We start from the raw sequence: 41991 nt of genomic DNA on the forward strand, positions 1-41991 counted from the left end.
GACTTCGGCCACGGCGCCGCGCAGGCGGCCGATCATGTGCGAATCACCGGGGACATGTGCCCGCCAGAAGTACCGCAGCCGCGAGTCCGGGGGAACGATGGCGAACTTATGCCGCCGTCCCGTTCAGGCGTGGCCCTGGCCTTCGAGCTCGGCGAGCCAGCGGAAGATCAGCGGGGCGGCGTGGAGCATCACGTTGTCGTGGTCGTAGTCGCCCACCTTGACGGCGAACGCCTCGCCGCCACGCGCCTGCATCTCGGCGGCGGTCTGCATCGCCTCGGCGGGGACCACGTCGCGGTCGGCGGTTCCGTAGTAGAGGCGGATCGGCGCCTTCGGGGTAAAGTGGCTGGTCTCGTTGGCGGCGAGCGCGTCGAGCAGCCAGTTGGCCGTATTGTTGTCGAAGGCGGCCAGGAAGCCCGGGCTGAACATCTGGCGCGGGCGGCGCGGCAGGCCGGCCATGACCTCTTCGGGCTTGCGGGGCGTGTCGAAGAGGTCGCGCACCTGGGCGGCGGCGGTGGGCGTCAGCACGCTCTCCAGCGGCTGACCATAGCAAGCGCAGTATCCGCGCACGAGGTAGGCCAGGTAGACTGGATGGTTCGGCGAGCCGCCGGCCAGGGCCACCGGGAAGCTGACCGTCCGCAGGTTCTGCGCGCCCGAGACCGAGGCGCTGGCGCGCACGCGCTCGCCCTTCGCCTCCAGCGCGGCGTGGGCGGCGAGGCTGGCCGTGCCTCCCTGAGAGAAGCCGGCGAGGAACGGCGGCGTCTTCGGCACGCCCGCGACCTGGCGGGCGGCTGCGAGGAGGTCGTTGACCGCCCGGGCGGCGTCGTCGGCGACGAGATAGGGGTGTATGAGCGCGGAGTCGCCGAGGCCGACGTAGTCGGGCGCGACGACGGCGCGCCCGGTCCCGGCGAACACCAGGGCGGCTGAGAGGCCGTCGATGGAGAGGCGCGAGGGGACAGCGGTGCGGGTGGTCGTCGTGCCGTGCTGCCAGCTCACCAGGCCGCCTGCCGGTGCGCGCGGCAGGGCCAGCAGGCCGGAGAGCTGGGTCGGTCGGCCTGCGCTGTCGGTCGACGGGTAGAGGATGCGCCAGGCGTCGACGGTGTGGCGCGGCGCGATGCCCTCGATGCCGGCGAGGCTCAGCAGCGTGCGCGCCTCCAGCGCCGTCCAGGCCCGCAGGTGGTCGAGGCGGACGTCCGTCGGCGCGGCGGGCCGCGGCGGCGCGCAGGCGCCGAGCGGCAGCGCCGCAACGGCGGCGAGGATGGCGCGGCGGTCCATGCTCAGGCCTTCCTCAGCTTCGCCAGCAGGTCGGCCTCGCGTTCGGGCGTCAGGCCGCTGCGGAGCTTGGCCTGGCGCTCGGGCGGCTGCCGGCGGAACCAGGCGAGGGTGTCGGCGGCGGTGGTCGCCAGCGGGCGGTAGGTCAGGCCCTGGGCCTGGGCGCGGGCCATGCTGCGGCGGTGGAAGCCGGCGGAGTCGCCGCCGCGGGCCGGGATCCAGACCGGCATGTCGCTCCAGGCCGCGACCTTCTCCGCCGCCAGGAAGGCGTCGGGCGCCCAGACCAGCCTCGCCTGCGAGTTCACGGCCTTCCCCACCTCGGCCAGCATCGCCTTCATCGGCATGGGTTTGGTCGGGCCCGAGGCGTTGAAGGTCCCGGCGGCGCGCTTTTCGGCCATGCGCACGATCCATTCGGCCAGGTCGCGGCAGTCGATGAACTGGACCGGGTCGTCGCCGCTGCCCGGCGCGACGGCCTCGGGACCCCAGCGGTTCCCGTCGTTGGCGAGGCGCACGGGCCAGTAGCTGAAGCGGTCGGTCTCGTCGCCGGGGCCGACGATCAGGCCCGGGCGGATGACGGTGGTGCGGTCCTCGCCGAACGCGGCGCGCGCCGTCTGCTCGCTCGCGGCCTTCAGGGGGCCATAGAGCCGGCCCTGGCTGGCGCGGAGCGTGTCGGCCGTCTCGGCCATGGCGTCGGCGCCCGTGTAGGGCAGGGTCGCGGCGGTCTCGTCGGCGCCGATCCGGTTGCTCTCGGCGTAGACCGAGATGGTCGAGATGAAGACGTAGTGCTTCACGCGGCCCTTCAGGACCTTCGCCGCGTCACGGACCCAGAACGGCAGGGTGGTCGGGTTGTCGATGACGACGTCCCAGGTCTTGCCTTCGAGGCTCTTGAGGTCGCCGGTGTTGCGGTCGCCCAGCAGCTCCTCGACCTCGCCGGGCCACGCCTTGGGCTGGCGGCCGCGGTTGAAGATCGTGACCTTGTGGCCGCGGGCCAGCGCGTAGCGCACCTGATGCGGCCCGATGAACCCGGTGCCGCCGAGGATCAGCAGGTGGAGCGGCTGGGCGGCGCGCGCGGTGGGCGCGAGCGCGGCGGCGGTTGCGGCGGCCATGGCGGTTCTGCGGTCGAGCTGCATGGTGGCATCTTGCCCGACGCGCTTGGGGGCTCAAGGACCGTTCGCAGATGAGGGGCGGCACGCGGCAGCGGACCCGGCGGGCGTCGGGGACGGGCGGGCTACGGTCAGGCCACCCGCCGCGCGGTCCGGGCGTGGGCGTGGGCGATGGCGACGGCCAGGGCGTCGGCCGAGTCGGCCGCGGTCCTGCCGGCGCTGGGGAGAAGGCGGGCCACCATCCAGCCCACCTGGGACTTGTCGGCCCCGCCGGCGCCCACGACGGCCTTCTTGACCACGGTGGCGGCATATTCGGCGACGGGCAGGCCGGCGCGGGCGGGCACGACGAGCGCCATGGCCCGGGCGTGTCCCAGCTTCAGTGCCGACTGGGCGTTGGAGTTCATGAAGGTCTCCTCGACCGCCGCCTCGTCGGGCGCATGGGCGGCGATCACCGCCTCGATCTCGGCGAAGAGCGTGCGCAGGCGCTCGGCGAACGGCAATGCGACCGCAGGTGCGATGACGCCGTGGGCGACGTGGCTGAGCCGCGCGCCCTCGCACGAGATCACGCCCCAGCCGGTGCGGCGCAGGCCCGGGTCGAGGCCGAGGATGCGGACGGGGCGAATCGGCATGTTCATCGTCTGTTCCGAAGCTGCCTCATCCGAGCGCAGAAAGCTTGCGGAAACCTTGCCGCGACGCGTGGGGCCCATCGCCCGGCACGTCCTATGCGCGCAGGATTCTCCTGTGGGGTGTTTCAGTTCGGACAACGGGCGGCAAAGGTCAGATTCCCGACATATCGAAAATATTCGATACGATTGGTCGGAAGCGGAACGGTGTCGGCGGTCCGGATGTGGGAAGGCGCAGCATGAGGGCTGCGACCAGGGACGTGTTCGAGAACATGGCGCAGGTCGGCGGCGGCGACGCCGGGGCGCTGGCCGTGGGACTGCGCCACGGCGTGACGTCCGTGGGGCTGCGGGCGCTGGCCGCCAAGACCCTGCACGTCGCCGTCGCCGCGCCCGAGCGCATGGCCGACATCTACGACAACGCCGCCGCCGGCTGGCTCTCGGGCCCGATCTTCCCGCCGCGCCTGCGGACCGACGACGCCCTGCCGATCTCGCCGGACTTCTGGCGCGTGTTCTGGGACCTGGTGAGCCTGCCCGCATCGACGGCCGAAGGGGTGACGGCCGAGCGGATCCTGGAACTCGCCGGCCAGCTCGACCCGGGGATCAACGCCCGGATGGCGGCGACCGCGCTGGAGTATCCCGGCGTCGCAGAGGCGGCCGCGGACGGCCTTCCAGGCCCTCTCGACGTCGGCGAGCTGGCCCGTCGCCGGCCCGCCTCGCTGGCCTTCCTGCTGAACCAGGAGCTCGAGAGGACGGGCGGCGTCGCCGAGCCCTTCGGCCCGCCGCTGGTCGCGCTCCTGCGGCACATGCCGCCGCCGCTCAACTACATCAACATCCGGGTGATCCAGACGTTGCCCCTGCTCGGCCTGGTGGCCGGCTACGGTCGCGCGGGTCTCGACCGGGCGGCGCTCGGCGGCTTCCTGATGGCCCAGGTCGCCCACCACTATTCGGCGCTCTCCACCGCGGTCACGCTGGGCGCCATGAGCCTGCGCCGGCCGTCCAGCCTGGAGCTCACGCTGGACAGCATCTTCAAGGGCTGGACGCACGGCCGCGCCACGCCGCCGCTGATCGGCGCCGCCTGGGACGAGCTCTGGGACCTGCGCCTGGACGAGGTGCGCGCGACGCTGGGCGTCACGGCCTTCGATTCGCCCTATGCCGCCGCCAGGCGCCTCGCGGACGCGGGGAAGACCAGGCACTGAGCGACGAAGCGCCGCCCGCGGATGCACGCAGCGCGCGGGTCGTTCTCCTTTCAGGCGTTTCGCGGCGGGCCTGCGACGGTCCGGGCTAAGACTCGAGACTTCCAGATCAGCCGCACCTTGCGCGGGGGGCGGCCCGTCACGGGGGTGTTGATATGAAGAAGTCTGTTCTCGCCGCGAGTGCGGCGATCGCGCTGGCCCTGGGGATCTCCGCCCCGGCCTCGGCCCTGACCTGGGTCACCCAGATGAACTACACCGACGCCGGAGGGGAGACCCCCGTCACGTCGAAGGGCACGGTCACCGCCGTGGACCAGGGCGACGGCAAGACCGTGCGAATCACGGTCGCGCTCGACGCCAGCCAGGCGCTCGACCGGATCATCGACACCGGCGCGCACTGGGCGTTCACCTGGAACCTGGATGACCCCGACGCCGACGTGACGCTGATCACGACGGGCGGCACGCGACCTTTCGTCTATCAGGATCCGGACGACGGCGCGTTCACCCAGACCGGCGCCTTCGGCAACTTCACCAACGCGTTCGCCTGCTGCGGGCCGGGCGCGAACAACGGCAAGACCAGCCTGGTCTTCGACGTCTACCGCGCGGGCGGCCTGACGTTCGCGGGCGTCGGGGCCACCCAGAACGGCGACGGTTCGATCAACTACGGGACGGGCAGCCGGTTCAAGTCGAACACCAGCGGCTCGCTGCTCAACGGTGGCTGGTGGTTCGCCATGGACATCTTCGACGCCCCCGGCGGGACCGGTCCGGGCTCGACCTATGTGATCGCGGGCCGCGATGCGGTCTGCCAGGGCGATGCCTGCGCCGCGCAACCCCCGCCGCCGCCGGGTGGGATCCCCGAGCCCGGGACGTGGGCCCTGATGATCGTCGGCTTCGGCGGTGCGGGCGCGATGCTGCGCCGGCGCCGGGCCCTGCCGGCCTAGATCCCGACAGCGGGAAGGAAAAGCGAGAGCCCCGGCCGCGGCCGGGGCTCTTTCGTTTTGGGCGTCGGCCCTCGAGCAGCCGGTCTCCCGGCCGCGGACCAGCCTGAGCGCCGAAGGGCCTAGTTCAGCCGTCTGGGGACGTCGCGGACGAAGCGGCCGTCGACGAAGATCTCGACGGCTTCGCAGACCGGATAGCGTTCCAGCATGGCTTCCGCCTCGCGGACCGCGTCGTCGAACGCACCCCGCACCCCGGCGTCTAGCGGCCGGGTCAAATCCTGTCCCACCGCGCTTAGGACATAGAGCATGACTGTTCCCCCGAACCGGCCATGGATATCGCCGTTGTGCCTAGGCCTGCCAGCAACCGAAGAGCGAAGCCGTCCCCTGTGACGTGAATCTACGGTCAAGCTTGGGGACAAGCCAGCCCGCCCTGCAACGCCGGCCTCCGGTCCGCCCAGCGAAGGCGCGACGCTATCGGGCCGCGGCGCGGCCCTCAAGTCAGATCGCCGGACAGGCGAAGCCAAGGCGCCCGCGCACCTCAGCGGCGATCACCGCCAGAAGTGGAAGGCGTCCCAGCCCTGGGCGATGGCGGCGCCGGGCACGCCGAGGCCCGTAGCGATGGCGGCCGCCGCGCCGAACAGCAGCGCACTGGCGCCCGGGACGAAGAAGAGCACGGCCAGCAGGCCCAGCATGGCGAGGCCCTCGTACTTCGCCAGGCTGCGGACGAGGCCGGCCGGCAGGTAGTGGCGCAGCGCGTTGAAGCCGTCCAGGCCGGGGACGGGCAGCAGGTTCAGCACCAGCGCCATGGCCTGCAGGAAGGCCAGCATGGCCAGCGCCATGAACAGCGCATCGGGCAGGGCCACCCGGCTCCAGAGGTTCATCGCCAGGGCCAGGGCGAGCAGGACCGCGAGGGTGGCCGCGGGGCCGGCCAGCGAGGCCGCGGCGCGCCAGCCCGGGCTCTTCATCAGGTCGTTGCGCAGGTAGACCGCGCCGCCGGGGAAGCCGATACCGCCCAGTGCGAGCGCGATCAGGGGGATCACCAGGCTGGTCCCGAGGTCGCCGTAGCGCCGCGGGTCGAACGACAGGTAACCCTTGGCCTTCACCGACCTGTCGCCCGCCTGGTAGGCCACGAAGGCATGGGCGAACTCGTGCGCCATCACCGCCAGGATCCAGCCGGTCAGGACGAAGGCGAAGGTCGCGGGCGTCCGGCCGGGCAGGTCCAGCGTCAGGATCGCGCCGAACGCCACGAAGGCGGCGAGCAGGCCGGCGCCCACGAGGTTGTTGGGCTTCTTCGGAGGGACGGCCTCGGCGGGCTGCACGGCGTCGGTCATGGTCCCGAGGATCTGGGTGTTCGGAGCCACCGCGCAAGCGCCGGCCCCATCGCCGCGGCGCCGGCCACGGCCGGGGCGATGGGGCCGGGCGTCAGGACGCCGCAGCCTTGGCGGGCGCCGCCGGCTGCGGCGCGCGCAGGCCCCAGCCGTCGAACACGGTGTCGATGTAGGGCCCGAACGCCCGAGCGGCGGCGAAGTCGGCCTCGGCCTCGGCGGCCTGTCCCATGCGCAGCCGCACCAGGCCCCGGCCGTAGAGGGTCTCCGGGTTGTTGGGCAGCAGCTTCGCCGCCGCGTCGTAGGTCGCCAGGGCGTCGGCGAGGCGGTTGAGGCGCAGCAGCACCAGGCCGCGGCTGTCGGTGGCCGCACCGCTGTCGGGATCGAGCTTGAGCGCTGCGTCGCAGTCGGCGAGGGCCGCTTCCAGCCCGTGGTTCCGCGTACCGCCCAGCCAGCAGAGGCTGTTCAGGCGGCCGGCGTCGCCCGCCGCCTCGGCGCGCAGGCGCTGGATCGCCTTCGCGGCCTCGGCCGTGCGGCCGGCGCGCAGCAGGATCTCGGCGCGCTGCCGGCCGAGCTCGCGGTCGTCGACCTTGGCCTTCAGGGCGCGGTCGATGACGGCCAGCGCCTCGTCATAGCGGGCGGCGTCGCCCAGGACCTCGGCGCGCGCGGCGGCGTAGGGCCGCTCGCCGGCCTTCCCGGCCAGCTCCAGGTCCGAAAGGCGCCCGTCGATGTCCTTCGGGTTGCGATAGCCGTAGCGGGTCAGGTAGGCCTCCGGCGTCGGCCGCAGCGCGATGGCGCGGGCGAAGGCGGCGTCGGCCTCGGCCCGGCGGTTCATCCGCGAAAGCACTGCGCCGCGGTAGAGGTGAAGCTGGCTGTCGTCGGGGCTGTCCTTGATCGCGGCGTCGACGTCGGACAGCGCCCTGTCGCGCTGGTTGCGCGCCTCGAGGATGCTGTAGCGCAGGAGGCGCACGCGCGTGTCGCCCGGCTCGCCCTTCAGCGCCTGGTCCAGCACCGCCAGCGCCTTGTCGCCCTCGCCGAGCTGCCACAGCGCCTGCGCCTGGGCCGCGAGCGCGAAGGTGTTGCCGGGCAGCAGGTCGGCCGCGCGGCCGTAGGCGGCGGCCGCGTCGCCGTAGCGGCGCTCCTTCATGGCGAGCAGCCCGTCGCCCTGGACGGCGACGAAGTTGCGGGGCTCGATCTCGAGCGCCTTGGCGAAATCGGCCCGGGCGAGGTCGTACTTGCCCAGCCAGAAGTAGGCGTTGCCCCGGTTGGCCCACGCGAACGAGGCCTTGGGGTCGAGGGCGACGGCCTTGTCGAAGTCGGCGATGGCCTTGTCGCGCAGGTTGGCGCCGGCGTAGCGCACGCCGCGCTGGATGTAGTCCTCCACCGCCTTCGGCGTCTCGGCGCCCCAGGCGGCGATGTCGGCCAGCGTCGGTTGATAGTAGGGTGGCGCGCGCACGCCGACGCGGACCTTGGCCATCTCCTTCAGCGCCTCGGCGGCGGCCTCGGCCTCGCTGTTGGGGAACTCGTCGGCGACGGTTCGGATCTGCGTCTCGATCGTCGCGACGCCCTTCTCGATCTTCGTCCTTCGCAGGTAGGCGCGGCCGGCGACCGTCCTGTCGACATTCCCGCCCTCGATGCGAAAGCCCTCGCCGGCCTCGGGCAGCACCACCTCGAACGTCGAGGAGATCCAGCTCGGATGGCCGTTGACCGCCCAGGGGGCGTCGGCGCCGGGCCCGGGCTCGCGCTTGAAGGCGGCGGCGGAGCCCAGGCCGCCGGTCGCGACGGCGAGCCACCGGGGTCCGGTCGACTTCGGCAGCCACTCCATCTTGCCGATCCCGTCCATCACGAGCTTGGACTGCCCGGTCGCGGGGTCGCTGACGATGGTGACCGACTTCGGCTCCAGCCCGGGATAGCCGCTGAACGCCTTCATGAGCTGCTTGTCCCGGTCGGCCGCCGGAAGCGTCGACGAGTAGAGCTTCATGTACTGGCCCATGTCGCCGCCCATGATCAGCTCGGCGTGGACGGGCGCGGGCGCGTCGAGGCCCTTCGACGCGTCGATCCGCAGGAAGATGCCGCTGTCGGGCCGCGCCAGCGGCGCCTGGACCAGGGCGATCAGCGTCGAGCCGGCGGGCCGCAGCGGCAGCGCCTGGCCGAAGCGCGGCACGCGCAGGAGGTCGATGTCGCTGTCGCCGCTGCGGGTGCCGTCGAGCCAGTAGACCTTGCCGCCGATGACCGCGCGAACGATCACATGGTCGAAGGCGGTAGCGCCCGGCGGGCGCTCGGCGATGCGTTCGCCGCCGTCGGCGTCGACCAGCGCCGCCTCGGATTCGATGCCGAGTTCGCGCAGCAGCGCCAGCAGCATCACGGTCTTGGCCTTGCAGTCGCCGAACCGCCGCCGCCAGGTGTCGTCGGCCTTCGCGGGCACATAGCCCCCGTTGTCGAGGGTGACGGCGAGGTAGCGGATCTGGTCTTCGACCAGTTGCAGCGCCCGGCTCGCGCGCACTTTCGGATCGGCGGACGCGGCCCTGATCTTCTCGGCCTCGGCGCGGAGCGGCGAGTTCGGCTCGAGCTCGGAGCCCTTGGTGAAGTGGGGCTCCAGCAAGGCCGCGACCTCGGCCCATGACCCGAACTCCGAAAAGGCCAGGTCGCGCGTCGGGTAGAGCCGCCGGGGCGCGCCCACGACGAACTTCGCCGGCTCGACGTCCTTCATGTCGACCGTGACCTCGGTGCGGCCGCCGGAGCGGGTCACCTTCGGCTTGTCGAGCCCGCGGCCGGCCGTCCAGGCGATCTCGCGCTTCGAATCCCAGACCGCGCGCAGGCGCATGCGATCGACCTTGCCCCCGGCGCGACCGAAGAGGGTGTCCTCGGCGCGGCCTTGCATCACCGGATCCGACCGCCGCCGCGTGTAGGCCAGGTCGATCACGTCGCCGGCCTGCACGCCCTCGGGCTGCACGGTCGCCGAGAGCACGCCGTCCAGCATGGCGCGCTCCAGGTTCGTCTCGCGGCGGATGACCGCGAAGTCCTGCTTCGCCAGCACGTCGATGACCTGGCCGCCGCGCAGGATACGCAGGTGGTGGACCGTGAGCGTGTCGGTGTCCGGGCTCCAGGCGAGCGACATGGCGCCGGCGGCCGACAGGCCGAGCGGGCTGCGGATCTGCATCACCGTCTCGACGAATTCCGACTCGCCGTCCGGGCCCAGGTAGAGCTGCCGGTCGTCCAGCAGGACTCGGACCGGCGGGCCGTCATCCGACGCGGGCGGCGGCGGCCTGACCTCGGCGACCTTCACCCAGTCCGGGACAGGCCCGCGCAGCAGCTTGTCGCCGGCCGACGCCGGGGCCGCGACCAGGGTCAGGACGAACGCGAGCGACGCAACCTTACGCATGTTCCCCCCAGGCGCTCGCGCGACGATAGCCCGCGCGGAGAGCGGCCGGAAGGCTCAGCCCTTGTGGATGGGGTCGATCCAGGCGACGCCTTCGGGCTTCTCGACCGGGTCGATGTCGAGGTTGACGACGACGGCGTCGGAGTCGGATCGGACGAGGACGCACGACAGCGGCTCGTCGGTCGAGGCGTTGATCTCCTGGTGCGGCACGTAGGGCGGCACGTAGATGAAGTCGCCCGGCCCGGCCTCGGCGGTGAACTCCAGGCGCTCGCCCCAGCGCATCCGGGCCTGGCCCGAGACCACGTAGATCACGCTTTCCAGCGGGCCGTGATGGTGGGCGCCCGTCTTGGCGTTGGCATGGATGTGGACGGCGCCGGCCCAAAGCTTCTGGGCCCCCATGCGCGCGCGGTCGATGGCCACGGTGCGGTCCATGCCGGGCGTGGTGGCGGTGACGGGGCCGAGCTGGTCGCCCGGCACGACGCGGACGCCGCTGTGCTTCCAGCCGTCTTCGGGGATGGTCGGGCCGCTCGGGGGCGGGACGTCGTCGTGGACCATGCCGGCACGCTAGAGCATTCGGCGGTTCGCCTGAACCGTCGAATGCTCGAGACCCTTGCTCCTCCGCAACGTCGGCGTCGGACACAACTTTGCCGTTATTCGCCGCGCCGGTGAGTTGTGATGACGATCCTCGCGGCGTCGTGCTGTCGTTCAGGGACAAGTCAGATGGGGGGCCCTACCAAGCATGGATGGAGGGGCCCGATGAGGTCCGTGACATTGGCGGCGCTCGCTGCCGGGATATCGTTTGCAGGCGCCGCCGACGCGGCGGTGAACCTGATCACCAATGGCAGCTTCGAGACCGGTGACTTCACCGGCTGGACCTACGCAGGCGTCACGCCCTCCGGGTTCCCGGCCGTGATCATCTCCTACGACACGCCGGCGGCCTATCCGATCGGCGCGTTCGGCGAGGCGGTGCCGCCGGACGACTCGGCCTCGGCCAGCCCCGACGCCGTGGGCGACCGCGCGGCGTACTTCGTGGCGGACGGAGCCACCGAGAGCCTGTCGCAGACCGTCCACCTCACGGCCGGCCTCTATACGATCGGCTTCTCGGTCTACGTGCCGCAGAACGGGTTCAACAACGCCGGGAACGCCACGTTCACGGGCACGATCGCCGGGGTGAACCTGGCGAACTTCACCGTGGACGGCTCGACGCCCGGCGTGTGGGTCCACTTCGCCGGGGTGGCCAATATCGCGAGCGAAGGCGACTACCTCAGCACCTTCACCTTCGCTTCGGCGCAGGGCGCGGCGGGCGATTTCGTGGTGGACCGGGCCTACATCGTGGCCGGCAACGCGGTTCCCGAGCCCTCGGCCTGGGCGTTGATGATCCTGGGCTTCGGCGGCGTCGGCGGGGCGCTCCGGGCGCGCCGCAACCTGCTCGCTGCAGCCTAGGGCCTTGGGCGGGACCCCGGTGCGGGGCTGGCCGGGGCTTCGTCCTACCTGGGCGGCGGCGCGGGCGTCGTCGCCGTCGTCGCGGGCGCCGGCGGCGGGACCGCAGGCGACGGCGGGGCGGTGTAGCGGCTGACGCGGGTGATCCGGACCGGCCTGATCAGCATCTCGCCCTTCATGGCGCCTTCGCCGCGGTTCGGATCGGTGGGCAGGACGATGATCTTGCGGATCACCTCCAGGCCCTCGGTCACCTGGCCGAAGGCGGCGAAGCCGGGGTTGGCCGCCGGGTTCTTCCGGTCGGCGTCGAGATAGCTCATGTCGCCCAGCATGATCGACCAGTCGGCCTGGGCGGTGCCCGGCGCATGGCGCCCCATGGAGATGACGCCGTCCTTGCCGTGGGTCAGGCCGGTCTTGATCGTCGACTCGTGGGCGATCGGCGGCAGCACCTTCTTCGGATCGTTCTGCAGGCCGCACTGCACGAGGCCGTAGTCGTCCCCGGCGTAGCCCTTGGGCTTGCTCGCCCGATAGCATGCCGCGCCGTTGAAGAGGCCGCGGTCGACGTACTTCAGATAGTTGGCCACCGAGATCGGGGCCTTGTCGGCGGCGAGTTCGACGATGAACGCGCCCTCGGTGGTCTCGACCTTCACCTTCGGGTTCGGCTTGGCGGGCGGCGCGGCGGCGGTCGCGGCGGGCGCGTCGGGGGGCGCCGGCGCAGCCGCCGGGGTCTGGGCCTGGGCCTGGGCGGTGGCGAGGAGGGCGGCGGCCGGGAAGAGCGTGCGGAACATGGCCAGGAAGCTAGCGCACGCTCAGCGGCCGCGACAGCGGATGTAGGTGTCGGTCTGGCCCTTCGACTTCAGCGCGCCGCCGGCCGAGACCAGCGTCTGGACGCGGCTGGCGCAGAGGCGGCGTTCGCCGCTCCGGATGCCGACGCTGGTCGTGACCTGCGCCGAACGGCCGTCGGGCGCGACGGCGACGCGGAAGACGCGGCTCGTCTCGTGCGACGGCGGCGCCTTGCGGATCTGCGTCCGCGCCGCCCTCAGCGTCGAGGTTCCGTAGGGCACGGGCGGCTTCAGGCCATTGTAGGCCTGGTCGGTGAAGGTGGCGTCCGGGGCGAAGGCCGCGAACCAGGCCTCGAGCCGGCGCGCGTTCCAGGCCTGCTCCTGTCTGGCGACGAACGCGCGGGCGTCGGTCTCGGTGATCCGGGGCTGGGCGCCGGCCGGCGTCGCGATCAGCAGGAGAAGAAGCGCGACGTAGCGCCTCCCTCTCCGGGGGCGCTGCCGGCCGCTGCCGACCGAGGGGGTCATCCGCGTCTGGAGCGGACTCCCCCCGGGGCTCTGCGCCACTTCCCCCGACGGGGGAGGAACTAGAATGTGCGACCGCGCCATGGCCTACGAACGCGCCAGCCAGCGCATGCGGTAGCCGTTCATGGCGGTTTCGCCGAGCCGCTCCAGCAGCCGCCAGTTGACGATGGCCCCGATCGGCGCGCCGACCACCGGAATCATCTGGGCCATCTTCGCCAGGTCGATGTAGTCGCGATACTCCTGCTGGAACCGGCGCCAGTCGAAGTGCTCGTAGTCCTGCGGGTGCTCGCGGGCGTCCCAGTCCTCCAGGGCGTGGAAGACCTCGGCGCGGTGTCCGGCTCCGGAAAAGGCGAGCCGGAAGAGCGCCAGGATGAAGAGCCGCTCCTCGAAGGCGTCGGCCTCGCAGCCATAGACGGCCGACAGGTCGAACAGGAGCTTGATCTTGATGACCAGCAACGCGGGGAAGTCGGCCAGCGCCAGCCAGAACCCGCCCGCGCCGGCGACCCCGCCCTCCACCGCGGCGGTCTTGCGGTAGCCGTCGATGACCTCCAGCGCGCGGCGGTCGCGCTGGGCCAGCGAGGCGCCGATCAGCGGCGGGGCGGTGGTGAGGTCGGCGCCCGTCAGGATGGTGCGGGTCATGCCCTCGATGACGGTCGTCAGCGTGGCGTGGACCTGCTCGGGGATGATGCGGTTGATGCGGCCCTGCAGGCCGCGGGCGGCAAGGTCGAGCGGCCCGGCCGGCTTCAGGACCGCGGCGGTCCAGCGCGCGACCTCGGCGCGGGCCCAGGCCTCGTAGGCGGCGTCGCCGGCGCCGAAGGGCGGCTGGGGCCGGGCTATCTCAGGACCACCGCTTCGAGCACCCAGGCGGCGATCGCCGTGAGGAAGCTGCCGGCGAAGGCGCCGCGCACGAACGCGCCGTTGCGCTCCCACCAGATGCGCCGCGCGCGCATGCGTTGGGCTCGGTCGACCTTCCGTCTCTGCATCGTCGTGCTGTTCCCCGCGGCTCGGCCGCACGTTCTAGCGTGGGAATCCGGCGGGCGGAACTCCGTGCTGTCCCCAGGGTCGGGCGGGCGTCGAAGGCCGGCGCGGACAGGTCCGGAGCCGCGCGCGCGCCCGGGATCGGCGGTCTCATCTGAGGCCTGCGTCGGCCTGTGCGATGGCGGCGCGGAGCCAGCCGCTTTCGTTGGAGTTGCGCGACTGGGCGAGCAGGGCCTGCAGCGCGGCCTTGCGCACCATCAAGCTGTCGCGGTGGCCGGGCTCGGCGGCGAGCGCGGCGCTGGTGAGGCGCAGCGCCAGCGCCGGCTTGCCGCCGGCGAGGATGGCCCTGGCGCGCAGCGCGATCGGGGCCGCGCCGCCGCCCAGCGCGACGAGTTCGGCCTCGGCCTCGGCGGGCGAGACCGCGTACATGGTCGCCGCATCGCCGTCGAACCATCCGGCGTAGCCCTCGTAGATGCCGCGCACCGACCAGGCGATCTGGCCGTAGCCTTCGCCGACGTCGAGCGCCGGCGGCAGCTTGACGGTGCGCATCAGCTCGAAGACGCCCTTGCCCTCGTTCATGCCCCGCACGGTGGCGTCATGCACGTAGAGGATGGCGTCGCGGTACTGGGTGAGCTGACGGCGGACTTCGGCCGCCCCGACGACCGGCCGGCCGTGGCTGGGCAGCATGATCTCGGGATTCAGCGCCAGCACCTTGTCGATGGACTCCACGTAGTCGAGCGCCTTGCGCGTCGGCGTGCCCCTGAGCGTGTAGAGGTTGGGGAACGAGTCGTAGAAGTTGTCGCCGACGAAGGCGGCCTTCAGCTCCGGGATCCAGACCGTGGCGTGGTCGGGCGTCTCGCCGGGCGTGGCGAGCACGCGGAAGGTGAGGTCGCCGACCTTGAACGTGGTCTCGTGCTCGAAGAGCACGTCGGCCAGTCGGGGCGCGGCGTGGTTGCCGGGGTTCGGGTTCTCGCCGCCGCGGGCCTCGGGGCTCAGGCCGAACTGGGCGGCGTTGCGGCGGGTGTAGAAGCCCGAGAGCCGGGTCATGTAGTTGCGGAACTCGACACTGTTCGCCTGCTCCACGACCTTCGTGCCGGCCTCGCGCCAGAGCGGCACGCCGCCCGTGTGGTCGCCATGGGCGTGGGTCAGCACGATGTAGCGGACGGGCGCCTTCGAGACTGTGCGCAGCAGCTCGCGGTGGCGCCTGGCCGGCTGGGCGCTGGACGTGTCGATGACCACGTCGCCGGCCCGCGTGGTGACCAGGTAGGTGTTGCCGAAGCCGATGGCCTGATGGATGCGCCCGCCCGCGAAATGCAGCGCCTCCTTCTGGTTGGCGCCGGACGTGGTGGGCTGGGCCGCGCCGGGGGCGCCGTCGGGCGCGGGGGCGCCCAGGGCGCCGTCCTGTGCATGCGCCAGGGCGGGCGCGGCGACGAGCAGCGCGGCGGCGATAGCGGCGAGACGCATGACCTGATCCTTCCAAAGGCGGCCGGAGGATCGAGAGGGGCCCCGGCGGGGTCAAGCCGGCGCCAGGAGTTGATCCGATGGCTGGGGGCTATAGGGTCGGCTCCGATAGCCGGGGGCTGTTGGGGAGCGTTGCGTCTTGTCCGGCGACCCTGCCTCCGGCGATGGAGGCGTGGCTGAGTTCGTCCGCGACCACATGCGCTCGGTCTGGGCGGTGCAACTGCTGCTGCGCCTGAGGCGGGACTCCGCGCACTGCTGGTCGCCCGAGGCGCTGGTCGCCGAACTGCGCGCCTCGAAGAACCTGCGGCGCGGATGGCCCTCCTGACGTGGCGGAGCGGCGCCTTCCGGTTCCGGGCGATCAGCCTCCGCTCGCGCGGAGGCTCGCCGGTCACTTCGCTTCGGCCTGGGTCTTCATGGCCTTCATCACGCCTGCGAACATCGTCCCGCGGCGGGTCTTGTTGGCCTCGCGCTGGTCGGCCGCGACCGAGGTCTGGTCGAAGAACAGGGTGTAGACGAGCTTTGAGCTCTTCTTGTCCACCGGCCGGATCTCGACGGTGCCGTGGTAGAGGATCGCCGGGTTCACGTCGGCGTAGGTGTAGGAGAGCGGCGTCGTCGCGACGACCACCTCCTCGATGCGCCCGGCGATCTTGCGCACGGCGCCCAGTTCGCTGTCCTTGCCCTGGGTGACCTCGCAGGGCACCGCGCCGGCCGGGTTCAGCCACTTGCCGATGTCGCAGTAGCCCTTGACCTTGGCCCAGGCCGTCTCGGCCGGGACGCTCAGCGGCAATTCCTGGACGATCGTCACGTAGTCGCCGGCGGCGTTCGCGCCGCCCGCCAGGCCGAGGGCCGCGACGGCCGCGGCGATCCCGAGCTTCAGTTTCATTCACCTGCTCCCCATGGGTCTTGCCGGAGCATACCCATGCTTCCGAGGTCAGAGGAAGCGTGGCCCTAGGGAAAGCAGGGCGACGATGACGATCGCCACGACCAGGATCAGCGCCGCGCGCGGGTTCGAACCCAGGACCGACTCCGACGGGCGGGCCGGCTTCGGCGGCGGCTTCCTGGCCGCCTTCTCCTTTTCCTTCCGGTACGCCTTCAGGTCGGTGACCCGGGGATCGTGACCGTTCGGCCTGGAGGGCTCCTTCGCCATCAGCCGGCCAGCTTCTCCAGGTCCTCGGCCGAGATGTCGGCGTTGGAGTAGACGTTCTGGACGTCATCGTCGTCCTCGAGCGTCTCGATCAGCTTCATGAGGGTCGCCAGCGCGTCGCCGTCGATCGGCGTCAGCGCCTTGGGTCGCCAGGCGAGCTTCGTCGACGTCGCCGCGCCGAGGGCCGCTTCCAGCGCCGCCGAGACGTCGTTCAGCGCGTCGAACGCCGTCCAGATGGTGTGGCCGTCCTCGTCGGACTCGACGTCGTCGGCGCCGGCCTCGATGGCGGCCTCCATCACCTTGTCCTCGGAGCCGGCCGAGGCGGCGTAGGTGATCTGGCCCACGCGGTCCCACATGAACGAGACCGAGCCGGTTTCGCCGAGGTTGCCGCCGCATTTGGTGAAGGTGGAGCGCACGGTCGAGGCCGAGCGGTTGCGGTTGTCGGTCAGCACCTCGACGATCACGCCGACGCCGCCGGGGCCGAAGCCTTCGTAGCGGATCTCGTCGTAGGACTCGGCCTCGCCGCCCGCGGCCTTCTTGATGGCGCGCTCGATCACGTCCTTGGGCAGGGACTCGGCCTTGGCGTTGTTCACCGCCAGGCGCAGGCGGGCGTTCATCGCCGGATCGGGCAGGCCCATCTTCGCCGCCACGGTGATCTCGCGGGAGAGCTTGGAGAACAGCTTGGAGCGCGCGGAGTCCGCGCGGCCCTTGCGGTGCATGATGTTCTTGAACTTTGAGTGGCCGGCCATGGTCCGTCGGTGGTCGTGACTTGAGAGGTCGGAGCTTCTACCCCACCCGGCCGGGCTCGCGGAACCCCCCGCCGACGGCGATCAGGCGAGGGCGGTCGCCGCGCGACGGCGGCGGACCATCGCGCCGACCGCGCCGAAGCCCAGGATCATCATCGCCCAGGTCGCGGGCTCGGGGATGCCGGCGCGCAGGTCGTGGACCGGCTGGGCGATCGAAAGGCCGCCGGAGAAACCTCCGAGGCGGATCTCGCCGTTCTGGATCAGGCTCCTGGCCACGACCGAGCCCTCGATCGAATTGCCGAACTTCAGCTCGGCGTTGGGGGCCAGGATCGACCCGAACCAGCTCTTCGAGTTCAGGTTGATGCTGGTGGCTTCGTAGAAGTTCCAGATCACCGAGGCGCCGAGGCCCTGGCCGTTGTTGAAGTTGATGCTGCCGGGCAGGCTGATGTTCGTGCCGGCGACGTTCACGATCACGGCGTCGTAGCCGCTCGGCGTGTTGAACTTCAGGTTGCTGCGGCCCTGCAGCAGGGCCGGCAGGTCGGCGATCGTGTAGACGGCGACGCCCGTGCCCGCGCCGGGGTTGAACACCGCGTTCCACTTGTCGGGCGTCTCGACCAGGTTCGTGGCCTGGAGGCCCGACAGGTATTCCGAGGTCGCTTCCAGCTCGGCGGCGTAGTCCAGCGCCTGCTGTTCCAACTGGGCCGAGAGCCCGCCCACCTGGGACGGGTAGCCCGTATGCCTCACGCCGTTCGAGTTCTTGCTGATCGCGCCGCCCGCGTAGAGGTCGGTGGCGTTCGTGCCGTCGATCTTGCCGCCGGCATAGACGGTCCTGGCGTTGGTCTGGGCGACGTCGCCGCCGGCCGTGACCGTGGCGCCGTTGGCGTTGACCTTCTTGACGTTGCCGCCGGCGGTGACCGAACCGCCGCCGTTCATGTTGGCGCCGGAGTCGAGGTTTCCGCCCACGACGACCGCGCCGCCGTTGCTGACGTTCTTGGCGCCGCCCGTGACGCTGCCGGCCACGGTCAGCGCGACGCCACCCGACTGGCCCGACCTGGTCATGTAGTTCGACGAGCCGCCGGTGAGGTTGCCGCCGACGAAGGTGCGGCCCTGAACGCCCTGGCTCGACTGCAGGTCCTTCAGCGCGATGAGGTTGTAGTCGCGCATGGCCTGGAGGCCCGCGTTGATCTGCGCGGCGTTGTCCGCGGCCGGCGCGGGGGCCGCGGCGGCCATGCCGGCGCCGGCCAGCACGAGGCCGGCGGCGAACAGGGCGGAGAGGGATCGGGCGAGACGCATCTGACAGAACCTACGCACGGCAGCGGCTAAAGACGCGCTGAGACCCCCCGATCCGTTCAGCGGCGCGGCGTATGCCCGAGCTTTAGTGTGCAGTGCAACATACAGAATGTCGCAGCCCCAGGTGGGGTGGAGCGTCGCGGAGGTTGCAGGCGACGGCGGATGAAGGGGCGAGGCGGCGCGTGACCTGCTGGCGTCGCCGCCGCGACATGGAGCATAAGATACCGAATATATTGAAAAATATTCTCCTACAGCCCGGCGATCCTGCGCGCGCACTCGGAGACCTGTTCTCGGGTCAGATCAGGTAGAAACTGAATCTTGCGTACAGACGTGTCGTTGTCGCCGTAAGGCCAGTAGGCGATGCGACGCGGCCTGGCCTTGCTGCTCATCTTGGGGAGCCGGACCAGGAGCTCGATCTGCCGGCTGCGGTCGCCGGCGCTGAAGGTCCAGGACTCCAGCCGCATCCCGTCGCGCACGCCGGAGTTCCAGGCAGGGCCGCGGCGCCGCACGCCGGCGACGGTCCTGCTGGCGAACGAGCGGGTCGTGTCGAAGCCGGCGTCGAAGCCCGGCGAGACGGTGACACGGGCCAGGATGCAGCCGCCGAAGAGCTCGTCCGGCAGCGGGATCGGCGGATTCCCCTCGGCGTAGCGGGCGATGTCGGGGCGGATGTCGAGGCCGGCGGTGACCCACACGGCGGAGATCAGGCCGGTGACCGTGTCGGGCCCCTGGCCGGGCGCGAACCGGCGGTAGTGGTCGCGCATGCGCTGGACCACGTCGTCGAGGTCGGCCTTGCCGCCGGTCTTGCGACGCACGTCGTCGTCCCACTTGAGCGCCAGGATCGCGCCGCGTGCAGCGGCGTCGGTCGATGCATCGGTGTCGACCCAGCGGCCGACCCAGTCGTCGGCGCTCATGGCGCCCGCGCGGACCAGCGCCCGGTCGGTGACGAAGCGGCCAAGCCCGCCGGTGAGCCAGGGCGCCGGCTTGGCGGGCGCCCGCCCGGCCTGCCGCTCGAGCACGCCGTCCACGTGCGCCTCGACGAGGGCGCGGCGGAGTTCGGCGTCGGAGAGGCCGGAGGGCGGCGCGACAAAGCCGTCGTCACGGTCCAGGCCGCGTTCCGGCGCCGCGGCGCGGGTGACGAAGAAGGGGCCGGCGGGCTCGCCGAGATAGGACCGGACGGCGGCGACGGCGGGCGCGACGGCGGCGGCGAGCTTCTCGGGGCCGTCGCGGTCGTCCGCGAGCGTGGCCGCGCGGATGACGCCCCCGGGCGTGGTCTGCTCGGCGGTGCGGATGGCCGGGCCGGCGACGAGGACCGAGCGGCGGACGTCACCGACCGTCAGCGGCCGGCCCAGACCCGCGTGGTCGAGGTCGGAGGCGACGCGCCACCCCTTGGGCAGCTTGGACCAGCGGACGCCGGCCGACAGCGCATCCCACCCCACCGGCTCGGCGAACACGGCCTCGCCCAGCGCCGCGACCTCCGGCCCGCCGCCGACGGTGTAGCGGATACGCAGGCCCGCGCCGGGCTTGTGGCGCAGCGTGCGGACGTCGCCGACGGTATCGACGCCCGCCCCGCTCACCTTCAGCGTCGCCGCGGCGCCGGGCGGCAGCCGCAACTGGGTCTCGCCGTCGGGCTCGCCGGCGAGGCGCATGTCGACGGCGAGCGCGCCGGTCGGCGCCAGGGTCACGCGATAGTCCACGAAGGACGCCGGGGCGGCGCCCAGCAGCGGCAGGGCCGCGGCGGCGATGGCGAAGGCTCGGATCATCCGTCCCGGAGGGCTATTCGACAGGCTCGCAGTCGAACCGGTCGATCTGGCCGTTTTGAAGGCGATAGAGCGCGTCCTGCGGCACGTCCTGGTTCAGGGTCGCGCGCCGGTCGAGCCCCGCATAGGCGCCGCGGGCCAGGCGGCCCCAGACGCCATGGCTCACCGCGATGACGCGGCGGCCGGGCTCCGGCGGCAGGGAGGCCAGCCAGCTCGCGGCGCGGCCCATCACGTCCTCGAAGGTCTCGCCGCCGCCCGGCGCGCCGAAGAAGCGTTCGCCGTCATAGCCGCGGTGCGGGTCGTCGCGACGCACGTCGTCCCAGAGCCGGCCCTCCCACTCGCCGCAGCAGATCTCCATCAGCCGGTCGTCGGTCTGGACGCCGAGGCCGGTGGCGGCGGCGACGGCCTCGGCGGTGCGCCGGGCGCGGCCGGTCGGGCTGGAGATCAGTCGCCAGTCGCCCTCCTCGCGCCGGACCAGGTCGGCGGCGAGGCCCGCCATGGCCACGGCCTGACGCTCGCCCAGCGGCGTCAGGTCGCTTTCGAGGCGGCCCTGGACGCGGCGTTCGCGGTTCCAGAAGGTCTGGCCGTGCCGCAGCAGCAGGATCATCGCTTGCGGCGCACGACCGGGTGCGAGGTGGAGAGGCCGCCGTCGACGGCCAGCGTCTGGCCGTTCACGTAGGACGCGTCGTCCGAGGCGAGGAAGAGGCCGGCGCGGGCGATCTCCTCGGGCACGCCATAGCGCGTCGTCGGGTTGAGCTGGCCGATCTTGTCCTCGTTGCCGCGCGCGCGGGCGCCGTCGAAGATCGGCTTGGTCATGCCGGTCTCGATCAGGCCGGGGGCGATGGCGTTGACGCGGATGCCGGTGCCGTAGAGCTCGTTGCAGGCGGTCTGCGCCAGGCTGATGACGCCGGCCTTGGAGGCCGAGTAGGCCGGGCCGCCCGCGCCCGAGCGGATGCCGGCCACCGAGGCGGTGCAGATGATCGAGCCCTTGCCGGCCGGGATCATCGCCTTGCTCGCATACTTCACCGCCAGGAACGGGCCGATCAGGTTCACGCGCAGGATCTCGGCCCAGTAGTCGGCCGTCTGCTCGTGCAGCGGCGAGAAGCCCCCCGAGATGCCGGCGTTGGCCCAGAAGACGTCGAGCCGGCCCGAATCGGCGATGGCGCGGTCGACGAGACTCTTGACGAAGCCGTCCTCGCCGGCGTCGCCGGTGATCGCGACGGCCCGGCCGCCGGCCTTGACGACCTCTTCGGCGGTCTCGGCGACCGCCTCGGCCCTGTCGGCGACGATCAGGCTCGCGCCCTCGGCGGCGAACAGGATCGAGGCGGCGCGGCCGATGCCGCTGGCCGCGCCGGTGATGACGGCCGTGCGGCCGGAAAGGCGTCCCATGGTGTGTCCTTCAGATGTGTCTGGCGCCGCACTAGGCGTTCGTCTTGGCGCGCGCGGCGGCGGTCGTGATGGCGTCGAGGAAAATGTCGTAGAGCGCGGGGGGCATGTCATGGCCCATGCCGGGGATGATCCGCAACTCGGCGCCGGGGATGGCCGCTGCCGTCTGCTCGCCGCCGATGGGCTGGACCAGCGGATCGTCGGCGCCGTGCAGCACGACGACGGGGATCTTCAGGCCCTTCAGCGCCTCGGCGCGGTCGCCGTCGGCGCCGATCGCCTGGCGCTGGCGCGCCACGCCGGCCGGGTTGAAGCCGCGCGCGTGCTCGGCGATGGCGCGTTCGCGCAGCGCGCCGTCGGGCCAGGGATAGCCGGGGCTGCCGATGGTGACGGCGTTCTTCACCGCGTTGGCGATGAAGGCCTCGAAGTCGGCCCGGGGGTCCGGCGGGGCGACGGTGATGACCGCCATGGCCTCGGGGGTGGCCTGCACGTCGCCGCTCGTGGCCGACATGATCGAGGTCATCGAGAGCACGCGGTCCGGGTAGTCGATGGCGATGCGCTGGACGATCATCCCGCCCATCGACACCCCCGCGATGTGGGCCTGCCGGACGCCCGCCGCGTCGAGGACGGCCATGGCGTCGGCGGCCATGTCCTTCAGGACGTAGCGCTGGCCGTCCAGCCAACTGGAGAGGCCGGTGTCGCGGTTGTCCATGCGGATCACGCGGAAACCCCTGGCGGCCAGCCTGTCGCAGAAATCCGCCGGCCAGCGGGTCATCTGCGACCCCAGGCCGTTGATCAGCAGGACGGTCTCCGGCGTCCCGCGGGGCGCGCCGTCGCCGAAGGTTTCGTATTCGAGCGAAATGGCGCCGTTCGTCGCTTTAGGCATCGTTCCCTCCGTGAGCACCGTATCCTGTGGGTTGCAGTCCGGAACTTCGAACCATCCCCGAGCGTGAAACGTCTGGTCTTCCGAATGCTACTGCGACAATCATGGCGGCAAGAGTCGCCTTGGGGGAGGGGTCTGACCGAAGCATGCGCGTGATCGTTCCCCTTCTGCTGTCGTTGGCGATGTGGGTGTTCATCCTGCTCGGGCTGGCCGGACTCTGGCTGAAGGTCTTCGGGAAGGCCTGAGCCGGCGCCGCCGGATCACGGGATCAGCAACACCCGTCCCACCGCCTTGCGGCTCTCGATGTAGGCGTGCGCCGCGGCGGCCTCGGACAGCGGGAACTCCCGGTCGATCACCACCTTCAGGTCGCCCTTGGCCACGCGCTCGATCAGGCTGGCGATGTTCTTCTGCACGCGGTCGGTGTTGATCTCCGCGCCCAGGAAGACCCCCGAGATCGTGCGGTTGCCGCCCATCAGGGTGGAGAGGTCCATCTTCTGACGGTCGCGCCCGGCCTGGCCGACGGTGGAGACGCGGCCGCGGTAGGCCAGCGCCAGGATCGAGCCCTGCAGCACCGCGCCGCCGACCGAATCGACCACGACGTCCGCACCCTTCTTGCCGGTGAGGCGCATGACCTCATCGACCACGTCGTGGGTGGCGTAGTTGATGCCGTGGGTCATCCCGAGGCTCTTGAGCCGCTCGAGGCGCTCGTCCGACGAGGCCGTGGCGATCACCATCGAGGCGCCGGCCTTCGCGGCGAGCTGGATCGCGGCCACGCCCACGCCGGACGCCCCGGCCTGGATCAGCGCGACCTCGCCGGCCTTCAGGCGTCCGAACTCGAACAGGCAGTCGTCGGCGGTGCCGAAGGTGACCGGGATCGCCGAGGCTTCCCTGGTCGACAGGCCGTCCGGGATCTTCCAGGCGGTCTTGGCGGAGACGGCGCGCAGCTCGGCGTGGCTGCCCCAGCCGCCGGTCGTGCAGACGCGGTCGCCGACCTTGAAGTTCGAGACCTCGGAGCCGACCTCGATCACCTCGCCGGCGGCCTGGTAGCCGACCACGTGCGGGTTGGTCATGAGCGGGCCGCCGAAGCGGTTGAGGGTGTCGCCGCCTTCGATGGCGACGGCCTCGACGCGGATCAGGATGCCCTTCGGATGGCACTGCGGATCGGGGACGTCCTCGTACTTCAGGACCTCGGGCGGACCGTTCTCGTAGTAGACCGCGGCCTTCATCGGACGTTCCTTCCCTCAAACGCTTGTTTGACGAAACCCATTCCACGGCCATGCTGGCGGCGCAAGGGAGGACACATGCAGCTCGCCAAGCCCCGCCTCGACATCGGCCTCTCGACCAACGACATCGGCCCCATGCTGGCCTTCTGGCAGGGCGAGGCGGGCATCCCGTTCGACCACCTGCTGCCGATCCGCAGGGGCCAGGACCAGCATCGGCACGACGTCCTGGGCAGCGTCCTGAAGATCAACCACCACGCCGCCCCGCTGCCGGCGGCCGCGCCCAGCGGCTATCTGGAACTGATGATCGCGCGCGAGGGCCTGAGCGAGGTCCGGGCGCTGGCCGATCCCGAGGGGAACCGCGTGAGCCTCGTCCCGCCCGGGCATGAGGGCGTCACGCAGATCGGCGTGCGGCTCGGCGTGCGCGACCTCGACGCGCACCGGCGCTTCTACGGCGAGGCGCTGGGGCTGCCGGAGGAGCGCCCCGGCGCGTTCCGCGCAGGCGAGAGCCTGATCCTGCTGGAGGCGGACCCCGAGGCGCCCGCCGACGCCGGCATGCAGGGGACCGGTTGGCGCTACATCACCTTCCAGGTCTTCAAGGTCGACGACGAGCACGCCGCGGTGCTGGCGAAGGGCGGGCGCGAGGCGCTGGCGCCGGTGACGCTCGGGACCACGGCGCGGATCTCGATGGTGCGCGACCCGGACGGCAACTGGATCGAGCTCTCGCAGCGGGCCTCGATCGTGGGTAGCCTCGCCTGAAAACGGGAGGGAGTCGCGCCATGGGGTCACGCGCGCTGGTGCTGGGTGGCGGCGGTCCCGTGGGGATCGCCTGGGAAAGCGGCCTGCTCGCGGGCCTCGCCCGGGCCGGCGTCGATCTCGGCCGGGCGGAGTTCACGGTCGGCACCTCGGCGGGCTCGTTCGTGGGCGCGCGGCTGGCGATGGGGGCCGACACGGCGACCCTGGCCGATCCGATCCTGGGCGACGCGGCCTCGCCGGTGCAGTCGACCGACCGGGGCGGGCGCGCGCCGCCCGACATGTCGAAGATGATGCGCCTGATGGCGGCGGCGCAGCAGGGCGCGACGGACGCCGAGGCGGCGCGGGTCGAACTGGGGGCCTTCGCACTGGAGGCGCAGACCATCGACGAGGACGCGTTCATCAGGAGCTTCGGCAGGAGCTTCGCCAGCCTTCCCGACGACGCGTGGCCCACGCGCGGCTTCGCCTGCACCGCGGTCGATACCCGCACGGGCGCGTTCCAGCTCTGGACGAAGGACTCCGGCGTGGGCGTGGTCCGCGCGGTGGCGTCGAGCTGCAGTGTCCCGGGCGTCTATCCGCCGGTCGCCATCCTGGGCCGCCGCTGGATGGACGGCGGCGTGCGCTCGCCGACCAACGCCGACCTGGCCGCGGGCCACGGGCGCGTGGTGGTGATCTCGGTGATGCCGCGCGAGTTCACGCCCGGGGCGTCGCTGGTGCGGATGTTCGAGAGCCTCGACGCCGAGGTCGAGACGCTGAAGGCCGGCGGCGCCGAAGTGGTGGTCGTCAGTCCCACGGCCGAGAGCCAGGCGGCCATGGGCGGCAACCTCATGGACTTCCGCAAGCGCGCCGACGCCGCCCGGGCGGGCCTGGCGCAGGGCGCGGCGATGGCGGAGGACCTGCGGGGGTTCTGGAACTGACCCTGCCGCCCCGGTTTCACGAGGGCGGTCGGTTCCGCTTCACGTAGTTGCGGATGGCGGCGACGATGCGGTCCTGGGTCTCGGGCTCGAGGTAGGCGTGCATGGGCAGCGCCAGCACCTTTCCGGCCGCGGCCTCGGTGACCGGCAGGCCGCCGGGCTGCGGATAGCGCCTGTAGGGCGCCTGCTGGTGTAGCGGGACCGGATAATAGACGGCGGTCGGGACCCCCTCGCCGCGCAGGTGGGCGGCCAGGCCGTCGCGGTCGTGCGTCTCGATGACGTACTGGGCCCAGACCGAGACGCCGCCGTCGATGACGGACGGGACGCGGACGACGTCGCCGAGGTGTTCGGCGTAGCGGGCGGCGACCCTGTTCCGCGCCGCGATCTCGTCGGCGAAGATGGTCAGCTTCTGCAGCAGGACGGCGGCCTGGATGGTGTCCATGCGGCTGTTCATGCCGACGCGCATGTTCAGGTACTTCGGGTCGTGGTCGAAGGTGCGCCCTTCGAGGTCCGACGCCACCGCCTGGCCATGGACGCGCAGGCTCACGAGGAGGTCGTGGACCCGCGCGTCCTTCGAGAGCACCGCGCCGCCGTCGCCGTAGCAGCCGAGCGGCTTGGCCGGGAAGAACGAGGTGGTGGTGACGTCGGCCCAGTGCAGGGGGTGATCGCCTCGCAGCGTGCAGCCGAAGCCCTGCGCGGAGTCCGAGATCAGTTTCAGGCCGTACCGGTCCGTAACAGCCTTGAGCGCCGCATAGTCGGCAGGCTGTCCGAAGAGGTCGACGGCGATGACCGCGCGGGGCGTGAGCTTGCCTTCGGCGATGACGGCGGCGATGGCCGCGTCCAGCCTGGCGGGGTCGATGTTGTAGGTGTCGGGCAGCACGTCGACGAACACCGGCGAAGCGCCGACCAGCGGCATCGCCTCAGCGGTCGCGGCAAAGGTGAAGCTGGGGCAGAAGACGGCGTCGCCGGGGCCGATCTCCCAGGCCATCAGCGGCAGCACCAGCGCCTCGGTGCCCGAGCCGCAGGACAGCGCGTGCGGCGCCTGGCCGAACGCGGCGAGTTCGGCTTCGAACCGGGCGATCTCGGGGCCCATGATGTAGGCGCCGGAACGCACCACCTTGAGGATCGCGTCCTCCAGCGGCTGGCCGAGGCGCGCGCGCTGGGCGGCGAGGTCGATGAACGGAATCATGGGCGCAGGCTTATGCCCGCCGGTTGCGGCGGGACCAAGACACGGATGGTTTCGCTTGGTTTCCTCCCCCATCAAGGGAGGGAAGGCCCCTTGTGCGCGACGCCGGCCCTCATCACGAAGCCGACCTTCGTCAGGAGAGTGACGTCCTTCAGCGGGTCGCCCTGCACCGCGATGAGGTCGGCGCTGTGGCCGGGCGTCAGCGAGCCGGCGTCGGCGGAGATCTGCAGGTGGTCGGCGGCGTTGACCGTCGCGGCCTGGATCGCCTCCAGGGGCGTCAGGCCGGCCTTCACCAGGAGGGCGAATTCGCCGGCGTTGTCGCCGTGCGCCGAGACGCCGGTGTCGGTGCCGAAGGCGATCTTCACGCCGCCCTCATGGGCGCGGCGCGCCATGTCCAGCATCTTCGGGCCCGCCTCCAGCGCCTTGGCCGACTGGGCCGGCGTCAGGAAGTTGTTCGGCCCCGAGGCCACCCGGTAGACGAAGTCGCCGGCCATCAGCGTCGGGACCAGGTAGGCGCCGTTCTTCCTGAAGAGGGCGATGGAGTCCTTGTCGAGGTAGGTGCCGTGCTCGATCGAGTCGCCGCCGGCCTTCAGGAAGGCGTTGATGCCGTCGAGGCCGTGGGCGTGGGCGGTGACGCGGCGGCCCATGCGGTGGGCGGTGTCGACGATGGCGGCCAGTTCCTCGTCGCTGAACTGCTGCGCCAGGCCCGCGGCGGTGTTGGAGAGCACGCCGCCGGTGGCGGTGATCTTGATGACGTCGGCGCCCTTCTGCACCTGCTGGCGCACGGCGCGACGGCAGTCGTCGGCGCCGGAGCAGACCGCGTTCGGCCGCAGCAGTTCCAGGATGTCCCATCGGAAGCCGTTCGCGTCGCCGTGGCCGCCATGCACCGAGATGGCCGCGCCGGACGCGACGATCCGCGGCCCCGGCACGTCGCCGAGCGCGATGGCCTTCCTGAGCGCGAAGATGGCGTCGTCGTCGGCGCCCAGGTCGGCCACGGTGGTGAAGCCGGCCATCAGGGTGCGCTTCGCGTAGCGGGCGCCCACCAGGGCCTGCTCGGCCGAGGACTGGGTCACTTCCTCCAGCCGCGAATTGGGATTCTGCTGGCCGGTGATATGGACGTGGCTGTCGATCAGGCCCGGAAGGACGAAGGCGGTCCTGAGGTCGATGACCTTGCCGCCCGGCTCCGAGACGTAGCCGTCGGCGATCCGCGCCACTTTGCCGCCCTGGATCACCAGCGTCTTCTGCGTCTCGACCTTGCCCGAGGCGGGGTCGATCAGGACGCGCCCGGCCTGGACGAAGGTGGTCGGCTGGCTCTGCGGGATCGCCGGCGTCGCGACGGCGAAGGCCGCGAGCGCGGCGAGGACGATGTGCTTCACTGGATAGGGCCCCACGAGTTGCTGGCGGGGACCTTAGGGCCTTCGCGCCGTTCGCCAAGCCTCAGAACAGGATCAGCGGCAGAACCAGGGAGACCGCGCCCACGACGGATGCGCCGCAGATGTCGGGGTTAAAGCCGCAGTCCCGCCGGCTGAGGTCGGTGTCCTGGTATCTCGCCTCGAGGATGACGGCCTTCCAGCGCACCTCGCCGCCGAGGCTCCAGTAGCTGCGGTCGGGGCGCCGCTCGGTGGTCTGATGGCCGGCCAGGGCCTTGAGGGTGACGCCATGGCCGAGCGCGTAGTCGGCCGCCGCCTCCGCCCGCCACACCTGCCCCGCGCCGTAGGAGCCCTGCGGCACGTAGGTGGCGAGGCCCGTCAGGGTCCACGGCCCCTCGCGGCGGATGATCGAGGCGCCGCCCTGGACGAAGCCCAGCGTCGGCCCGGGCGTGCGGTCGTCGGGGAAGATCGTGCCCAGCGCCTGCAGCTTCAGGTCGGTCTTCGGGTCCAGCTTCAGCGTCTTGCCGCCATAGACGTCGAGTTCGACGTTCGGGCTCTCGGCATAGCCGTAGTCCACCTGGCTGGCGAAGACGCCCGCGTACCAGCCGTCGGGCCGGAAGTGGTGGATCACGCCCTGCAACGCGGGCTTCCGGTTGGTGCTGGAGACACCCTGGTAGCGATAGTCCGAGGTCAGGGTGACCTGCGAATAGAGCCCCGACTGCGCGTGCGCCGCCGGCGCCAGGAGCGCCATGGCGAGAGCCGCGACGGGGAGAGGCGAAGGGGTCATGCGACGCAGGGTGGCGCGTCGCCGAGTTCAGTCGTACTGAATTCGTTGAATGAGTGATATCGACACTAATAAACTTCGACGCCTCGACGGCGGCCTGCTGCTGGTGTTCCGCGAGCTGCTGCGGACCGGCCGCGCGAGCCGTGTGGCCGAGTCGCTGGGTCTCTCGCAGCCGGCGATCAGCCATGCGCTTGCCCGGTTGCGCGACCTCTTCGCAGACCCGCTGTTCGTGCGCCGGCCGCACGGCTTCGAGCCCACGCTGCGGGCGCTCGAACTGGGCCCGCAGGTCGACGCCCTGATCGCGCTGGCGGGTCAGGCGCTGACGCCGGCGGCGAAGTTCGACCCGGCCGCCAGCCGGCGCTTGTTCCGGTTCGCCGCGCCCGAATTCGTCACCGCGCTGATCGGCGCCTCGCTGATCAATCGGTTGAGGGTGGCGGCGCCCAATGTCGCCTTCGCCGTCTCGCCCGCCACCGAGGACGAGGCGGTGCGGGGACTGCAGCGTGGCGAGGTCGATTTCGCATTGGGCCGCATCGGCAAGGCGAGATCGGGCTTCGACGTCGAGGCGCTCTACGACGACGAGTATTGCGTGGCGGCGCGCAAGGACCATCCGCGGCTCAAGGGGGCGATAGACGAGAAGGCCTGGCGCGGCATCGGTCACATCTGGGCCTGGAACCCGGCCGAGACCGGCCAGACCGCCAGCCATGAGCCGGACGTGCGCATGACGCACTTCGGCGCGGTGCCCGGCTGGGTGACCGCGCTCCTGCTGGTGGCCTCGACGGACGGCATCGCCACCTGCCCGCGCCGGCTGGCCGAGCGGCATGCGGACAGGCTGGGCCTGCAGGTTCTCAGCATGCCGTTCATCCCCGACCGCATCATCGTGTCGTCCATGCGGCGCAGCGGCGTCGTCGACGCCGGGGTCGACTGGTTCCTGGCGCAGGTGAAGGCGGCCGCCTACGAAGCCTAGATCTGCCGGGCGCGGCCTTCCCAGTAGGGGGCGCGGACCTTGTTGCGCTGCACCTTGCCCGCTTCCGAGCGGGGCAGCTCGGTCACGAAGTCGAGGCTGCGCGGCACCTTGAAGCCGGGCAGCGCGCGCCGGGCGAAGTCGAGGATCTCCTGCGCCAGGGCGTCCGAGGGCTGGTGGCCGGGCTTCAGCAGGATCACCGCCTTCACCTGCTCGCCCCACTCGTCGTGCGGCACGCCGACGGTCGAGCTGTCGGCCACCGCCTCGTGCTTGATGAGCTCGTTGTCGACTTCCTGCGGATAGATGTTGACGCCGCCCGAGATGATCGTCTCGGCGCTGCGACCGGTGAGGAAGAGATACCCGTCGTCGTCGAAGTAGCCCATGTCGCCCATGGTGAAGTAGTCGCCGATGCGGCTGGCCTCGGTCTTCTTCTCGTCCTTGTAGTACTGGAACCCGCCCCCGGGCGGCAGTTGATGGTAGATGGTCCCCGCGACGTTCGGCGGGCACTCGGCGCCGGCCTCGTCCAGGATCTTGGAGCCCAGCAGTTCGGGTCTGCGGCCCACCGAGCCCGGCTTCTTCAGCCACTCGTGGCTGTCGATCTGGAAGCCCGCGCCGCCCTCGGAGCCGGCGTAGTATTCGCTGAGCACCGGGCCGAACCACTCGATCATCGCATGCTTCACCTCGGGCGGGCAGGGCGCCGCACCGTGGATCAGGTACTTCACCGAGCCGACGCTGTACCTGGCCTTCACCTCGGCCGGCAGCGCCAGCAGGCGCTGGAACATGATCGGGACCAGGTGAAGATGGCTGACCTTGCGGTCGTGGATGGTGCGCAGCGTCGCCTCCGAGTCCCACTTGTCGAGGAAGACCAGGGTGGCGCCCGCGCCCATCGAGAAGCTGACGTCGAAGGCGAGCGGGGCGGCATGGTAGGCCGGACCGGCGCAGAGCTGCACCGACTGGGCGTCGTAGCCGCGCAGGGCGTAGATGCCGGCGACGGGAACGACCGGGGCGGCGCGGAAGACGCCCTTCGGCCGGCCGGTGGTTCCCGAGGTGTAGAGCATCTGGTTGCCCAGCACGGGATCGTCGATGTCGGAGCCGTCGAGGCCCGCCAGCGCCGCGTCATAGTCCTGGAAGCCCGCGACCGGGCCGCCCGCGGCGACCTTCACGCGCAGGCCGGGCGCCTGGGCCGCGGCCGGGGCGCAGGCCGCCACGCGCGCCTCGCCGAACAGCGCCTTCGCCTCGCAGTCGTTCAGGATGTAGGCGATCTCGTCGGCGGTCAGGTGCCAGTTCACCGGCGTGATGCGGAAGCCGCCGCGGCGGCAGGCGGCCCAGACCTCGATGAACTCGTGCCGGTTGGACATCGCGATGGCCACCGCGTCGCCGGCCTCGAGCCCCGCGCCGCGCAGCAGCCGCACGATCCGGTTCGCCTGGGCGTTCAGGTGGGCGTAGGTCACGACGGTCCCGTCGGGATCGACGACGGCGGGCTTGTCCGGTTGCTGGTGGGCCCACATCGCCGTGGTCATGCCCGTCATCGCGGCGGCCTGCGGATCCGTCAGCCACGCGGCCCGCGCCATCACTTCGCTCATCCTGTTTCCTCCGCGTCGGCGTTCCCGATCTTCGAAAACGACAATGGCACGGGCGCGGCGGGAGCGGCCAGACCCTTCCTGCCCGTCGCCGCTCAGGCGCGGGCGAGCTTCCGGAACACGAAGCCGCCGACCGTGGCGCCGATGGCGGTGAGGAACGTGCCCCAGGCGATGTCGGCCAGGGTGATCTGCGTCGCCCAGACCTTCAGCGTCGCCTGGTTGGTGAGGTCGTAGGTCGCGTAGCACATCGCGCCGAGGAGGCCGCCGGTGACCGTGGTCTGCATCAGCGGCCTGTCGCGGTTCGGCCAGATGGCCAGGACCAGGATCCCGAGGATGTAGGCGAGGTAGAAGGCGATCGCCGCCGGGAAGTCGACCGGGTCGTTGATCGGCCGCAGCACCTCGTCGAGCGTCGGGTGATAGACGCGCGGCCCGATCTGCGAGAGCCAGACGTAGTCCACCGCCGCGAAGGCGAGAGCGGTGGCGAGGTAGGTAGCGATCAGTCGGATCATGTCTCTCCCCCGAGATGAGCCCGCTTAGGCGGGCTTCAGCCTGTAGTGGCTTACGCCCCACTCCGTGCCGCCGCGGTGGCCGAAGAGGCCGGCGGTGGCCAGGAAGAAGAGCCGCCAGCGGCGGTGCCAGAGGGTGGCGTCCCTGCCGTAGACGGCCTGCAGCGTGGGCCGGATCCTGTCGATGTTGCGGTCATAGGCCTCCAGCCAGTGGAGCGCCGTCTTCTCGTAGTGGGTCCCGCTCCAGCGCCAGTCCTGCTCGACGGCGAACAGGTCGGGGAACTGGGCCATCAGGCCGTGGCTGGGCATCACGCCGCCCGAGAAGAAGTACTTCCCGATCCAGTCGGCCTCGTCGTCGACGTCGAAGCGGTAGGGCGTCGTCTTGTGCGTGAAGACGTGGATGAAGAGGCGGCCGTCGGGCTTCAGCCAGCCGCGGACGCGGCCCAGCAGGGCCCGCCAGTTCGACATGTGCTCGAACATCTCGACCGAGACGACGCGGTCGAACTCGCCCGGCGCCTCGAAGTCGTTCATGTCGCAGGTGATGACCTCGAGGTTCGACAGCCCCCGCTCCTGCGCGCGGGCCATGATGAAGGCCTTCTGGCTGGCCGAGTTCGAGACCGAGGTGATCCTTGCGTTCGGGTAGGCCCTGGCCATCCACAGCGAGAGCGAGCCCCAGCCGCAGCCGAGCTCCAGGATCCGCTGGCCGTCCGCCAGGTCGGCGTGCTCGGCGGTCTCCCTCAGCGCGTGCTCCTCGGCCTGCGCGATCGTGTCGCCCGGGTTCCTGTAGAGGCAGGACGAGTACTTCAGTTGCGGGCCCAGGCAGTGGAGGAAGAAGTCGGCGGGGACCTCGTAGTGCTGGGCGTTGGCCGCGTCGGTGTGGGTGGCGATCGGGTGCTCGGCCATGTCGCGGGCGAAGGCGGCCTCCGTGCCGGCGCCGGTCTTGGAGTGCTCGCGCCGCGCGTTGGCGACCAGCAGGCTGATCGCGGTCTTGCGCACGACGTCCGGCAGCGGCGTGCCTTCGAAGGTGTCGATGGTCAGGGAGATCAGACTCATACGGGAACTCGGGGTCCTCGGCGTTTCGGGGGCGACGGGAAGAATACGGAGACGCGGGCCTGATAGCTGCGGAACCTGTCGCCGCGCGACTTCAGCATCTGGGCCTCCAGCGGCGGGACGCCCGAGACGTAGCGGAGCAGGCCGAACATCACGAGCGGGGCGGCCAGGCTGAGCCAGGTGAGCGGCCGCGCCGGCTCCAGCGCCATCGCCGGATAGGCCAGCCAGCCCACCCACTGGAAGAAGTAGTTCGGGTGCCGCGACCACGCCCAGAGGCCACGGTCCATGATCCCGTCCCTGTTGTCGGGGTCGTCGCGGAAGCGTTTCATCTGCCCGTCGGCGACCCCCTCGCCGACGATCGCGGCCAGGAAGATCGCCGCCGCCAGGGCGTCGCGCCAGCCGAGCGCCCCCGGGGCGCGGGCGGCCAGGAGGACCGAGAGCGAAAGCAGCGCCGTCGCCGGCGCCTGCGGCAGGGTCACGAACAGCATCCGGCTCGCGTACCTGTCGCCGAAGTCCTCGCGGAAGGCGGCGTAGCGGGCGTCCTCGGGATGGCCCGCGACCCGCGGGGTCAGATAGAGGCCCAGGCGCAGCCCCCAGACGATCATGAAGCCCGCCACCAGCCAGCGGCGTCCGGGCGGCGACCCGGCCCCGAAGTCGCAGAGGGCCGCGGCCGCCAGCGTGGCCCCGGTGCCCCACGTCCAGAAGACGTCGGTCCAGCCGCCGTTCCTGCGCGCGACGCCGAACGCCCACGCGGCGATCATGACCACCAGCATGGCGCCCAGCACGCCCAGCACCAGTTGAAGCAGCATCGGCCCTCCGCCAGCCCAGGGATACCAGCATGATCCGTGTCCGGACGCATCCAGTGCTGTGACGATGCCGTAGCCTTTGCTAAGCAATCCGGCGTGGGGCAGCACGCCGGGGCCCGTCGCGTGCAAAGAGGTGGAAGACGGCATGAGTGCGAATGAGCGGCTGAGCGTGGCCGTGGTGGGCGCAGGCGTGGCGGGCCTCTCCGCCGCATGGCTCCTGGCGGAAAAGCACGACGTCACGCTGTTCGAGGCCGATCCCCGCCTGGGCGGCCACGCCAACACCGCCGAGGCGCCCGGCCGCGACGGTCCGGTCCCGGTCGACACCGGCTTCATCGTCTACAACGAGGGCAACTATCCGAACTTCACGGCCCTGCTCGCTCACCTGGGCGTCCCCAGCGTCTATGCCGACATGTCGCTCTCGGTGTCGCTGGACGACGGGGCGTTCGAGTATTCCAGCTTCGGCATCGCCGGCATCTTCGCCCAGAAGCGCAACGTGCTCTCGCCGCGGTTCTGGCGGCTGCTGGCCGACATCACCCGGTTCTTCCGCACCGCCGAGCGCGACCTGCCCGAGCTGGAGCGAAAGGCCACCTCGCTGGGCGAATACCTGCAGTCGAAGGGCTACGGCGACGCCTTCCGCGACGACCACCTGCTGCCGCAGGCCGCGGCCATCTGGTCGACGCCCCTGGACCAGATCGGCGCCTATCCGGCCGCCTCGCTGATCCGCTTCTTCCTGAACCACGGGATGATGACGATCACCGGCCGGGGCCTCTGGCGCACCGTCGAGGGCGGCAGCCGCGCCTATGTGGCGAAGCTGGCCGAGGCGTTCCGGGGCGAGGCGCGCAAGGGCGTGCGGGTGGCGGGCGTCCGCCGCGACGCCAACGGGGCCGAGGTGCGGCTGGCGGGCGGGTCGCGCGAGCGGTTCGACCAGGTGGTGATCGCCACCCACGGCGACACGGCGCTCTCGCTTCTGGAGGATCCGACCCCGGACGAGGCGCGTCTGCTGGGCTGCTTCCGGTACGCCCGCAACATGGTCGCGCTCCACACCGACCGCGTGCTGATGCCCAGGCGCCGCCGCGCTTGGACGAGCTGGAACCACATCGGCCGCCGCGACGCGCCGGGCGAGGGGGCGGTGACCTACTGGATGAGCCGCCTGCAGAGCCTGAAGAACGCGCCCGACATCTTCTGCACGCTGAACCCGAACAAGGAGATCGCGGCGGACAAGCTCATCCGCACCGAGGTCTACGACCACCCGCTGTTCGACGCCGCGGCGATCGCGGCGCAGCGCGACTTCTGGGACATCCAGGGCGTGCGGCGCACCTGGTTCTGCGGCAGCTATCTCGGCCACGGCTTCCACGAGGACGCCCTGCAGTCGGGCCTGGCGGTGGCCGAGCAGCTCGGCGGCGTGCGCCGGCCCTGGCGCGTCGAGAACGAGAACGGCCGCATCCATGTCCGCGCGCCTGAGCTGGCGGAAGAGGCGGCCTGAGGTGCTCGCCGCTGATCTGAAGTCGGGACTTTATCCGGGGATCGTGACCCACGCGCGGCTGAAGCCCCGCGTCCACAAGCTGCGCTATCGCATCTTCATGCTCCTGCTGGACCTGGACGAGCTGGCCCTTCTGGATCGCGGGCTGAAGCTGTTCTCCCTCGAGGGCTTCAACCTGACGGGCTTCCGCGAGCGGGCCCACGGCGACGGCTCGAAGGTCCCGCTGAAGGCGCAGGTCGAGGCCCAGTTGGCGGCGGCGGGAATCGCGCACGGCGGGCCGGTCAGGATCCTGGCGATGCCGCGGATCCTCGGTCTCGGCTTCAACCCGCTGACCGTCTACTACTGCCACCGCGCCGACGGCGCGCTCAGCGCCATCCTCTACGAGGTCAACAACACCTTCGGCGAGCGGCACAGCTACCTGATCCCGGCGGACGAGGCTCCGGTGGTGAAGCAGGCCTGCGAGAAGGGCTTCTACGTCTCGCCGTTCATGGACATGGATCTCTCCTACGCCTTCCGCATGCGCCCGCCCCTCTCCCGGGAGTCGGGCGACCATGTGCAGGTGTTCGTCGACGTGGACGACGCCGAAGGCCGGGTGCTGGCGGCCGGCTTCACCGGCCATCGGCAGGACCTGAGCGACCGCAACCTCCTGCGCGCCTGGCTGACGCATCCCTGGATGACCGCCGGCGTCCTGGGCGCCATCCACTGGGAGGCGCTCTTCATCTGGCTGAAGGGCGAGAAGATCCGCGCCCGCCCGCCGAAGCCCGAATGGTCCGTGACCGTGGTGACGCCCGCCGAGCTGGCGGCCTGAGCGGAGGGTTGGGCTACGCCTTCCGGAACACCCGGATCTCGCCCACCCCGCCGAGTTCGATGGGGTCGCGGTCGCGGGTGAGACCGGCGGCGGCCGCCGGCGGCTCGGGGTCGGTCCACCAGTAGGTGAGGCGCTCGGCGCTCCTGCGCACGACGCGGCCGGCGGCGTCGGCGATGGCGTACTCGATCACCTGGTCGAGGCGGCCGATGTCCTCGCGGAAGCTGCGCTCGCGGACGAACAGCAACAGGCGGCGGCCGTCCTCGATCGCGAGCTGGAGCACCGGCCGCGACGCATCGGGCGGGCCGGGCAGGCGCATGATCCCGGACTTCGGCAGGTGGAAGGCGGCGAGGCCGCCGTGTCCGAGGTGCCGCGCGGCGGTCGCGAAGGTGTTCCGCCAGGCCGCGCCGCCAGGCACATGCGCCAGGGTGAAGAACGGGCAGATCACGAGGTCGAAGGTGCGCTTCAGATCCAGCGCGGTCATGTCGCCGCGGACGAGCCGGGCGCGGGCCCGGATGCCGGGCGCGAGCGCCGCCAGCCGCGCGTGGCCCTGGGCCAGCATCACCGGCGAGATGTCGACGCCCAATACGTCGTGGCCGCGGGCGGCGAGCGCTGCGGTCAGCCGGCCGCTGCCGGCCCCCAGTTCCAGGATCGAACCCTCCGGCGGGGCGAGGCCAGCATAGGCCTGCTCGTCGCCCACGAGGGTCGGATCGGCGGCCGTGATCCGGTCGTAGTAGGCCGCGCTCAGGCTGCCGGGCGCGTAGTAGGGCAACACCTTCGCCATCGCCTGCGTTGTGCCGCCGCCGTTGCGCCGGATCAACCGTCGCGCCACAGTCGCAGGCTCAAGAAAGAGGGATGCCCATGATCCGCGTCGTCCGCCGCCTGGCGCTTCTCGTCACGCTGCCGCTGCTGCTGGCCGCGTGCGGGATCAACACGATCCCGACCAAGGAGGAGAAGGCCAAGGCCCAGTGGGCCGAGGTGCAGAACCAGTACCAGCGCCGCGCCGACCTGATCCCGAACCTGGTGGCGACGGTGAAGGGCTACGCCGCCCAGGAATCGACGGTGCTGATCGGCGTCAGCCAGGCGCGCGCCGGGGCGATGCAGGTGAAGAGCGACGCCAGCATCACCACCGACCCGGCGGCGTTCCAGCGCTATGCCGCGGCCCAGCAGAACCTGTCGCTGGCGCTGGCGCCGCTGAGGGTCCTGCAGGAGAACTACCCGGACCTGAAGTCGAACGAGAACTTCATGGCCCTGCAGGCGCAGCTCGAGGGCACCGAGAACCGCATCGCCATCGCGCGGCGCGACTACAACGAGGCGGTCCGCGACTTCAACACGACGCTGCGGACCTTCCCGCAGGTGATCTGGGCCAAGACCATGTACGGCTCCTCGCAGCCGATGCAGCTCTTCCAGGCCACCGCGACGGCGCAGTCCGCGCCGACCGTCGACTTCGCGCCGGCCGCGCCCGCGGCCGCCCCGCCGGCCGGCGCCGCCCCCGGCTCGCCGCCGCCGAAGTGATGAACCACGGAAAACGCGGAGGGACACAGCAGGGGCCCGGCGGGCCTCGCGGCGGTTCCGTGGCTTCTGTGTTCTCGGCGGTTTTCAGATGGGCGGCTGCGGCGCTCGTGAGCCTCGTCCTGCTGGCGCCTGCGCTGGCGCTGGCCGCGCCCAGGTTCCCGCCGCTGACCGGCCGCGTGGTCGACGATGCGCAGATCCTGTCGCCGCAGGCCGAGGCGAAGCTGACGGCGGAGCTCGCGGCGCTGGAGCAGAAGACCGGCCATCAGTTGGTGGTCGCCACCCTGCCCGACCTGCAGGGCTACGAGATCGAGGACTACGGCTACCAGCTCCTGCGGACCTGGGGCATCGGCCGCAAGGGCGAGGACGACGGGGCGATCTTCATCGTCGCGCCCAGCCAGCGGAAGGTGCGGATCGAGGTGGGCTACGGGCTGGAGCCCGTGCTGACCGACGCCATGTCGAGCCTGATCCTGTCGCGCGCGGTGCTGCCGGCGTTCAAGTCGGGAGACCTGGAGAAGGGCGTCGTCGACGGGACCGAGGCGATCGTCGCCCAGCTCGGCCTGCCGCCCGCCGAGGCCCAGGCGCAGGTCGCCGCGGCGGAGGCGGCGCAGCAGCGGGCCACGGCGTCGGACGGCGGCGGCGAGGGCTTCCCCTGGATCATCCTGGTCGTCTTCATCGTGTTCTGGGTGCTGAGCGGGGTGACCCGGGTCTTCGGCGCGCGGCGGCGGTTCGGGGGCAGCGGGCTGTGGTGGCTGCTGCCGCTGATCCTGTCGAATTCGGGCCGGCGCGGTGGGTGGAGCAGCGGCGGCGGGGGCGGCTGGGGCGGCGGCGGAGGCGGCGGAGGCGGCTTCTCCGGCGGCGGCGGCTCGGGCGGGGGCGGCGGCGCCTCCGGGAGCTGGTGATGGCGAAGGCTCTGCTCAGCGCCGAGGAGTTCGCGGCCGTCGAGGCCGCCGTGCGCGCGGCTGAGGCGCGGACCACGGGCGAGATCTACTGCGCCGTCGCCGAGGAAAGCGCCGACTACCACGCGACGCCGCTGGCCTGGGCGGCCGGGGTGGCGCTGCTGGCCCCGGCGGTGCTGCTGATGGCGGGCCTGCAGGTGAGCGCGCCCGACATGGCCGTCGTCGGCGGCTGGACCGCGGCCCAGGTGGAGGACGTGGGCGAGGCCACGGCGCGCGCGGCGCTGATCGGGACGCTGCTGCTGCAGGTCGCGCTCTTCCTGGTGACCCTGTTCGTGGTCGCCATCCCGCCGGTGCGCCGCGCGCTCACGCCGCGCGGCATGAAGCGCGAGCGGGTGCGGCTGCGGGCCGAGGAGCTGTTCCTGTCGAAGAACCTGCACGCCACCCGCGAGCGGACAGGGGTCCTGATCTATGTCTCGGCGGCGGAACGGATGGCCGAGCTGATCGCCGACGATGGCATCGACGCCCTGGTCGCGCGCGACGCCTGGGACCGCGCCATGGCGGCCCTCGTCGCGGGCCTGAAGCGGGGCGAACCGGCCCGGGGGTTCGAGGCCGCGATCGGCCTCTGCGCCGACGTGCTCGCCGAGCGGTTCCCGGCCCGTGCGGGCGACAACCCGAACGAACTCCCGGATGTCGTGACGGTCGTGCCGCGGCCCTGAAGGCGCCTCCGCCGTCGGGGTTCGCACCGTTATGTAGTTGAAATACCGAACGACCGGGGCCAACAGCGCGCTATGCCGCGCGGCGCTCAGGCGGTAGGATTCCGCGCAAGAACGGGCGGAGACCGGGGCGATGGCCTATACCCTCAACGTGAACGGCAAGGCGCTGAGCGCCGACGTGGACGGCGACACGCCGCTGCTCTGGGTGCTGCGCGACACGCTGGGCCTGGTGGGCACGAAGTACGGTTGCGGCGTCGCGGCCTGCGGCGCCTGCACGGTCCACGTCGACGGCCAGCCGATGCGGTCGTGCCAGATCCCGGTCGAAGCGGTGGGCAAGTCGAAGATCTCCACCATCGAGGGGATGTCGAAGAACGCCGTCGGCAAGCGCGTGCAGGCGGCCTGGATGGAACTGGACGTCGCCCAGTGCGGCTACTGCCAGGCCGGGCAGATCATGAGCGCCACCGCGCTCCTCACGCAGACGCCCAGGCCGACCGACGCCCAGATCGACGAGGCCATGAACGGCAACCTCTGCCGCTGCGCCACCTACGTCCGCATCCGCGCGGCCATCAAGCGCGCCTCCGGCCAGAAGGAGGCCTGAGCCATGACCTACCACGACAAGGTCCTGAAGGTGTTCGGGGCGAACCGCCGCGAGGTGCTGGTGTCGGTGGGCGCCGGCGGCCTGACCCTGGGCTTCTCGCTCGCCGGCAAGGCGCAGGCGCAGGACGATGCGGTGAAGCCGCTGAACGCCTACGTCAGCGTGGCGCCGAACGGCACGGTGACCATCACGGCCAAGAACCCCGAGGTGGGCCAGGGCGTGAAGACCATGCTGCCCATGCTCATCGCCGAAGAGCTGGACGTCGCGTGGGAGAACGTGCGCATCGAGCAGGCCGACAACGATCCCAAGGCGTTCGGCCGCCAGTTCGCCGGCGGCTCGATGGCCACCCCGCTGCACTGGGACGAGCTGCGCCGCGTGGGCGCCGTGGCCCGCGCCATGCTGATCCAGGCGGCCGCGACCGCGTGGAACTGCGGCCCCGGCGACTGCACGACCGACACCGGCGCCGTGATCCACAAGGCGTCCGGCAAGAAGCGCACCTATGGGTCGCTGGCCCTGGCCTGCGCCAACATCACACCGCCGGATCCGAAGTCGCTGACGCTGAAGGATCCCAAGGCCTACAGGATCCTCGGCAAGTTCACGCCGCAGTACGACGTCGCGAAGATCGTGAACGGCGAGCCGCTGTTCGGCATCGACGTGCGCCGGCCGGGCATGCTGTACGCCTCGATCGTCAAGGCGCCGGTGTTCGGGGCCAAGGTGGCGAGCGCCGACCTCGACGCGGCCAGGTCCGTGAAGGGCGTGAAGAAGGCCTTCGTCATCGAGGGGGACCCGAACGGCCTCTTCCCGCAGGGGATGACCGGCCAGGGCCTGCTGCCCGCCGTCGTGGTGGTCGCCGATAGCTGGTGGGCCGCCCGCAAAGGCCGCGACCGGCTGAACGTGAAATGGGCCGACCACCCGACCGCGAAGCTCTCGACCAGGGGCTTCGACGAGCAGGCGGCGGCGTTCAACGCCGGAACCCCGCAGCGCAATGCCCGCAACGACGGCGATGTGGCCGCGGCGCTGAAGGCGTCGGCCAGGACGGTTGAGGCGGCCTACAGCTACCCCTTCATCAGCCACGCCAACCTCGAGCCGCAGAACTGCACGGCCGAGTTCAGGGACGGCAAGCTGGAGATCTGGGCGCCGACCCAGAACCCCGAACCCGGCCGCCAGCTCACCGCCAAGACGCTGGGCCTGAAGCCCGAGGACATCACGATCCACATGATCCGCGGCGGCGGCGGCTTCGGCCGAAGGCTGGCCAACGACTACATGGTGGAAGCCGCCTGGGTCGCGCGCGAGGTCGGCGCGCCGGTCAAGCTGCTGTGGACCCGCGAAGACGACATGGCCCACGACCACTACCGGCCGGGCGGCTATCACTTCTTCAAGGGCGGCGTGGACGCGGACGGCGCCCTGATCGCGCTCCAGGACCACTTCGTCAGCTTCACCAACAACACGGAGGGGCAGCCCAGCCCCAGCGCCGGCATGGCGGCCAGCGAGTTCCCGGCCCGGTTCGTACCCAACGTGAAGTACGACGTCTCGATGATCCCGGCGCAGATCCCGACCGGGCCGCTGCGGGCGCCCGGCTCGAACGCGCTGTCGTTCGTGTTCCAGTCCTTCATCGACGAGATGGCGCACGCCGCCTCGGCCGACCCGCTGGCGTTCCAGATCAGGCTCCTGGGCACGCAGGACACGGTGGGCGAGGCCCCGGCCCGCTACGGCGCGGCCCGCATGCGCGGCGTGCTGAAGGCCGTGGGCGAGATGTCCGGCTGGGCCAGCCGCGGCAAGCTGCCGAAGGGCGAAGGCATGGGCGTCGCCTGCTACTACAGCCACCAAGGCTACTTCGCCGAGGTGGCCCATGTGGCGGTGGACAAGGACGGCGCGGTCAAGGTCAGGAAGGTGTGGGTGGCGGCCGACGTCGGCAGCCAGATCATCAACCCGGCGGGCGCTCTGAACCAGGTCCAGGGCTCGGTGCTGGACGGCGTCTCCGGGGCGCTGCACCAGGCCATCACCTTCGAGAACGGCGCGACGGTCCAGTCGAACTTCACCGACTATCCGCTGATGCGGATCGCCGAGTCGTTCCCGGTGGAGGTGAAGTTCCTGAAGACCGACTTCCCGCCGACCGGCCTGGGCGAACCGGCCCTGCCGCCGGCGCTCCCCGCGCTGACCAACGCCATCTTCGCGGCCACCGGCAAGCGCATCCGCAGCCTGCCCGTCACGCCGGACATGCTGAAGGCGTAGGGCTTATACGGATCCTATCCCTCGGGATCGCCCGGAAGCGGGCTATCCCGGGCGGATGGAAGAGACGCTTTCGGTCCTGGTCGCGCTGCTCGCCCTGGCGGGTCCGTCCGTGCTGCTGCTCGCCGGCTTCATGCTCTTCGCACGTCTCGCCAGGAGGCCGGCGCCGCCGGTCGAACCCGACGCAGGTTAGGGCGGCCCCGGAATCCTCGTGACGCTTGACGGGCGGGGGTTTGTGTGTTCTCTTTTTGTTCATGTCCGCGACCGACGCCGCATGCGCCCAACTGTTCGAGCTCGCCGAGCTCGGCATGAGCGTCGTGCGCCGCATCGCCGTGGCCGTCGAGGCGGCCCCGGACACCCCGACCCTGCTCGCCCTGGTCGACGCCCACTGCGACGTCGGCCGCGGCGTGCGCCAGTC

General features: G+C 71.5%; 43 protein-coding genes. 15 read left to right on the plus strand and 28 right to left on the minus strand.

Going from position 1 to position 41991, the window contains the following annotated elements; genetic code table 11:
* Positions 1–123 precede the first annotated feature (123 nt).
* From JNL41_RS10535 to ruvC, 3 genes are all read right to left on the minus strand, one after another.
* Complete coding sequence (locus tag JNL41_RS10535) at positions 124–1272, minus strand: lipase family protein (RefSeq protein WP_293474693.1); 1149 nt, start codon at positions 1270–1272, stop codon at positions 124–126.
* Between the two features lie 2 nt (positions 1273–1274).
* Complete coding sequence (locus tag JNL41_RS10540; protein ID WP_293474695.1) at positions 1275–2399, minus strand: NAD-dependent epimerase/dehydratase family protein; 1125 nt, start codon at positions 2397–2399, stop codon at positions 1275–1277.
* A 104-nt stretch (positions 2400–2503) separates the two neighbouring features.
* Positions 2504–3007, minus strand: a complete 504-nt coding sequence (gene ruvC, locus JNL41_RS10545) for a crossover junction endodeoxyribonuclease RuvC (protein ID WP_293474697.1) — start codon at positions 3005–3007, stop codon at positions 2504–2506.
* Positions 3008–3234: 227 nt separating this feature from the next.
* Between ruvC and JNL41_RS10550 the strand changes: the two genes are divergently transcribed.
* Together JNL41_RS10550 and JNL41_RS10555 are read left to right on the plus strand one after the other, a co-directional pair.
* Positions 3235–4191 (plus strand): hypothetical protein, encoded by a 957-nt coding sequence (locus tag JNL41_RS10550; RefSeq protein WP_293474699.1) that lies wholly within the window; start codon positions 3235–3237, stop codon positions 4189–4191.
* Between the two features lie 152 nt (positions 4192–4343).
* Positions 4344–5126 (plus strand): PEPxxWA-CTERM sorting domain-containing protein, encoded by a 783-nt coding sequence (locus JNL41_RS10555; protein ID WP_293474701.1) that lies wholly within the window; start codon positions 4344–4346, stop codon positions 5124–5126.
* Positions 5127–5245: 119 nt separating this feature from the next.
* Here the strand turns inward: JNL41_RS10555 and JNL41_RS10560 are convergent, their stop codons facing one another.
* From JNL41_RS10560 to JNL41_RS10575, 4 genes are all read right to left on the minus strand, one after another.
* Positions 5246–5398: a hypothetical protein gene (locus JNL41_RS10560; RefSeq protein WP_293474703.1), complete on the minus strand. Its 153-nt coding sequence runs from the start codon at positions 5396–5398 to the stop codon at positions 5246–5248.
* A gap of 273 nt (positions 5399–5671) precedes the next feature.
* Positions 5672–6484: a site-2 protease family protein gene (locus JNL41_RS10565; protein WP_293474705.1), complete on the minus strand. Its 813-nt coding sequence runs from the start codon at positions 6482–6484 to the stop codon at positions 5672–5674.
* Between the two features lie 61 nt (positions 6485–6545).
* A complete protein-coding gene (locus tag JNL41_RS10570) occupies positions 6546–9830 on the minus strand; it encodes a tetratricopeptide repeat protein (RefSeq protein WP_293474707.1) in 3285 nt (1094 codons plus the stop codon).
* A 54-nt stretch (positions 9831–9884) separates the two neighbouring features.
* On the minus strand, positions 9885–10382 hold the full coding sequence (locus JNL41_RS10575) for a cupin domain-containing protein (protein WP_293474708.1): 498 nt from the start codon (positions 10380–10382) through the stop codon (positions 9885–9887).
* Between the two features lie 201 nt (positions 10383–10583).
* Between JNL41_RS10575 and JNL41_RS10580 the strand changes: the two genes are divergently transcribed.
* Entirely contained in the window at positions 10584–11270 is a 687-nt protein-coding gene (locus JNL41_RS10580) for a PEPxxWA-CTERM sorting domain-containing protein (protein WP_293474710.1), read from the plus strand.
* A gap of 44 nt (positions 11271–11314) precedes the next feature.
* Here JNL41_RS10580 and JNL41_RS10585 read toward each other — a convergent pair whose 3' ends face one another.
* The 4 genes from JNL41_RS10585 to JNL41_RS10600 form a co-directional block, all read right to left on the minus strand.
* The gene (locus tag JNL41_RS10585) at positions 11315–12052 is read right to left on the minus strand and encodes a peptidylprolyl isomerase (RefSeq protein ID WP_293474712.1); all 738 of its coding nucleotides are present in this window, start codon (positions 12050–12052) and stop codon (positions 11315–11317) included.
* A 21-nt stretch (positions 12053–12073) separates the two neighbouring features.
* The gene (locus JNL41_RS10590; RefSeq protein ID WP_293474714.1) at positions 12074–12571 is read right to left on the minus strand and encodes a hypothetical protein; all 498 of its coding nucleotides are present in this window, start codon (positions 12569–12571) and stop codon (positions 12074–12076) included.
* 84 nt (positions 12572–12655) lie between these two features.
* Positions 12656–13498 (minus strand): EcsC family protein, encoded by an 843-nt coding sequence (locus tag JNL41_RS10595; protein WP_293474716.1) that lies wholly within the window; start codon positions 13496–13498, stop codon positions 12656–12658.
* A 198-nt stretch (positions 13499–13696) separates the two neighbouring features.
* Positions 13697–15010 (minus strand): MBL fold metallo-hydrolase, encoded by a 1314-nt coding sequence (locus tag JNL41_RS10600; protein ID WP_293474718.1) that lies wholly within the window; start codon positions 15008–15010, stop codon positions 13697–13699.
* Positions 15011–15179: 169 nt separating this feature from the next.
* On the opposite strand from JNL41_RS10600, the gene JNL41_RS10605 reads away from it, so the two are divergent.
* Positions 15180–15332 carry a hypothetical protein gene (locus tag JNL41_RS10605; RefSeq protein WP_293474720.1) on the plus strand — a complete coding sequence of 51 codons (153 nt, stop codon included), beginning with the start codon at positions 15180–15182 and terminating at the stop codon, positions 15330–15332.
* Positions 15333–15395: 63 nt separating this feature from the next.
* Here the strand turns inward: JNL41_RS10605 and JNL41_RS10610 are convergent, their stop codons facing one another.
* From JNL41_RS10610 to JNL41_RS10650, 9 genes are all read right to left on the minus strand, one after another.
* Complete coding sequence (locus JNL41_RS10610; RefSeq protein WP_293474721.1) at positions 15396–15890, minus strand: SRPBCC family protein; 495 nt, start codon at positions 15888–15890, stop codon at positions 15396–15398.
* Positions 15891–15938: 48 nt separating this feature from the next.
* Positions 15939–16154 carry a hypothetical protein gene (locus JNL41_RS10615; protein ID WP_293474723.1) on the minus strand — a complete coding sequence of 72 codons (216 nt, stop codon included), beginning with the start codon at positions 16152–16154 and terminating at the stop codon, positions 15939–15941.
* Positions 16154–16900 (minus strand): YebC/PmpR family DNA-binding transcriptional regulator, encoded by a 747-nt coding sequence (locus JNL41_RS10620; protein WP_293474725.1) that lies wholly within the window; start codon positions 16898–16900, stop codon positions 16154–16156. Before JNL41_RS10620 ends, JNL41_RS10615 begins: the two co-directional genes overlap by 1 nt.
* An 81-nt stretch (positions 16901–16981) precedes the next feature.
* Complete coding sequence (locus JNL41_RS10625; RefSeq protein ID WP_293474727.1) at positions 16982–18190, minus strand: collagen-binding domain-containing protein; 1209 nt, start codon at positions 18188–18190, stop codon at positions 16982–16984.
* Between the two features lie 245 nt (positions 18191–18435).
* Positions 18436–19947: a hypothetical protein gene (locus tag JNL41_RS10630; RefSeq protein ID WP_293474729.1), complete on the minus strand. Its 1512-nt coding sequence runs from the start codon at positions 19945–19947 to the stop codon at positions 18436–18438.
* 13 nt (positions 19948–19960) lie between these two features.
* Positions 19961–20551, minus strand: coding sequence for a histidine phosphatase family protein (locus JNL41_RS10635; protein WP_293474731.1), 591 nt, complete (start codon positions 20549–20551; stop codon positions 19961–19963).
* On the minus strand, positions 20548–21333 hold the full coding sequence (locus JNL41_RS10640) for an SDR family oxidoreductase (protein ID WP_293474733.1): 786 nt from the start codon (positions 21331–21333) through the stop codon (positions 20548–20550). Before JNL41_RS10640 ends, JNL41_RS10635 begins: the two co-directional genes overlap by 4 nt.
* 31 nt (positions 21334–21364) lie before the next feature.
* Complete coding sequence (locus JNL41_RS10645; RefSeq protein ID WP_293474735.1) at positions 21365–22213, minus strand: alpha/beta hydrolase; 849 nt, start codon at positions 22211–22213, stop codon at positions 21365–21367.
* A 257-nt stretch (positions 22214–22470) separates the two neighbouring features.
* Positions 22471–23436, minus strand: a complete 966-nt coding sequence (locus JNL41_RS10650) for a zinc-binding alcohol dehydrogenase family protein (RefSeq protein ID WP_293474737.1) — start codon at positions 23434–23436, stop codon at positions 22471–22473.
* Positions 23437–23511: 75 nt separating this feature from the next.
* Between JNL41_RS10650 and JNL41_RS10655 the strand changes: the two genes are divergently transcribed.
* Both JNL41_RS10655 and JNL41_RS10660 read left to right on the plus strand, forming a co-directional pair.
* On the plus strand, positions 23512–24189 hold the full coding sequence (locus JNL41_RS10655; RefSeq protein WP_293474739.1) for a VOC family protein: 678 nt from the start codon (positions 23512–23514) through the stop codon (positions 24187–24189).
* A gap of 20 nt (positions 24190–24209) precedes the next feature.
* On the plus strand, positions 24210–25100 hold the full coding sequence (locus JNL41_RS10660; RefSeq protein WP_293474741.1) for a patatin-like phospholipase family protein: 891 nt from the start codon (positions 24210–24212) through the stop codon (positions 25098–25100).
* A 16-nt stretch (positions 25101–25116) separates the two neighbouring features.
* Here JNL41_RS10660 and JNL41_RS10665 read toward each other — a convergent pair whose 3' ends face one another.
* The 3 genes from JNL41_RS10665 to JNL41_RS10675 form a co-directional block, all read right to left on the minus strand.
* The gene (locus JNL41_RS10665) at positions 25117–26286 is read right to left on the minus strand and encodes a DegT/DnrJ/EryC1/StrS aminotransferase family protein (protein ID WP_293474743.1); all 1170 of its coding nucleotides are present in this window, start codon (positions 26284–26286) and stop codon (positions 25117–25119) included.
* A 71-nt stretch (positions 26287–26357) separates the two neighbouring features.
* Positions 26358–27605 carry an amidohydrolase family protein gene (locus JNL41_RS10670; protein ID WP_293474773.1) on the minus strand — a complete coding sequence of 416 codons (1248 nt, stop codon included), beginning with the start codon at positions 27603–27605 and terminating at the stop codon, positions 26358–26360.
* Positions 27606–27720: 115 nt separating this feature from the next.
* A complete protein-coding gene (locus tag JNL41_RS10675; RefSeq protein ID WP_293474745.1) occupies positions 27721–28404 on the minus strand; it encodes a TorF family putative porin in 684 nt (227 codons plus the stop codon).
* 85 nt (positions 28405–28489) lie between these two features.
* Here JNL41_RS10675 and JNL41_RS10680 point away from each other — a divergent pair, with 85 nt between their 5' ends.
* Positions 28490–29401, plus strand: coding sequence for a LysR family transcriptional regulator (locus tag JNL41_RS10680; protein ID WP_293474747.1), 912 nt, complete (start codon positions 28490–28492; stop codon positions 29399–29401).
* Here the strand turns inward: JNL41_RS10680 and JNL41_RS10685 are convergent.
* The 4 genes from JNL41_RS10685 to JNL41_RS10700 all read right to left on the minus strand — a co-directional run bounded on the left by JNL41_RS10685 (position 29398) and on the right by JNL41_RS10700 (position 33343).
* Positions 29398–30981: an AMP-binding protein gene (locus JNL41_RS10685; protein WP_293474749.1), complete on the minus strand. Its 1584-nt coding sequence runs from the start codon at positions 30979–30981 to the stop codon at positions 29398–29400. The genes JNL41_RS10680 and JNL41_RS10685 overlap by 4 nt on opposite strands.
* A gap of 92 nt (positions 30982–31073) precedes the next feature.
* Positions 31074–31487 (minus strand): DUF2177 family protein, encoded by a 414-nt coding sequence (locus JNL41_RS10690; protein ID WP_293474751.1) that lies wholly within the window; start codon positions 31485–31487, stop codon positions 31074–31076.
* 24 nt (positions 31488–31511) lie between these two features.
* Positions 31512–32537, minus strand: coding sequence for a cyclopropane-fatty-acyl-phospholipid synthase family protein (locus JNL41_RS10695; protein WP_293474752.1), 1026 nt, complete (start codon positions 32535–32537; stop codon positions 31512–31514).
* Positions 32534–33343 (minus strand): DUF1295 domain-containing protein, encoded by an 810-nt coding sequence (locus JNL41_RS10700; protein WP_293474754.1) that lies wholly within the window; start codon positions 33341–33343, stop codon positions 32534–32536. Before JNL41_RS10700 ends, JNL41_RS10695 begins: the two co-directional genes overlap by 4 nt.
* A gap of 142 nt (positions 33344–33485) precedes the next feature.
* Between JNL41_RS10700 and JNL41_RS10705 the strand changes: the two genes are divergently transcribed.
* Positions 33486–34823: an FAD-dependent oxidoreductase gene (locus tag JNL41_RS10705; protein ID WP_293474756.1), complete on the plus strand. Its 1338-nt coding sequence runs from the start codon at positions 33486–33488 to the stop codon at positions 34821–34823.
* A 1-nt stretch (position 34824) separates the two neighbouring features.
* The gene (locus JNL41_RS10710; RefSeq protein ID WP_293474758.1) at positions 34825–35628 is read left to right on the plus strand and encodes a DUF1365 family protein; all 804 of its coding nucleotides are present in this window, start codon (positions 34825–34827) and stop codon (positions 35626–35628) included.
* A gap of 13 nt (positions 35629–35641) precedes the next feature.
* Here JNL41_RS10710 and JNL41_RS10715 read toward each other — a convergent pair whose 3' ends face one another.
* Positions 35642–36409, minus strand: coding sequence for a class I SAM-dependent methyltransferase (locus tag JNL41_RS10715; protein ID WP_293474760.1), 768 nt, complete (start codon positions 36407–36409; stop codon positions 35642–35644).
* A gap of 77 nt (positions 36410–36486) precedes the next feature.
* Here JNL41_RS10715 and JNL41_RS10720 point away from each other — a divergent pair, with 77 nt between their 5' ends.
* The 6 genes from JNL41_RS10720 (at position 36487) to JNL41_RS10745 (ending at position 41766) form a co-directional block, all read left to right on the plus strand.
* Complete coding sequence (locus JNL41_RS10720) at positions 36487–37140, plus strand: LemA family protein (protein ID WP_293474761.1); 654 nt, start codon at positions 36487–36489, stop codon at positions 37138–37140.
* Between the two features lie 107 nt (positions 37141–37247).
* Positions 37248–38039: a TPM domain-containing protein gene (locus JNL41_RS10725; RefSeq protein WP_293474763.1), complete on the plus strand. Its 792-nt coding sequence runs from the start codon at positions 37248–37250 to the stop codon at positions 38037–38039.
* Positions 38039–38752, plus strand: coding sequence for a TPM domain-containing protein (locus JNL41_RS10730; RefSeq protein ID WP_293474765.1), 714 nt, complete (start codon positions 38039–38041; stop codon positions 38750–38752). Before JNL41_RS10725 ends, JNL41_RS10730 begins: the two co-directional genes overlap by 1 nt.
* Positions 38753–38882: 130 nt before the next feature.
* Positions 38883–39347, plus strand: coding sequence for a (2Fe-2S)-binding protein (locus tag JNL41_RS10735; RefSeq protein WP_293474767.1), 465 nt, complete (start codon positions 38883–38885; stop codon positions 39345–39347).
* A gap of 3 nt (positions 39348–39350) precedes the next feature.
* The gene (locus JNL41_RS10740; RefSeq protein WP_293474769.1) at positions 39351–41576 is read left to right on the plus strand and encodes a molybdopterin cofactor-binding domain-containing protein; all 2226 of its coding nucleotides are present in this window, start codon (positions 39351–39353) and stop codon (positions 41574–41576) included.
* Positions 41577–41631: 55 nt separating this feature from the next.
* On the plus strand, positions 41632–41766 hold the full coding sequence (locus JNL41_RS10745) for a hypothetical protein (protein WP_293474771.1): 135 nt from the start codon (positions 41632–41634) through the stop codon (positions 41764–41766).
* Positions 41767–41991 lie beyond the last annotated feature (225 nt).

The sequence above is a fragment of the Phenylobacterium sp. genome, assembly GCF_016793285.1.
Taxonomy (GTDB): domain Bacteria; phylum Pseudomonadota; class Alphaproteobacteria; order Caulobacterales; family Caulobacteraceae; genus Phenylobacterium.

What these genes read in the sequence shown, in the direction of transcription:
- JNL41_RS10735 (WP_293474767.1), top strand. Translation starts at nt 38,883, where the DNA reads ATGGCCTATACCCTCAACGTGAACGGCAAGGCGCTGAGCGCCGACGTG.
- JNL41_RS10720 (WP_293474761.1), top strand. Translation starts at nt 36,487, where the DNA reads ATGATCCGCGTCGTCCGCCGCCTGGCGCTTCTCGTCACGCTGCCGCTG.
- JNL41_RS10575 (WP_293474708.1), bottom strand. Translation starts at nt 10,382, where the DNA reads ATGGTCCACGACGACGTCCCGCCCCCGAGCGGCCCGACCATCCCCGAA.
- JNL41_RS10675 (WP_293474745.1), bottom strand. Translation starts at nt 28,404, where the DNA reads ATGGCGCTCCTGGCGCCGGCGGCGCACGCGCAGTCGGGGCTCTATTCG.
- JNL41_RS10650 (WP_293474737.1), bottom strand. Translation starts at nt 23,436, where the DNA reads ATGAAGGCCGCGGTCTACTACGAGAACGGTCCGCCCGAGGTCCTGAAG.
- JNL41_RS10590 (WP_293474714.1), bottom strand. Translation starts at nt 12,571, where the DNA reads ATGACCCCCTCGGTCGGCAGCGGCCGGCAGCGCCCCCGGAGAGGGAGG.
- ruvC (WP_293474697.1), bottom strand. Translation starts at nt 3,007, where the DNA reads ATGAACATGCCGATTCGCCCCGTCCGCATCCTCGGCCTCGACCCGGGC.
- JNL41_RS10640 (WP_293474733.1), bottom strand. Translation starts at nt 21,333, where the DNA reads ATGGGACGCCTTTCCGGCCGCACGGCCGTCATCACCGGCGCGGCCAGC.
- JNL41_RS10610 (WP_293474721.1), bottom strand. Translation starts at nt 15,890, where the DNA reads ATGAAACTGAAGCTCGGGATCGCCGCGGCCGTCGCGGCCCTCGGCCTG.
- JNL41_RS10660 (WP_293474741.1), top strand. Translation starts at nt 24,210, where the DNA reads ATGGGGTCACGCGCGCTGGTGCTGGGTGGCGGCGGTCCCGTGGGGATC.
- JNL41_RS10645 (WP_293474735.1), bottom strand. Translation starts at nt 22,213, where the DNA reads ATGCCTAAAGCGACGAACGGCGCCATTTCGCTCGAATACGAAACCTTC.
- JNL41_RS10570 (WP_293474707.1), bottom strand. Translation starts at nt 9,830, where the DNA reads ATGCGTAAGGTTGCGTCGCTCGCGTTCGTCCTGACCCTGGTCGCGGCC.
- JNL41_RS10685 (WP_293474749.1), bottom strand. Translation starts at nt 30,981, where the DNA reads ATGAGCGAAGTGATGGCGCGGGCCGCGTGGCTGACGGATCCGCAGGCC.
- JNL41_RS10555 (WP_293474701.1), top strand. Translation starts at nt 4,344, where the DNA reads ATGAAGAAGTCTGTTCTCGCCGCGAGTGCGGCGATCGCGCTGGCCCTG.
- JNL41_RS10715 (WP_293474760.1), bottom strand. Translation starts at nt 36,409, where the DNA reads ATGGCGAAGGTGTTGCCCTACTACGCGCCCGGCAGCCTGAGCGCGGCC.
- JNL41_RS10740 (WP_293474769.1), top strand. Translation starts at nt 39,351, where the DNA reads ATGACCTACCACGACAAGGTCCTGAAGGTGTTCGGGGCGAACCGCCGC.
- JNL41_RS10695 (WP_293474752.1), bottom strand. Translation starts at nt 32,537, where the DNA reads ATGAGTCTGATCTCCCTGACCATCGACACCTTCGAAGGCACGCCGCTG.
- JNL41_RS10620 (WP_293474725.1), bottom strand. Translation starts at nt 16,900, where the DNA reads ATGGCCGGCCACTCAAAGTTCAAGAACATCATGCACCGCAAGGGCCGC.
- JNL41_RS10730 (WP_293474765.1), top strand. Translation starts at nt 38,039, where the DNA reads ATGGCGAAGGCTCTGCTCAGCGCCGAGGAGTTCGCGGCCGTCGAGGCC.
- JNL41_RS10655 (WP_293474739.1), top strand. Translation starts at nt 23,512, where the DNA reads ATGCAGCTCGCCAAGCCCCGCCTCGACATCGGCCTCTCGACCAACGAC.
- JNL41_RS10635 (WP_293474731.1), bottom strand. Translation starts at nt 20,551, where the DNA reads ATGATCCTGCTGCTGCGGCACGGCCAGACCTTCTGGAACCGCGAACGC.
- JNL41_RS10580 (WP_293474710.1), top strand. Translation starts at nt 10,584, where the DNA reads ATGAGGTCCGTGACATTGGCGGCGCTCGCTGCCGGGATATCGTTTGCA.
- JNL41_RS10625 (WP_293474727.1), bottom strand. Translation starts at nt 18,190, where the DNA reads ATGCGTCTCGCCCGATCCCTCTCCGCCCTGTTCGCCGCCGGCCTCGTG.
- JNL41_RS10550 (WP_293474699.1), top strand. Translation starts at nt 3,235, where the DNA reads ATGAGGGCTGCGACCAGGGACGTGTTCGAGAACATGGCGCAGGTCGGC.
- JNL41_RS10615 (WP_293474723.1), bottom strand. Translation starts at nt 16,154, where the DNA reads ATGGCGAAGGAGCCCTCCAGGCCGAACGGTCACGATCCCCGGGTCACC.
- JNL41_RS10690 (WP_293474751.1), bottom strand. Translation starts at nt 31,487, where the DNA reads ATGATCCGACTGATCGCTACCTACCTCGCCACCGCTCTCGCCTTCGCG.
- JNL41_RS10585 (WP_293474712.1), bottom strand. Translation starts at nt 12,052, where the DNA reads ATGTTCCGCACGCTCTTCCCGGCCGCCGCCCTCCTCGCCACCGCCCAG.
- JNL41_RS10540 (WP_293474695.1), bottom strand. Translation starts at nt 2,399, where the DNA reads ATGCAGCTCGACCGCAGAACCGCCATGGCCGCCGCAACCGCCGCCGCG.
- JNL41_RS10665 (WP_293474743.1), bottom strand. Translation starts at nt 26,286, where the DNA reads ATGATTCCGTTCATCGACCTCGCCGCCCAGCGCGCGCGCCTCGGCCAG.
- JNL41_RS10745 (WP_293474771.1), top strand. Translation starts at nt 41,632, where the DNA reads ATGGAAGAGACGCTTTCGGTCCTGGTCGCGCTGCTCGCCCTGGCGGGT.
- JNL41_RS10600 (WP_293474718.1), bottom strand. Translation starts at nt 15,010, where the DNA reads ATGCGTCTCGCCGCTATCGCCGCCGCGCTGCTCGTCGCCGCGCCCGCC.
- JNL41_RS10700 (WP_293474754.1), bottom strand. Translation starts at nt 33,343, where the DNA reads ATGCTGCTTCAACTGGTGCTGGGCGTGCTGGGCGCCATGCTGGTGGTC.
- JNL41_RS10630 (WP_293474729.1), bottom strand. Translation starts at nt 19,947, where the DNA reads ATGATCCGAGCCTTCGCCATCGCCGCCGCGGCCCTGCCGCTGCTGGGC.
- JNL41_RS10535 (WP_293474693.1), bottom strand. Translation starts at nt 1,272, where the DNA reads ATGGACCGCCGCGCCATCCTCGCCGCCGTTGCGGCGCTGCCGCTCGGC.
- JNL41_RS10680 (WP_293474747.1), top strand. Translation starts at nt 28,490, where the DNA reads ATGAGTGATATCGACACTAATAAACTTCGACGCCTCGACGGCGGCCTG.
- JNL41_RS10705 (WP_293474756.1), top strand. Translation starts at nt 33,486, where the DNA reads ATGAGTGCGAATGAGCGGCTGAGCGTGGCCGTGGTGGGCGCAGGCGTG.